Origin of the sequence: Streptomyces sp. NPDC015346, assembly GCF_043078785.1 — a bacterium.
Classification (GTDB): Bacteria; Actinomycetota; Actinomycetes; order Streptomycetales; family Streptomycetaceae; genus Streptomyces.
Window position 1 is genome coordinate 393544 of record NZ_JBIBTW010000007.1, and the last position, 53592, is coordinate 447135.

49 protein-coding genes and 1 rRNA gene (1 of these 50 only partly in view) are annotated in these 53592 nt (G+C 73.0%); 13 read left to right on the forward strand and 37 right to left on the reverse strand.

All coding sequences use genetic code 11. The annotated features are described in order from the left end of the window. The 3 genes from ACF06X_RS26230 to ACF06X_RS26240 form a co-directional block, all read right to left on the reverse strand. Nucleotides 1-1199: the 5' portion of a glycosyltransferase gene (locus ACF06X_RS26230; protein WP_392289739.1), read on the reverse strand. It extends 73 nt beyond the left edge of the window; the window shows 1199 of its 1272 coding nt (coding positions 1-1199); its start codon is at nt 1197-1199; its stop codon lies off the left edge, out of view. A gap of 68 nt (nt 1200-1267) precedes the next feature. After that, nucleotides 1268-2554, reverse strand: a complete 1287-nt coding sequence (locus ACF06X_RS26235; RefSeq protein ID WP_392289740.1) for an ABC transporter substrate-binding protein — start codon at nt 2552-2554, stop codon at nt 1268-1270. After that, nucleotides 2532-3041 carry a hypothetical protein gene (locus ACF06X_RS26240; RefSeq protein ID WP_392289795.1) on the reverse strand — a complete coding sequence of 170 codons (510 nt, stop codon included), beginning with the start codon at nt 3039-3041 and terminating at the stop codon, nt 2532-2534. Before ACF06X_RS26240 ends, ACF06X_RS26235 begins: the two co-directional genes overlap by 23 nt. Before the next feature lie 134 nt (nt 3042-3175). Here ACF06X_RS26240 and ACF06X_RS26245 point away from each other — a divergent pair, with 134 nt between their 5' ends. The 3 genes from ACF06X_RS26245 to ACF06X_RS26255 are packed head-to-tail and all read left to right on the forward strand — an operon-like array spanning nt 3176 to nt 7205. Then, the gene (locus tag ACF06X_RS26245) at nt 3176-3574 is read left to right on the forward strand and encodes a hypothetical protein (RefSeq protein ID WP_392289741.1); all 399 of its coding nucleotides are present in this window, start codon (nt 3176-3178) and stop codon (nt 3572-3574) included. Then, the gene (locus ACF06X_RS26250) at nt 3562-6549 is read left to right on the forward strand and encodes an ATP-binding cassette domain-containing protein (RefSeq protein ID WP_392289742.1); all 2988 of its coding nucleotides are present in this window, start codon (nt 3562-3564) and stop codon (nt 6547-6549) included. Before ACF06X_RS26245 ends, ACF06X_RS26250 begins: the two co-directional genes overlap by 13 nt. Further along, on the forward strand, nt 6546-7205 hold the full coding sequence (locus tag ACF06X_RS26255; protein WP_392289743.1) for an ATP-binding cassette domain-containing protein: 660 nt from the start codon (nt 6546-6548) through the stop codon (nt 7203-7205). The genes ACF06X_RS26250 and ACF06X_RS26255 overlap by 4 nt, the downstream gene beginning before the upstream one ends. On the opposite strand, the gene ACF06X_RS26260 is transcribed toward ACF06X_RS26255, so the two are convergent. Further along, nucleotides 7189-7785, reverse strand: a complete 597-nt coding sequence (locus tag ACF06X_RS26260) for a transglycosylase family protein (RefSeq protein ID WP_392289744.1) — start codon at nt 7783-7785, stop codon at nt 7189-7191. The two genes, ACF06X_RS26255 and ACF06X_RS26260, sit on opposite strands and share 17 nt — an antisense overlap. Before the next feature lie 318 nt (nt 7786-8103). Here ACF06X_RS26260 and ACF06X_RS26265 point away from each other — a divergent pair, with 318 nt between their 5' ends. Then, nucleotides 8104-8886 carry a hypothetical protein gene (locus ACF06X_RS26265; protein ID WP_392289745.1) on the forward strand — a complete coding sequence of 261 codons (783 nt, stop codon included), beginning with the start codon at nt 8104-8106 and terminating at the stop codon, nt 8884-8886. A 191-nt stretch (nt 8887-9077) separates the two neighbouring features. Continuing rightward, the gene (locus tag ACF06X_RS26270) at nt 9078-9395 is read left to right on the forward strand and encodes a hypothetical protein (protein ID WP_392289746.1); all 318 of its coding nucleotides are present in this window, start codon (nt 9078-9080) and stop codon (nt 9393-9395) included. A 95-nt stretch (nt 9396-9490) separates the two neighbouring features. Here the strand turns inward: ACF06X_RS26270 and der are convergent, their stop codons facing one another. The 5 genes from der to aroH all read right to left on the reverse strand — a co-directional run bounded on the left by der (nt 9491) and on the right by aroH (nt 14020). Further along, nucleotides 9491-10939 carry a ribosome biogenesis GTPase Der gene (der, locus tag ACF06X_RS26275; RefSeq protein ID WP_392289747.1) on the reverse strand — a complete coding sequence of 483 codons (1449 nt, stop codon included), beginning with the start codon at nt 10937-10939 and terminating at the stop codon, nt 9491-9493. Between the two features lie 70 nt (nt 10940-11009). Beyond that, a complete protein-coding gene (locus ACF06X_RS26280) occupies nt 11010-11597 on the reverse strand; it encodes a lysophospholipid acyltransferase family protein (RefSeq protein WP_392289796.1) in 588 nt (195 codons plus the stop codon). 53 nt (nt 11598-11650) lie between these two features. Continuing rightward, on the reverse strand, nt 11651-12328 hold the full coding sequence (gene cmk / locus ACF06X_RS26285; protein WP_392289797.1) for a (d)CMP kinase: 678 nt from the start codon (nt 12326-12328) through the stop codon (nt 11651-11653). 244 nt (nt 12329-12572) lie between these two features. Next, complete coding sequence (locus ACF06X_RS26290; RefSeq protein WP_392289748.1) at nt 12573-13661, reverse strand: prephenate dehydrogenase; 1089 nt, start codon at nt 13659-13661, stop codon at nt 12573-12575. After that, the gene (gene aroH, locus ACF06X_RS26295; RefSeq protein WP_137990243.1) at nt 13658-14020 is read right to left on the reverse strand and encodes a chorismate mutase; all 363 of its coding nucleotides are present in this window, start codon (nt 14018-14020) and stop codon (nt 13658-13660) included. The genes ACF06X_RS26290 and aroH overlap by 4 nt, the downstream gene beginning before the upstream one ends. A gap of 137 nt (nt 14021-14157) precedes the next feature. Between aroH and ACF06X_RS26300 the strand changes: the two genes are divergently transcribed. From ACF06X_RS26300 to ACF06X_RS26310, 3 genes are read left to right on the forward strand one after another with little or no spacing between them, the layout of a single operon-like run. Beyond that, nucleotides 14158-14493 (forward strand): DUF952 domain-containing protein, encoded by a 336-nt coding sequence (locus tag ACF06X_RS26300; RefSeq protein ID WP_392289749.1) that lies wholly within the window; start codon nt 14158-14160, stop codon nt 14491-14493. A 55-nt stretch (nt 14494-14548) separates the two neighbouring features. Next, a complete protein-coding gene (locus tag ACF06X_RS26305) occupies nt 14549-14995 on the forward strand; it encodes a Rieske (2Fe-2S) protein (protein ID WP_392289750.1) in 447 nt (148 codons plus the stop codon). A 10-nt stretch (nt 14996-15005) separates the two neighbouring features. Next, nucleotides 15006-15695 carry a DNA polymerase beta superfamily protein gene (locus ACF06X_RS26310; protein ID WP_392289751.1) on the forward strand — a complete coding sequence of 230 codons (690 nt, stop codon included), beginning with the start codon at nt 15006-15008 and terminating at the stop codon, nt 15693-15695. Here ACF06X_RS26310 and ACF06X_RS26315 read toward each other — a convergent pair. The 14 genes from ACF06X_RS26315 to ACF06X_RS26380 form a co-directional block, all read right to left on the reverse strand. Further along, entirely contained in the window at nt 15675-16442 is a 768-nt protein-coding gene (locus ACF06X_RS26315; protein ID WP_392289752.1) for a DNA polymerase beta superfamily protein, read from the reverse strand. The two genes, ACF06X_RS26310 and ACF06X_RS26315, sit on opposite strands and share 21 nt — an antisense overlap. A 3-nt stretch (nt 16443-16445) precedes the next feature. Continuing rightward, nucleotides 16446-17486, reverse strand: coding sequence for an ADP-ribosylglycohydrolase family protein (locus tag ACF06X_RS26320; RefSeq protein WP_392289753.1), 1041 nt, complete (start codon nt 17484-17486; stop codon nt 16446-16448). Next, nucleotides 17483-18223 (reverse strand): NUDIX domain-containing protein, encoded by a 741-nt coding sequence (locus tag ACF06X_RS26325; protein ID WP_392289754.1) that lies wholly within the window; start codon nt 18221-18223, stop codon nt 17483-17485. The genes ACF06X_RS26320 and ACF06X_RS26325 overlap by 4 nt, the downstream gene beginning before the upstream one ends. Further along, a complete protein-coding gene (locus ACF06X_RS26330) occupies nt 18220-19299 on the reverse strand; it encodes an AAA family ATPase (RefSeq protein WP_392289755.1) in 1080 nt (359 codons plus the stop codon). The genes ACF06X_RS26325 and ACF06X_RS26330 overlap by 4 nt, the downstream gene beginning before the upstream one ends. Next, nucleotides 19296-19949, reverse strand: a complete 654-nt coding sequence (gene pnuC, locus ACF06X_RS26335; RefSeq protein ID WP_392289756.1) for a nicotinamide riboside transporter PnuC — start codon at nt 19947-19949, stop codon at nt 19296-19298. Before pnuC ends, ACF06X_RS26330 begins: the two co-directional genes overlap by 4 nt. Nucleotides 19950-20081: 132 nt before the next feature. Beyond that, the gene (locus ACF06X_RS26340) at nt 20082-21371 is read right to left on the reverse strand and encodes a pseudouridine synthase (RefSeq protein ID WP_392289757.1); all 1290 of its coding nucleotides are present in this window, start codon (nt 21369-21371) and stop codon (nt 20082-20084) included. Further along, nucleotides 21371-21949: an SMC-Scp complex subunit ScpB gene (scpB, locus tag ACF06X_RS26345; protein ID WP_229818754.1), complete on the reverse strand. Its 579-nt coding sequence runs from the start codon at nt 21947-21949 to the stop codon at nt 21371-21373. Before scpB ends, ACF06X_RS26340 begins: the two co-directional genes overlap by 1 nt. A gap of 41 nt (nt 21950-21990) precedes the next feature. Then, nucleotides 21991-23085, reverse strand: a complete 1095-nt coding sequence (locus ACF06X_RS26350) for a segregation and condensation protein A (protein ID WP_392289758.1) — start codon at nt 23083-23085, stop codon at nt 21991-21993. A gap of 45 nt (nt 23086-23130) precedes the next feature. After that, the gene (locus ACF06X_RS26355) at nt 23131-23661 is read right to left on the reverse strand and encodes a hypothetical protein (RefSeq protein ID WP_392289759.1); all 531 of its coding nucleotides are present in this window, start codon (nt 23659-23661) and stop codon (nt 23131-23133) included. Then, on the reverse strand, nt 23646-24689 hold the full coding sequence (locus ACF06X_RS26360; RefSeq protein ID WP_229818740.1) for a ParA family protein: 1044 nt from the start codon (nt 24687-24689) through the stop codon (nt 23646-23648). The genes ACF06X_RS26355 and ACF06X_RS26360 overlap by 16 nt, the downstream gene beginning before the upstream one ends. 442 nt (nt 24690-25131) lie before the next feature. Then, nucleotides 25132-26247 carry an alanine dehydrogenase gene (ald, locus tag ACF06X_RS26365; protein ID WP_392289760.1) on the reverse strand — a complete coding sequence of 372 codons (1116 nt, stop codon included), beginning with the start codon at nt 26245-26247 and terminating at the stop codon, nt 25132-25134. A 147-nt stretch (nt 26248-26394) separates the two neighbouring features. After that, a complete protein-coding gene (locus ACF06X_RS26370) occupies nt 26395-28380 on the reverse strand; it encodes a tetratricopeptide repeat protein (protein WP_392289761.1) in 1986 nt (661 codons plus the stop codon). A 232-nt stretch (nt 28381-28612) separates the two neighbouring features. Next, the gene (locus tag ACF06X_RS26375) at nt 28613-29239 is read right to left on the reverse strand and encodes an NUDIX domain-containing protein (protein ID WP_392289762.1); all 627 of its coding nucleotides are present in this window, start codon (nt 29237-29239) and stop codon (nt 28613-28615) included. Nucleotides 29240-29317: 78 nt separating this feature from the next. Next, nucleotides 29318-30982 (reverse strand): CTP synthase, encoded by a 1665-nt coding sequence (locus ACF06X_RS26380; RefSeq protein ID WP_392289763.1) that lies wholly within the window; start codon nt 30980-30982, stop codon nt 29318-29320. 528 nt (nt 30983-31510) lie between these two features. Here ACF06X_RS26380 and ACF06X_RS26385 point away from each other — a divergent pair. Together ACF06X_RS26385 and ACF06X_RS26390 are read left to right on the forward strand one after the other, a co-directional pair. Next, nucleotides 31511-33313 (forward strand): glycoside hydrolase family 15 protein, encoded by a 1803-nt coding sequence (locus ACF06X_RS26385; RefSeq protein ID WP_392289764.1) that lies wholly within the window; start codon nt 31511-31513, stop codon nt 33311-33313. Between the two features lie 111 nt (nt 33314-33424). Beyond that, nucleotides 33425-34816, forward strand: coding sequence for an FAD-binding oxidoreductase (locus tag ACF06X_RS26390; protein ID WP_392289765.1), 1392 nt, complete (start codon nt 33425-33427; stop codon nt 34814-34816). 17 nt (nt 34817-34833) lie between these two features. On the opposite strand, the gene ACF06X_RS26395 is transcribed toward ACF06X_RS26390, so the two are convergent. Then, nucleotides 34834-36480, reverse strand: coding sequence for a flavin monoamine oxidase family protein (locus tag ACF06X_RS26395; protein ID WP_392289766.1), 1647 nt, complete (start codon nt 36478-36480; stop codon nt 34834-34836). A gap of 25 nt (nt 36481-36505) precedes the next feature. Beyond that, on the reverse strand, nt 36506-38098 hold the full coding sequence (locus ACF06X_RS26400) for an APC family permease (protein WP_392289767.1): 1593 nt from the start codon (nt 38096-38098) through the stop codon (nt 36506-36508). Between the two features lie 160 nt (nt 38099-38258). Between ACF06X_RS26400 and ACF06X_RS26405 the strand changes: the two genes are divergently transcribed. Next, the gene (locus ACF06X_RS26405) at nt 38259-39917 is read left to right on the forward strand and encodes a PucR family transcriptional regulator (RefSeq protein ID WP_392289768.1); all 1659 of its coding nucleotides are present in this window, start codon (nt 38259-38261) and stop codon (nt 39915-39917) included. A gap of 96 nt (nt 39918-40013) precedes the next feature. Here ACF06X_RS26405 and ACF06X_RS26410 read toward each other — a convergent pair whose 3' ends face one another. The 5 genes from ACF06X_RS26410 to ACF06X_RS26430 form a co-directional block, all read right to left on the reverse strand. Continuing rightward, a complete protein-coding gene (locus tag ACF06X_RS26410) occupies nt 40014-41096 on the reverse strand; it encodes a glycosyltransferase family 4 protein (protein ID WP_392289769.1) in 1083 nt (360 codons plus the stop codon). 213 nt (nt 41097-41309) lie between these two features. Continuing rightward, complete coding sequence (recN, locus tag ACF06X_RS26415; RefSeq protein WP_392289798.1) at nt 41310-43028, reverse strand: DNA repair protein RecN; 1719 nt, start codon at nt 43026-43028, stop codon at nt 41310-41312. Nucleotides 43029-43186: 158 nt separating this feature from the next. Then, nucleotides 43187-44116 (reverse strand): NAD kinase, encoded by a 930-nt coding sequence (locus ACF06X_RS26420; protein ID WP_392289770.1) that lies wholly within the window; start codon nt 44114-44116, stop codon nt 43187-43189. After that, nucleotides 44113-44928 (reverse strand): TlyA family RNA methyltransferase, encoded by an 816-nt coding sequence (locus tag ACF06X_RS26425; RefSeq protein WP_392289771.1) that lies wholly within the window; start codon nt 44926-44928, stop codon nt 44113-44115. The genes ACF06X_RS26420 and ACF06X_RS26425 overlap by 4 nt, the downstream gene beginning before the upstream one ends. A gap of 7 nt (nt 44929-44935) precedes the next feature. Further along, nucleotides 44936-45220: a hypothetical protein gene (locus ACF06X_RS26430; protein ID WP_392289772.1), complete on the reverse strand. Its 285-nt coding sequence runs from the start codon at nt 45218-45220 to the stop codon at nt 44936-44938. A 42-nt stretch (nt 45221-45262) separates the two neighbouring features. Between ACF06X_RS26430 and ACF06X_RS26435 the strand changes: the two genes are divergently transcribed. After that, on the forward strand, nt 45263-45610 hold the full coding sequence (locus tag ACF06X_RS26435) for an SCP2 sterol-binding domain-containing protein (RefSeq protein ID WP_392289773.1): 348 nt from the start codon (nt 45263-45265) through the stop codon (nt 45608-45610). A gap of 87 nt (nt 45611-45697) precedes the next feature. Here ACF06X_RS26435 and ACF06X_RS26440 read toward each other — a convergent pair whose 3' ends face one another. The 4 genes from ACF06X_RS26440 to ACF06X_RS26455 all read right to left on the reverse strand — a co-directional run bounded on the left by ACF06X_RS26440 (nt 45698) and on the right by ACF06X_RS26455 (nt 49859). Next, complete coding sequence (locus ACF06X_RS26440; RefSeq protein ID WP_392289774.1) at nt 45698-46570, reverse strand: ABC transporter ATP-binding protein; 873 nt, start codon at nt 46568-46570, stop codon at nt 45698-45700. Then, a complete protein-coding gene (locus tag ACF06X_RS26445; protein WP_392289775.1) occupies nt 46567-47601 on the reverse strand; it encodes a FecCD family ABC transporter permease in 1035 nt (344 codons plus the stop codon). Before ACF06X_RS26445 ends, ACF06X_RS26440 begins: the two co-directional genes overlap by 4 nt. Further along, a complete protein-coding gene (locus ACF06X_RS26450) occupies nt 47598-48557 on the reverse strand; it encodes an iron chelate uptake ABC transporter family permease subunit (protein ID WP_392289799.1) in 960 nt (319 codons plus the stop codon). The genes ACF06X_RS26445 and ACF06X_RS26450 overlap by 4 nt, the downstream gene beginning before the upstream one ends. A 237-nt stretch (nt 48558-48794) precedes the next feature. Further along, on the reverse strand, nt 48795-49859 hold the full coding sequence (locus ACF06X_RS26455) for an HAD-IIA family hydrolase (protein ID WP_392289776.1): 1065 nt from the start codon (nt 49857-49859) through the stop codon (nt 48795-48797). Nucleotides 49860-49984: 125 nt separating this feature from the next. Here ACF06X_RS26455 and ACF06X_RS26460 point away from each other — a divergent pair, with 125 nt between their 5' ends. Then, nucleotides 49985-51271, forward strand: a complete 1287-nt coding sequence (locus ACF06X_RS26460; protein ID WP_392289777.1) for a DUF1015 domain-containing protein — start codon at nt 49985-49987, stop codon at nt 51269-51271. A 65-nt stretch (nt 51272-51336) separates the two neighbouring features. On the opposite strand, the gene ACF06X_RS26465 is transcribed toward ACF06X_RS26460, so the two are convergent. From ACF06X_RS26465 to rrf, 3 genes are all read right to left on the reverse strand, one after another. Next, the gene (locus ACF06X_RS26465) at nt 51337-52083 is read right to left on the reverse strand and encodes a tetratricopeptide repeat protein (RefSeq protein ID WP_392289778.1); all 747 of its coding nucleotides are present in this window, start codon (nt 52081-52083) and stop codon (nt 51337-51339) included. Then, nucleotides 52083-53309: a hypothetical protein gene (locus tag ACF06X_RS26470; protein ID WP_392289779.1), complete on the reverse strand. Its 1227-nt coding sequence runs from the start codon at nt 53307-53309 to the stop codon at nt 52083-52085. Before ACF06X_RS26470 ends, ACF06X_RS26465 begins: the two co-directional genes overlap by 1 nt. 192 nt (nt 53310-53501) lie before the next feature. After that, nucleotides 53502-53592, reverse strand: a 5S ribosomal RNA gene (gene rrf, locus ACF06X_RS26475); the annotation flags it as partial.

A 53592-nucleotide genomic window follows, 5' to 3' on the forward strand; every position in this document is an offset into this window, starting at 1 on the left:
GCGCGGTGGAGTCCGGCGGCCGCCCGGCCGTGGCTCCGTCCGGCCGGGCCCCGGGCGACGAGCTCCGCCCATATCCGCTCGTGACGGGCGGCTATGCGGACCGGGTCGAAGCGCTCGGAGGCCGTGAGCGCCGCCCGCGCGGTCTTGGCCCGCAGTTCGTCGTCCTCGACGAGTGCGAGCAGGGCCCGGGCGATGGCTGAGACGTCGTCGACCGGGACGAGCCGGCCGTCGACCCCGTCCTCGATGATCTCGCGGGGTCCGAGGCTGTCGGTGGAGACGACGGGGAGGCCGCACCGCATCGCCTCGACGATGGTCATGCCGAAGGACTCGCGCAGCGAGGTGACGGCGGCTATCGAGCCCTTCGCCCACTCCGGCTCCATCGGGTTGGCCCAGCCCATCAGGGAGACGTTCTCTCCGAGGCCGCGTTCCTCGATCCGCCGGGCGAGCGCGGGCCGCGTGTCGTCGACCGCGTCACCGGTGCCGTAGATCCGCAGCCGCCAGTCGGGGTGGGCGGCGGCCACCTCGGCGAAGGCGTCGATCAGCACGTCGTACCGCTTGATCCGGGTCAGCCGGCCCGCCGCGACGACGATCTTCGCGGCGGGATCGGCGGGCCCCACCTTCGGCGCGGGCACGCTGTTGGGCACCGCGTCGATCCGTACGCCCGGGATGCCGAGCCGCCGGTACGCGCGCGCGTCCGACTCGGTGACGGTGGTGACGGCGTCCAGGAGCGCGTACTGGTGGCGGATCTCGCGGCGCAGCCGGTAGGTGTGGCCGGTCAGGACGAGGTGCTCCTGGCCGACCAGGACCGGGCCGCGCCGGGCCTGCTTGGCGAGGTGGACGTTGAGGCCGGGGCGGGTGGCGACCACCACGTCGGCCGTGACGGCGGCCAGGTGCTCGCCTATCCGGGCGTCGGTCAGCGCGCTGTACTGCTTCCACCGGCCGTCTCCGCGCGGGAAGACCCGGGCCGGGCGGGCGTGGTCGGGGTGGTCGCCGTCGTAGCCGGGGCTGTTCTTCCGCAGATCGACGAGGTGACGCAGGGTCACGCCGGTGGGGAAACCGAGGATCGGCTCGTCGCGGTGCCGGAAGACGGAGACGATCTCCACGTCGTGACGCTCCGCCAGCACCTGGGCCAGCGTGAACGTCGTCCTGATGGTTCCGCCGATGTGGTAGGCGTTGTGGAGCAGAAAGGAGATGCGCATCGGGCTGCCGGTTCCCCCCGGTCTGGTGTTCGGACGGGCCGACTGTACTGCCCGCCCGGGATCCCGCTTCACGGCCGGTAGCCGAGCTGGGGGACGGTGGCGCAGTTCGTGGTCATCTCTCCCCGCGTGACCCAGCCCCGCCCGTCCTGCCAGCGGGCCACGGACAGGCAGGTGTGACGGGTCTTCGGCGGCTCGGGCAGCTTCTCGAAACGTACGGGCAGCAGCAGGCCGCGGGCGGTGTACGGCTCCGGGCGGTTGAGGAACTCCTCGACGCAGGAGCGCGTGAGCCGGTCCCCGCAGGAGCGCGCCGCGTCGGTGAACCACATGGCTGCCGCCCAGCCCTCCAGCTGCCACTGGGAGAGCGGCCGGCCGCCCATCGCCGCCCTGAACTCCCGTACGGCCCGGTGCCCGGTGTCCTCGAAGTTCCGGCTGGAGCCGGTCACGTGGAGGGCGGCGCGGCAGCCGGGCGACTCGGCGTAGTCGCGGGGCACGGAGGAGGACCAGTTCTGTACGTTCGTCACCTTGGCGGTGACCCGCACCCCGAGCGCCTCCATCGCCTCGCAGAGCCGCGCGTTGCCGTGCGTGTCCAGGGCGTCGAAGAGGATCTCGGCGCCCTGGGCCCGCAGATCGGCCGCGACCGCGCGGAAGTTGGGCAGGGCGAAGTCGACCTGCTCGTGGACGACCCGGTAGCCCTCGGCCCGCAGCCCGTCGGCGATCAGCCGGGCGTAGGAGGTCGAGGCCGCCTGGTTGTAGGCGACGACCGCGGCGGTACGGGCGCCGTACTCCCGCTTGAACCAGCGGTAGGTCTCGGTGCCGCCGTACAGGACGCCGTCCCAGCCGGGGGCCGTGCCGGTGCGCGGGGCGGAACTGCCGTAGATCCCGTACAGATGCGGATAGGTGTCGTACGCAGGGGTGAGCGGCTGGCCGCCGATGTCGGGGACGCCGGCCTCGGAGACCCGCGGGGCCCCGGCGTAGTCGAGCGCGGTGGTGGCGACCAGGGCGAACACCTTCCGCTCGTCGAGCAGCCGGTGCACGCACGCGTTGTTGCCGACACCGCTGCCGCCGTCGTCGCAGGTGACGACCTCGACCGGGCGGCCGTTCAGTCCGCCGCGCGCGTTGAGGGCGTCGAACCAGGCGCGGGCGCCGTCGCGCGGGCCGGTGAGGGCGTCGCCGCCGACGGGGCTGGTGGCGCTGGTGATGATGCCGACGCGGAGCGGCTCACCGCCTGCGGGGCGGGCGGTGGGCCGCTCCCCGAACGCGTCCCGAGGAAGCCTGCTGCCGCACGCCGCGGTCAGCGCGAGCAGCGCGGCGAGGAGCAGCGCCGTGAGCGCCTCAGCAGCCCGGAACGGACGCACCGCTGAGCTGCACCAGGCCGCAGAGGGTCTTCACGGACACCTTCCACGTCTCCTCCTGGAGGACGGACGTCCCCTTGGAGTCGGGCAGGGCCGCGGACCCGCCGACCAGCAGGTCGTAGGTCACGTTCGCGTCGTTCGGCGAGGTGAACTCGACCCCCTTGACCTTCGCCGAGGTCATGGCCGCGTTCTTGTCGCCCGCGAAGGCGGCGAGGACGGTACGCATCCGCTCGCCGTTCTCGAGCAGCTTCACCTTCTCGTCCGTGGGGGTCTTCGGATCGAAGAAGGCCGTCCAGTTCTTGGTGATCTCCGCCTCGGCCGCCTCCGGGTCGCGCGGCTGGTCCGTGGCGGTCGGCAGCGTCGCGGGCGGGGCCTCGCCGTCGCCGCCGTCGCCGTCGCCGCACCCCGCGAGGGTCGGCCCGAGCACCAGGGCCGCGGCCGCCGCCAGGGCGACGAGACGGGAGCGTCCACCATGTCGTTCGAGAACCATCTGGCTCACCACCGGGTGTCCTCCTGGCCGTACGGACTGATGATTGCCGAACGGCCCGATGATTCAAGGGTGTGCCGCTCGCGGGCGAAGTGCAAGGAAGAGGGCGCCGCCCGGAAGAGCGCGAGGGAGGTCCCGTGCCGGCATCCCGGGAACTGCTGTGGGGCGGCCTCGCCGCGGCCGTCGGCGGCGCGGTGCTCTGCTTCCTGGGGTGGTACGGAATCTCCGGGGAACGGTTCGCGGAGCGGCAGCTGCCGTACCTCGCCTCGTGCACCGTCCCCGGTGCGGCGCTGATCGTGGCGGGGGCGGTGCTGGTCGGGGCCTCGGGCGGGATTCCCGTACGACGGAAGGCGCCGCCCGCCCCCCTGCCGGAGGACGCTCCCCCGCCGTCGTCGGACGAGCCGCCCGTCCGGGTCCCCGGCGGGACGCTGGCGCACCGTCCGGACTGCCCGCTGGTGGCGGGCCGGTCGGAGGCGGTGCCGGTCGGGGACGAGGAACTGGACCCCTGTCCGGTGTGTGAGCCGTGGCCTCGCTGACGTACGACCTCGCCCTCGCGGGTCTCGCGGTCGGCAGCGCCGCCGCCCTCACCGGGATCGGTCTTATCGTCACGTACCGGGCGACCGGCGTGCTCAACCTGGCGCACGGCGCCATCGCCATGGTCTGCGCGTACGTGCTGCGGCAGCTGGTGGTCGAGTGGGGCTGGCCGCTGCCGCTCGGCGCCCTGGTCACGCTCTTCGTGGTCGCCCCCGGGATCGGGCTCGTCCTCGACCGGGCGGTCTTCCGTCCGCCGGCCCTGGCCGGCTCGAACCCGGCGCAGACGCTGGTGGCCTCCATCGGGGTCTTCGTGCTGCTCGTCGGCGGGGCGGCGCTGGTGTGGGGCGGCGGTACCCGGGCGGACGCGCCGGTGCTGCTCGGCGACGACCCGTGGGCGCAGCTCGCGGCCGTGGTGCTGCTGGCCTGCCTGGTGGGGGCGGTGACCCGGTGGACGCGCTTCGGGCGGGAGCTGCGGGCCGTGGTCGACAACCGGCCGCTGGCGATGCTCGGCGGGATCGACGCGGACCGGGTGTCGGCGGTGGGGTGGTCGTTCGGCGCGTTCACCGCGGGTCTGACGGGGGTGCTGCTCGCCCCGTACGTACGGCTCGATCCGTACGGGATGCCGCTGCTGGTCGTCGAGGTGATCGCGGTCGCGGTGGCGGCCCGGATGCGGAGCCTGCCGGTGGCGATCGCGACGGCCCTCGCGATCGGGGTGGCGCAGGCGCAGCTCGCCCGGTTCCACCCGGAGGGGTGGGCGGGGCCGCTCGTACAGGCGGTCGGGGCGAACCTGTTCGTGGTGGCGCTCCTTGCGGCGGTGCTGCTCGTGCCGGGGGTGGGCGGCCGGGGGCAGGACGCGCTGCCGCCGCCGACGCGGGAGGGCCGGGTTTCGGGGGGTGTGTGGGTCACGGCGGGGGTCCTCTTCCTCCTCCCCCTGGGGTTCGCGGGTTCGGACCTGCGGACGTCGGTCCAGGTGCCGGCGCTGGCGATCGTGCTGCTGTCCCTGGTGGTGGTGACCGGCCGGGGCGGGCAGATCGCGCTCGGGCAGGCGGCGTACGCCGGTCTCGGCGCCCTGTTCACGGCGCTGCTCGCGGCCGGTGGTGTGCCGGAGCTCGCGGCCCTCGCGCTCGCGGTGCTGCTCGTCGCCCCGCTGGGCCTGCTGACGGGCTGGCCCGCGATCCGCAGGCACGGCCTCGCGCTGGCGCTCGCGACGCTGGCGGTCGGGGTGGCGGTGAGCCGGTTCGTCTTCGCGCAGCCGTACGCGACGGCGGGCCTGGAGCTCGGCCGCCCGGCCGGTTTCGGGGACGACCGGCTCTACTACGCCCTGGAGCTCGTCGTCCTGACCGGCTGTCTGCTGCTGGTCGCGGCGCTGCGCCGGGGCCGCACGGGCCGGGCGCTCGCGGCCCTGCGCGACCACGAGGCGGGCGCGGAGTCGGCCGGGGTGCGGGTGGCCGGCCTCAAGCTCCTGGCCTTCGTGCTGGGCGCGGCCCTGGCGGCCCTCGGCGGCGGCCTCCTGGGCATGGGCCTGCGCGCCTTCGACCCGGAGGCCTACGACCCCCTCCGGGGCCTCCTCTGGTTCGCCGCCGTCGTCGTCCTCGGCGCCGACAGCCTCCTCTCCCCGCTCGCCGCGGCCGTCCTCCTGGTCGGCCTCGACGCGGGCACCCGCGGCGGCGTCGCGGCAGCGACGATCGGCATCCTGGCCACCCTGGTCGGCCGCCTCCCACCCCTGACCACCCTGCTCTCCCGCGCCCGCGAGGCCCCGGCCCGCCCCGCAGGGCGCCCCCCTGCGCCGCCATCCTCAGCCTTGCAGGCCGCGGACCGCCCCCGGCCGGGAGCCAGGCGCCGAGCCGCCTCCGCACCCACCGGCGAACCGCGGGGCGCAGAGCACCCGGACCGGCCCGAGTCGGCGGAGCCCCGGAGAGCCCCGCCACAGGGCGCGCCGGGCGAGAGGCCTTCGGCCCCGCCCGGAGGGCGACCCGGGACCACACCCGACGCGCCAGGAGGCCCGCCGACGCCGACAGGGGGCCCTCGGCCTCCCACAGGGGAGGAGCCGGAGCCCCCGGACAAGGCGGAGCAACCCGGCCCCACCGGGGCGGCTCCGGACGCCGGCTCCGGTGGGCCCCTGCCCGCCGGAGCGGGCCCGGGCGCCGTCGGCGGCGAACCCTCGCCCGCCGGAGCGGCCCCGGGAACCACCCCCGCTGGACCTCCCGTCGAGGCGGCTCCGGGGCCCACCCCCGACGGTCCCCCGCCCGCCGGAGTCCGGACCGGCCCCCGGCCGGCCGCGCGGTCCGCCGGGTGGAGGCGCGGGGCCGAGCCCGGCGCGTCCGTGCCTCCCGTGCGGCTGCGGGCCCATGGGCTCACGCTCACCTACCCCGGGGGACTCACCGCCCTCGACTCCGTCTCGTTGGGGCTCGTGCCGGGGCGGGTCACCGCGCTCGTCGGGCCCAACGGGGCCGGGAAGAGCACCCTCTTCGACTGTCTCGCCGGGGCCCTGCGACCCACCCGTGGGCGCGTCACGCTCGACGGCGTCGACATCACCGCCCGGCCCGCCCACGTCCGTACCCGGCTCGGTATCGCCCGGACCTTTCAGCGGCTCGCCGTCTTCCCGTCCCTCACCGTCGAGGAGAACGTCCGCCTCGGCGCCGAGCAGGGCCACATCCGCGACCCCGCCGCGACCGAGCGCAGCCTGCGGCTCCTCGGGCTCGCCGGGGCCGTGCGGCACCGGCCCGCCGCCGACCTGGCCACCGGGACCCTGCGCCGGGTCGAGCTGGCGCGCGCCCTGGCCGGGCGGCCGCACACCCTTCTCCTGGACGAGCCCTCCGCCGGGCTCGACGCCGCCGAGACCGACGCCCTCGCCCGGCTGCTCGCCGCGCTCGCCGCCGACGGCCTCACCGTCCTCGTCGTCGAGCACGACCCGGACCTCGTCGCGGGCATCGCCCACACCGTGCACACCATGGAGGGAGGCCGGATCGTGTCATGAGCGTCGAGATCGCCCTGCGCCGGGCCCGCGTCCGCTACGGCCCCCTGGAGGCCCTGCACGGCGTCGACCTGCCCCTCCCGGCCGCCACCGTCACCGTCCTCCTGGGCCGCAACGGCGCCGGCCGGACCACCGCCCTGCGCGCCCTCGCCGGCACCGTGCCCCTGTCCTCCGGCCGCGTCCTGTGGCGCGGCGCCGACGTGACCCGGACGCCCGCCCACGAACGGGCACGGCGCGGCCTCTGCTTCGTACCGGACCTACGGGCGGTGTACGCGACCCTCACCGTCGCCGAGAACCTGGAGCTGGCCTCCCACGACCACCAGGCGGCGCTGGAGGCGTACCCCGAGCTCGCCCCCCTCCTCGCCCGCCCCGCCGGCACCCTCTCCGGCGGCGAACGCCGCATGCTCGCGCTCACCCGCGCCCTGCTCACCCCCGCCCGCGTGGTCCTCGTCGACGAGCCGGCCCTCGGCATGTCCCCGGCCGTCGCCTCCCGTACGTACCGTCTGCTCACCGCCCTCGCCCTGCGCGGCGGCGCCGCCGTCGCCCTGGCCGAGCAGCGCCTCCCGCCCGGACTGCCGCCCGGCACCCTCGCGCACGAACTGCGGCGCGGCTCCCTCGCCTTCAGCGGAGAGGCCGCCGAGCTCACCTCAGGACGGTGAGCGGCGCGATGCTCAGCATCGTCCCGGTCATGAGCCGGTTCGGGTCAGCCCCGACCACGCTGCGGTTCGCCGCGTAGAGCGCCTGCCATCCGCCGGCGATCCCGAACCGCCGGGCGATCGAGCTGAGCGTGTCCCCCGGCTGCACCGTGTGGACCCGCCCGCTGAGCCCGTACCGCTTGGCGCAGGTCGGCCACGCGGCCCAGCCCTGCGTCCGCAGCACCTCCTCAGCGATCGTGATCTGCTGCGCCCGGGTCGCCAGGTCGGCGCGCGGGGCGTAGCGCGGCCCGCCGTGCTCGACCCAGGTCGGCTGGTAGAACTGGAGGCCTCCGTAGAAGCCGTTGCCGGTGTTGATGTGCCAGCGGCCGCTGCTCTCGCACTCGGCGATGCAGCCCCAGGGCCACTGGTCCTTCGCGCAGGCGTAGGCGGGTGGCCCGGAGGGGACGCCGGAGGGGATTCGGGAGGGGACCCCTGAGAGAACCTCGGATGCGGCGGCTCGCGCGGGCCCGGGCAACAGGCCCGTCAGCGCGAGAGAGCACATCCCGGCCAGCGCACCGGCCGTCCACCATCGGATAGTCGACATCGGGGAAGGCTAGGCATCGGGCCCCGGCGCCACTCCCGTGCCGCGCGGAACGGACCGCCGACCCCACCCGGTCGGATGCACGCGCGTGGGCGGCCGCGCGCACGGCCGGGCGGACGACAACCGCGCACGACCGCGGACGACCGTGTCACGCGGTCTCACGCCGCCTCAGGCGCCTCAGCGGGCCCGCCCGGCCGCCGCCCGCCGCGCAAGTTGCCGCGCGCCGACGCGTGACCCCGGCCGAGCCTTCCCCGTTGAAGTCTGTATGAGACGTGCCGGGATCCGCCCGGCGTCGCCCGTACCGAGTCCAGGGAGCCCCCCGTGCCGCGCATGCTCGACGTCAGCGAGGACGTACGCGCCGAGATCGGCGACGAAGAAGCCGACCGGCTGCTCGCCGGCGACAACGCCCCGGGCAGCTACGACTGCACCTCCTGCCGCACGCCGGGTGACTCCGAGCAGGAGCGCACGAGCACGGTGCTGTTCGTCGGCGAGGAGACCGCCGTCCTGGCGTTCGCCCACGCCAGCTGCATTCCGTCGCAGGTCGTCCAGGTCGCCGAGGAGCAGCTCCAGGGAGCCGTCCGCTCCATCGCCGCGACCGACGCGGCGGACGCGCTCGGCGCGGCCCACCCCGAGCAGGCCGTGCTCGGGGTCACCAGCGGTCTCGTCCTGATCGAGGGCGAGCTCCACCCGGCGCTGGTCGTCGAACCGACCGCGCCGGTCGCCCGGCCGGGCTCGGGCGGGCTCACCGACGAATTCCTGCCGCTCCTGATCGAGCAGGGTTTCGCGCCGGTCGCCGACGTGAACCAGAAGCCGAACATCCTTCCCGGCTGGTCCGTGCTGGTCGCCATGGGCCAGCTGCACTCCGTGCTCCAGCCGGGCGCGGGCGGCAGCGGGCAGGCCGCCTGGTGGCAGGCCCACCAGCCGCTGCAGGTCACCGAGGGCTGGCGCGCGGCGGCCAACAAGTCGCACACCGTCCTGGTCTTCGCCGCCCCGGTCGGCTCGATCGGCCAGCAGCCGCGCGAGGACCTGCTGCGCGACGCCCTGGAGAAGGCCGCGGCCAACGGCTGCCTGGTGGCCGCCGCGATGCCGCTGGCCGGCACGTGAGGGAGCACGGGCGTCCGGGCATAGGACCACTGGGGTACGGCCCCTGGGTCCCGGTGACGACCGTGCCCCGCCCCCGGCGGGCTCCTCTTTCCGAGGACCGCCCGCATCCGACGGAGGACGGTGTCGTTGGCACGTATGTGCACACATACGACCCACTCCGCCCGCCAAGTCCGAGTCAGCAGATCCCTTCCATGCGCCCCGCGCAGGACATCACCGCAGGCCAGTCGGCGACGCCGATCTACGACGCTCTGTACTCGGAGTACCGTCGGTCGTTCCGCACGCTGCCGGGTGACCGCAGCGGCGAGGAGGATCTGGCCTTCCGGTCCTTCGGGACGCCGGTGAGCACGGGGCTGTACGGACAGGGTCAGGGGCACGGCGGCAGCCGGTACGCGTCCCAGGCGTCCCAGGCGTCCCACACGGCGCATCCGGTGGCCTGGTCGGCGCAGCACCACTCGGGGCTCCACCACACTCCGGCGGCGCTGCCACCGGCGCCCCGCCGAGGGCTGTAGGGCTCACGGGACTCGCGAGAACGGCGGAGGGCCGGGGCGATGCCGCCCCGGCCCTCCGCCGTTCTCGTGTCCTCGCGTCTCGCGTCCGCGTGTGCCTACTTCTTGCGGCCGCGCTTCTCGCGGACCCGCACCGAGATGTGGATCGGCGTGCCCTCGAAGCCGAACTCCTCACGCAGCCGGCGCTCGACGAAGCGGCGGTAGCCGTGCTCCAGGAAGCCGGAGGCGAAGAGCACGAACCGGGGCGGCTTGGTGCCCGCCTGCGTACCGAAGAGGATGCGGGGCTGCTTGCCGCCGCGGATCGGGTGCGGGTGGGCGGCGACCAGCTCACCGAGGAAGGCGTTCAGACGGCCGGTCGGGACGCGGGTCTCCCAGCCGGCGAGGGCGGTCTCGATCGCCGGGACGAGCCGGTCCATGTGGCGGCCGGTCTTGGCGGAGACGTTGACCCGAGGCGCCCAGGCGACCTGCTGCATCTCGGTCTCGATCTCGCGCTCGAGGTAGTAGCGCCGCTCCTCGTCGAGCTCGTCCCACTTGTTGTAGGCGATGACGAGCGCGCGGCCGGACTCGACCGCCATGGTGATGATCCGCTGGTCCTGGACCGAGATGTTGTCGGTGGTGTCGATGAGGACGACGGCGACCTCGGCCTTCTCGACCGCGGCGGCGGTGCGCAGGGAGGCGTAGTAGTCCGCGCCCTCCTGGAGGTGGACCTTCTTGCGGATACCGGCGGTGTCCACGAACTTCCACGTCTTGCCGCCGAGCGTGATCAGCTCGTCGACCGGGTCACGGGTGGTGCCGGCCATCTCGTTGACGACCACACGGTCCTCGCCGGCGACCTTGTTCAGGAGCGAGGACTTGCCGACGTTCGGGCGGCCGATGAGGGCGATCCGGCGGGGGCCGCCGACCGCGTTGCCGAAGGTCTGCGCGGGAGCCTCGGGCAGCGCCTCCAGGACGGCGTCGAGCATGTCGCCGGTGCCTCGGCCGTGCAGCGAGGAGACGGGGTACGGCTCGCCGAGGCCCAGCGACCACAGGGCGGTGGCGTCGGCCTCGCCGGAGGGGCCGTCGACCTTGTTGGCGCAGAGCACGACGGGCTTGCCGGCCCGGCGCAGCAGCTTGACGACCGCCTCGTCGGTGTCGGTGGCGCCGACGGTGGCGTCGACGACGAAGACGCAGGCGTCGGCGGCCTCGATGGCGTACTCGGCCTGGGCGGCGACGGAGGCGTCGATGCCGAGGACGTCCTGCTCCCAGCCGCCGGTGTCGACGACCTTGAAGCGGCGGCCGGCCCATTCGGCCTCGTAGGTGACGCGGTCGCGGGTGACGCCGGGCTTGTCCTCGACGACGGCCTCGCGGCGTCCGATGATCCGGTTCACCAGGGTCGACTTGCCGACGTTGGGGCGGCCGACGACGGCGAGCACGGGGAGCGGGCCGTGCCCGGCCGCCTCGATCGCGCCTTCGACCTCCTCGACGTCGAAGCCCTCTTCCGCGGCGAGCTCCATGAACTCCGCGTACTCGGCGTCGCCAAGTGCCCCGTGGTCGTGCTGGTCGTTCATGAAGTCCGTTCCTTGATCATTCGTGGTCGGTGGGTTCCCGAGCCTCGGGGCCCACTACTGAGAGTGTCGCTCAGCGCCCGGTGAGGCGCCTCGCGTTTTCCAGGTGGCCCGTGAGCCGCTCCTGGATACGTACGGTGGCCTCGTCCAGCGCCTTGCGCGTCCGGCGGCCCGATCCGTCACCGGCCTCGAAGGCGTCGCCGAAGACGACGTCGACGCGGCTGCGCAGCGGCGGCAGTGCTCTGATCAACCGTCCGGGGCGGTCGGAACTTCCCAGGACCGCGACCGGCACGATCGGCGCGCCGCTGCGGACGGCGAAGTAGGCGAGGCCGGCGCGCAGCGAGGCGAAGTCGCCCTCGCCGCGGGTGCCCTCGGGGAAGATCCCGAGGACGCCGCCGTGCTCCAGGACCGCGAGGGCGTTGCCTATCGCGGCCCGGTCGGCGCCGGCCCGGTCCACCTTGAGCTGGCCGATGCCCTCCAGGAAGGGCCCGAGGGGCCCGACGAAGGCTTCCTTCTTGATCAGGAAGTGCACCGGCCGGGGCGCGGTGCCCATGAGCATGGGTCCGTCGATGTTGTGCGCGTGGTTGACGGCGAGGATCAGCGGGCCGGCGGCCGGCACCCGCCAGGCGCCGAGGACGCGCGGCTTCCACAGGCCGTACATCAGCCCGATGCCGATGCCGCGCCCGACGGCGGCGCCCTTCTCGGAGGGCAGGGTCACTTGGCGGCCGCCCGCATGTCGCTCCGTCGCTCCTCCACCAGGGTCACGACGCACTCGATGACCTGGTCCAGGGTCAGGTCGGTGGTGTCGACCTCGACGGCGTCGTCGGCCTTGGCCAGCGGGGAGGTCTTACGGCTGGAGTCGGCCGCGTCCCGCTTGATCAGGGCCTGCTGGGTGGCGGCCACGTCGACGCCCTTGAGCTCGCCGGAGCGGCGGGCCGCGCGGGCCTCGGGGGACGCGGTGAGGAAGATCTTGAGGTCGGCGTCGGGCAGGACGGTGGTGCCGATGTCCCGGCCCTCGACGACGATGCCGCCCTCGGCGCTCTTGGCGATGGTCCGCTGCAGCTCGGTGATCAGCGTCCGTACCTCGGGGACGGCGCTGACGGCGCTGACCTTGGAGGTGACCTCTTCGGTACGGATGGGGCCGGCGGCGTCGGCGCCGTCGACGGTGATCGTCGGCCGGGCCGGGTCGGTGCCGGAGACGATGACGGGCTTGGCGGCGGCGTTGGCCACGGCGTCCGCGTCGTCGACGTCGACTCCGTTGCTGATCATCCACCAGGTGATCGCGCGGTACTGCGCACCGGTGTCCAGGTAGCTCAGGCCCAGCTTGGCGGCAACCGCCTTCGAGGTGCTCGACTTGCCCGTGCCAGAGGGCCCGTCGATGGCGACGATCACGGTTTCCACGGTGGGGAACACCTTCCTGGGTACGCGGTGAGTACGCGGTGAGGCCCCACCGGATGCAGGGGGCCACCCCAAGGTTACCGATTCCCGCGCACCCATTCGGCCCAGCGGGGGCCGGGACCCTCCCGGGAGCCCGGCCCGCCGGGCCGCGCGGCCCGGGTCCGGGCCCGCCACCGGGGAACCTCAGCCCGCCCGGGGCCCGCCCTCAGCCCGCTGCCAGCATGTCCTCAGCGCCTCCTCAGCCTGCCCTCAGCGCCCAGCCGCGCTCCTTCAGCGCGGCCTCCAGGACCGGGACGGCGGAAGGCTCCACCATCAGCTGGACGAGACCGGCCTGCTGGCCCGTCGCGTGCTCGATGCGGACGTCCTCGATGTTGACGCCCGCCCGGCCCGCGTCCGCGAAGATCCGCGCGAGTTCGCCCGGCTGGTCGCTGATGAGGACGGCGACCGTCTCGTACTGCGCCGGTGCGGCGCCGTGCTTGCCCGGGACACGGGCGCGGCCCGCGTTGCCCCGGCGCAGCACGTCCTCGACGTCCAGGGCTCCGCCGCGGCGCTCGGCCTCGTCGGCCGACTGGAGCGAGCGCAGTGCCCGTACGGTCTCGTCCAGGTCGGCGGCGACGCCCGCGAGCACGTCGGCGACCGGTCCGGGGTTCGCCGAAAGGATCTCGACCCACATGCGCGGGTCGGAGGCGGCGATCCGGGTGACGTCGCGGATGCCCTGGCCGCACAGCCGTACCGCCGTCTCGTCCGCCTCCTCCAGGCGGGCCGCCACCATCGACGACACCAGCTGCGGGGTGTGGGAGACGAGCGCGACCGCCCGGTCGTGGGCGTCCGCGTCCATGACGACCGGGACGGCGCGGCAGAGCGCGACCAGCTCCAGGGCCAGGTTGAGGACCTCGGTGTCGGTGTCGCGGGTGGGGGTCAGCACCCACGGCCGCCCCTCGAAGAGATCGGCCGTCGCCGCCAGCGGGCCGGAGCGCTCCTTGCCCGACATGGGGTGCGTGCCGATGTACGCGGTGAGGTCGAGGCCCAGCTGCTCCAGCTCCCGCTTGGGGCCGCCCTTGACGCTCGCCACGTCCAGGTAGCCGCGCGCGAGCCCGTCCCGCATCGCCGCGGCGAGGGTGGTCGCCACATGGGCCGGCGGTACGGCGACGACGGCGAGGTCGACGGGGCCCTCGGGCGCCTCGTCCGTACCGGCGCCGAGCGCCGCCGCCGTACGCGCGCGCGCCGGGTCGTGGTCGCGCAGGTACACGGCGACGCCGCGTCCGGCCAGGGCGAGCGCGGCCGAGGTGCCGATGAGGCCGGTTCCGATGACGAGGGCGGTTCTCACTGGGCGATGTCCTTGCGCAGGGCGGCCGCGGCACCGAGGTAGACGTGCGCGATCGCGGACTTGGGCAGCTCCGACTCGACGTGCGCGAGGAGCCGTACGACCCGCGGCATCGCACCCTCGATGTCCAGCTCCTGGGCGCAGATGAGAGGGACGTCGACGATCCCGATACGGCGGGCGGCGGCGGCCGGGAAGTCGCTGTGCAGGTCGGGGGTGGCCGTGAACCAGATGCTGATCAGGTCGTCGGCGGTGAGTCCGTTGCGTTCCAGGACGGCGGTGAGCAGCTCCTCGACCTGCTCGTGCATGTGTCCGGCCTCGTCCCGTTCGAGTTGGACGGCGCCTCGGACCGCTCGTACCGCCACGTCGTGCTCCTTCGAAAAGCGATCAGTGCTCCGACCAGCCTAGTCAGGGGGCTGGGCGCTTCGCCCCGGCGACCGCTCTCCGAGACGGCGCTCCGGGTGCCCTGCCGGCCGGGGAGGCCTCGGGGTACAACTGTCGGATGCTTCTCCACGTCGTACCGCTGGACGAATGGTCCGCCGAACCCGGGCTGCCCTACGCGCCGCCGTCGCTGGCCGCCGAGGGCTTCGTGCACTGTTCGCCGGACGAGTCGGCGGCGCTGGCCGTCGCCGACGCGCACTACCGCGGCGTGCACGGCCCGCTCCTGGTGCTCGTCGTGGACGAGAGCCGGCTGACGGCGGAGGTCCGCTGGGAGGGGTCGGAGGACACGCTCTTCCCGCATGTGTACGGCCCGATCGAGCGGGCGGCCGTCACGGCCGTCCTGGAGGTCCGCCGGGACGCCGACGGCCGTGCGAGGGAGCTGACCCCCTGGGTCTGAGACACCCAGGCGTGTTGGCGGAGTGCCGGCGGGGGGCGCGAGCAAGCTGTACGGCATGACTCCAGATGCCACGCCCCGCCGTACCGTGCTGCTGCTGGCCGGTGCGGGTTCCGTCGCCGCGCTGACCACGGGCTGCGGCTCCGACGGCGACAAGGACGGCGGTACGGCCGCCAGCCCGACGCCCACGGGCACCACCACGCGGTCGGCGCCGGCCGGGGAATCGCTCGGGCGCACCTCGCAGATCCCGGTGGGGGGCGGGACCGTCTTCAAGGAGCGGAAGGTCGTCGTCACGCAGCCGACGGCGGGTGAGTTCAAGGCGTTCTCGGCGGTCTGCACGCACCAGGGCTGCACGGTCGCCAAGGTGGAGAACGGCACGATCGACTGCGTCTGCCACGGCTCCAGGTTCCGGATCGCCGACGGCTCGGTCGCCGCGGGACCGGCCTCGCGCCCGCTGCCGGAGGAGCGGATCACCGTGTCGGGGGACACGATCACCCTCGCGTAGCCTGTCGCCCATGACTCCGGAAGAACTGGTGCGCGACCACACGATCTACTCCTGCGTCATGGGATCGCGCGCGTTCGGTCTGGCCACCGAGGGGAGCGACACGGACCGTCGGGGCGTCTACCTCGCCCCGACGCCGCTCTTCTGGCACTTCGACAAGCCTCCGGCGCATGTGGAGGGCCCGGGCGAGGAGCAGTTCAGCTGGGAGCTGGAACGCTTCTGCGAGCTGGCTCTGCGCGCCAATCCGAACGTCCTGGAGTGCCTCCACTCCCCCGTCGTCGAGCACATCGACGACATCGGCCGCGAACTGGTCTCGCTGCGCGAGGCGTTCCTCTCCCGCCAGGCGCACCAGACCTTCGTCCGGTACGCGGGAGGGCAGCGCAAGAAGCTCGACGCCGACGTCCGGCAGTACGGCGAGCCGCGCTGGAAGCACGCCATGCACCTGCTGCGGCTGCTGATGAGCTGCCGCGACCTGCTCCGCACCGGCGAACTCACCATCCACGTGGGCGAGGAGCGAGAACGCCTCCTCGCGGTGAAGCGGGGCGAGGTGTCGTGGCCCGAGGTCGAGGCCTGGATGACCCGCCTCACGGACGAGGCCGACCGCGCCTCCACCACCAGCCCCCTCCCCTCGACCCCGGACCACCCCCGCGTCGAAGCCTTCCTCCTCCACGCCCGCCGCACCTCAGCCCTGCGCGTGCTCTAGCCGGGTCCGTACGACAAGGTCGTGCAGGGCGTCGAGTGCCCCCGGCTCGTCCCCGAGTCCCGACCCGGCCTGCACCGCGTCCAGGACGGCGTGCAGCGCCTCCACATCACCGCTCACGCGCCGCACGTCCACCTCGGCCGGCCCGTGCTCGGCCGCCGCCTTGGCGGCGATGAGCTCCGGTACGTAGGCGGGAGCCTCCGGCACCTCCCCGACCAGCGTGGGCAGATGTGCTTCGACCTCTCCCGAGCGCATGAGGTGGATTCCGGTGAGCAGCGCCCGGAACGTGTAGAGCAGAGGCTTCAGCTCCCCGGTCTTCTCGAAGAGGCGCCACTGGGTCCCGGCGAACCCCCGGTAGTGGTGCGCGTGGTGGGTGGTGAGCACATGGGGCACCAGCGAGACCAGCTCGGCATGGGTGTCCGAGGTGTGTGCCACCCACGGGGAGAGCAGCTGCTCCAGTACGTAACCGTTGCGCCGCAGCATCAGCCGGACGAACTTCCGCAGGTCGTGGGTGACGAGGTCCATCTCGATGCCGTCGCGGTCCCACATCCGGCTCCGTGTCTCCTCGGGTTCGCGGAGCCCGATCAGGGCGGCCACCGGCAGGAGATGTGCTCCGCGCAGGTCGACGTCCGAGTCGCGGGACGGGAATCCGTAGAGGTGGGCGCCGGAGACGGTGGCGAAGATCAGCGGATCGGGCTGCTCCGCCACGACGGCGGACAGGTCGGCTTCGAGAGCGAGAGCTGCGGTCATGGATCAAGCGTCCCAGAGGGCGCCGAAGGTCAGCAGTTCGTCGCGGTGTTCGATGCGGGTCGTCCAGTCCTGGGGCCAGGCCGCGGCGCCCAGGTGGGCGCCGGCGAAGGCGCCCGTCAGGCAGGCGAGGGAGTCGGAGTCGCCGCGGGTGCAGGCGGCGCGGCGGAGGGCCGTGAGGGGGGACTCGGGGAAGAGGAGGAAGCACAGGAGCGCGGTGGCCAGGGCCTCCTCGGCGATCCAGCCGTCGCCGGTGTACGCGCAGGGGTCGAGTTCGGGGTCGGCGGTGCGCTGGACGGCGTCCAGTTTTTCCAGGACGGCCAGGCACTCGTCCCAGCCGCGCTCGATGAAGTGGCGGGCCGACGGGTCCTGGGCGTGCGTCCAGAGGTCGCCGAGCCACCTCTCGTGGTAGCGGGAGCGGTTCTCGTACGCGTACGAGCGCAGGTGGCCGACGAGGCCCGTGGGGTCGACGCCCTGGGCGAGGAGATACACCGCGCGGGCCGTCAGGTCCGAGGCGGCGAGCGCGGTGGGGTGGCCGTGCGTCAGGGCCGACTGGAGCTGGGCCGCGCCCGCGCGCTGCTCCTCGCTGAGGCCGGGGACGAGCCCGATCGGGGCGACCCGCATGTTGGCGCCGCAGCCCTTGGAGCCGGTCTGGCTCGCCTCCTGCCAGGGCCGGTCGCCGTCGAGGAGCCGGCAGGCGACCATGCAGGTCCGCCCGGGCGCCCGGTTGTTCTCCGGGGAGTGGTACCAGTCGACGAACTCCTCCCGGACCGGCCGGGCGAGCCGCAGCGGGGCGAGCGCGCCCCGCTCCATGGCGGTCCGGACGCCCCGCGCGAGCGCGAGCGTCATCTGCGTGTCGTCCGTGATGTACGCGATGCCCTTGCCCTGCCCCTTGCCCGGAAGCTCCATCTCCCGCCAGGGCCCGGTCTTCGCGAGGATCGACGGCACGTCGTGGAACTCCGTCGGGTAGCCCAGCGCGTCGCCGAGCGCCAGGCCGATCAGGGAGCCGGTGGCGGCCTGCTTGGTGGTCATGGCCCTGGTGGTCATGAGGTGGATCGTCCCTCCGGTCGCAGCAGCGGCGGGTGGAGGGCCGTGGCCTCACCCGCCCGGTAGAGAGCGGCCGGTTTCCCCCGTCCGCCGGTGAGGCGCGGTGGTCCCTCCACGGCCCGGACGAAGCCGGGCGTGGCGAGGACCTTGCGCCGGAAGTTGGGGCGGTCGAGCTCGACGCCCCAGACCGTCTCGTACACCTGGCGCAGCTCGCCGATCGTGAACTCGGGCGGGCAGAAGGCGGTGGCGAGACAGGAGTACTCGAGCTTGGCGCCGATCCGGTCGTGCGCGTCGGCGAGGATCCGGTCGTGGTCGAAGGCGAGATGCCCCGGCGTGCCGTACGGCATCCACTGCGCCCGCGCCGCGTCGCCGCCGCCCCGGGGTTCGGGCGGGTCGGGTACGAGCGCGGTGTACGCGACCGAGACGACCCGCATCCGGGGGTCGCGGTCCGGCTCGCTGTAGGTGCGCAGCTGTTCGAGGTGGAGGCCGGCGACCGTGTCCGCCGAGAGGCCGGTCTCCTCGGCCAGTTCGCGGCGCGCGGCCTGCTCGGCGGACTCGCGCGGCAGCACGAAGCCGCCGGGCAGCGCCCAGGCCCCCGCGTACGGCTCCTGGCCGCGCTCCACGAGGAGGACCTGCAGTCGCTCCTCGCGGACGGTGAAGACTGCGAGGTCGGCGGTGACGGCGAACGGCTCGAAGGCGGAGGGGTCGTAGCCCTCGGGCGCCCGGGACGGGTTCATCGGCGCTCCGGGAGGGGGTCGGCGAGGCGCGGGCCTTCGGCGAGGAGGGCGTCCACGGCCGCGACGGCGGCCGCGAGCCGCTCCTCGTGCGGGCCGGTGAGGACGGCGGTGCGGCGGCCGGTCCGGGAGAGCTGGGCGACGAAGCGGGCGGTCATCCAGGGCCGCAGGTGCTCCCCGCCGCGCAGCCCGTCGTCCTCGAACGGGACGCCGTGGTGGTCGGTGAGCAGCCACAGGTGCTGCCTGCACCGGGCGGCGACCTCGCCGGTGGCGGGGCTGGTGGTGCCCATGTACCGCTCGTGCCAGATGGTGGTGGCGAAGGCGTCGGTGTCGCAGAAGAGCACGGGCGAGCCCTCACGGGCGGCCGCCTCCTCCATCTCGGCCTGGCGCTGGGCGATGACCGGGAAGTCGGCGGACCGGAAGGTGACGTCCGCCCAGTCGGCGCCGGGGCGTTCGGCGCGGAGTTCGGCGAGCTTGCGTTCGCTGTACTCGCGGCCGTACTCCGGTACGTACCGGGTGCGGGCCCACACGCCGCCCCGGCCGCGGTAGTGCTCGGCGAGGGCGCGGGCCATGGTGGTGGTGCCGGTGGACTCGGCGCCGAGGACGACCACGCGCCGGGTGAGCGCGGCCCGGACCGGCGGCTCCAGGAAGTCCCAGCAGCCGACGGGGTCCTTGCGGACGGCGGTGCCGGAGACGGGGAAGAGCCTGCGGTCCGGGTCGACGCACACGGACTCGGCGCCGAAGCGGCGGCCGAGCTCCTCCCCGTACACCTCGGAGGTGAAGACGGCGTCGACGTGCTCGGGGACCGCGGCGCGGAAGACGGCCATGTGGGCGGCCCACACGTCGGGGTCGTGGAGGTCGACGGGGATGTCGTCGACGGCGCCGACGACGAGGACGTCGGGGTGGATCTCGCGCATCCAGTCGACCCGGTCCTCCAGGGAGATCGACTCCACGGAGGAGGCGCAGACGAGGACGGTCAGCCGCTCGCAGCGCTCGCGGGCGGTGCGGACGAGGTGGTGGTGGCCGGCGTGCGGCGGATAGAACTTGCCGAGCACCAGGCCGTGTCCGTAGCGCTTCATGCCGTCGCCTCCACCGGGAGGACGCGCCGGGCGGCGAGGTCGCGGCTCCAGCCGCGCAGGCCGAGGACGCAGAGCGTCATGAATCCGACGTACAGCAGGGAGGTCAGGTACAGCTCCTTGTACGCGTACAGCGGTACGTAGACCACGTCGGCGGCGATCCAGAGCCACCAGGACTCCAGCCGCTTGCGGCACTGGCCGTAGGTCGCCATCAGGGAGAGCGCGGTCGTCAGGGCGTCCCAGAAGGGGACGGTGGAGTCGGTCGCGCGGTCGAGCAGCAGGGTGAGGCCGAGGGTCCCCACCACCCCCGCCGTGAGCAGCCATGTCCACTCGGTGCGCGTGGTGCGGCGCACCGGGAGGGTGTCGGAGCCTGGTCCACCCCCGTGGGTCCAGGTCCACCAGCCGTACACGGCGAGGGTGATGAAGACGATCTGGAGGCCGGCGTCGGCGTAGAGCCCGGCCTGGCCGAAGAGAAGGATGAAGAAGACGTTGTTGGCGATGCCGATGGGCCAGTTGGCGACGTGCTGGCGGGCGACGAGCCAGACGCAGAGCGCTCCGCTGCCGAAGCCGAGGACCTCGGTCCAGCTGACCGGGGTGTCCAGGACCGTGAAAAGCGGCTGCTGCAGGGGTTCGAGGATCTTCGCGAGGCTCACGCCCGCCTCCTTAAGAGTCATGTTGACTATAAAGCGTGACGGGCTTCGGCCACAAGTGCGAACGAAGGAACGCGGAAGCCCGTGACCGCCGGGTGGCGGTCACGGGCTTCCGCGTCGTAGCGACACGAGGGGTTACATGCCGACTTCCTTCATCAGCATGCCGACCTCGGTGTTGGTCAGCCGGCGCAGCCAGCCCGACTTCTGGTCGCCGAGCGCGATCGGGCCGAAGGCGGTGCGGACCAGCTTCTCGACCGGGAAACCGGCCTCGGCGAGCATCCGGCGCACGATGTGCTTGCGGCCCTCGTGCAGGGTCACCTCGACCAGGTAGTTCTTGCCGGTCTGCTCGACCACGCGGAAGTGGTCGGCGCGGGCGTAGCCGTCCTCCAGCTGGATGCCGTCCTTGAGCCGCTTGCCGACCTCGCGCGGCAGCGGGCCCGTGATGGCGGCCAGGTAGGTCTTCTTCACGCCGTACTTCGGGTGCGTGAGGCGGTGGGCCAGCTCACCGTGGTTGGTGAGCAGGATGATGCCCTCGGTCTCGGTGTCGAGCCGGCCGACGTGGAAGAGCCGGGTCTCACGGTTGGTGACGTAGTCGCCCAGGCACTGGCGGCCGTCCGGGTCCTCCATGGTGGAGACGACACCGGCGGGCTTGTTCAGCGCGAAGAAGAGGTACGACTGGGTCGCGACGGTCAGGCCGTCGACCTTGATCTCGTCCTTCTCGGGGTCGACGCGCTTGCCCTGCTCCAGGACGATCTCGCCGTTGACCTCGACGCGGGCCTGCTCGATCAGCTCCTCGCACGCGCGGCGCGAGCCCATGCCGGCCCGGGCGAGCACCTTCTGGAGCCGCTCGCCCTCCTGCTCGGCGCCGGGGAAGGTCTTGGGCGTCTTGATCTCCGGGCGGTCCGCGTACCGGTCGCGGTTGCGCTGCTCGATCTTGGCGTCGAGCTCACGCGAACGGGCCGGGGCCTGCCGCTGCCCGTGCGGGCCGCGGCGGGGCGGAGTGCCGCCCTGCGGGGCCTTGGGGCCGCCCTTGGCGCCCCCGCGGGCCGCGGCGCCGCGGCCCTTCTTCGGGGCCTCGGACGTGCCGCCCACGTCATAGCGACGCTCCTCCGGGCGCGGGTTGCGCGGCCGGTCGCCGCCACCCTGCCGGTCGTCACGGCCACCGCCGCCACCGGCGCCCCGGTAGCCGCCGCCACCGCCCGCGCTGCCGCCGCGGCCGCCACCACTGGTGCCACCGGCACCTCGGTAGCCGCCGCCCTGCCTGTCGTCACGGCCACCGCCGCCACCGGCACCTCGGTAGCCGCCGCCACCGCCCGTGCTGCCGCCGCGGCCGCCGCTGCTGCTGCCGCTTCCGCGGCCGCCGCTGTTGCCACCACGGCTCCCGCCGTTGTTTCCGCTGCTGTTCCTGCCGCTGCTGCTTCGCATCAAAGTTCCGTCTTGTCGTCTGCGTCCTCGAAACCCGGTGCATCTGGTGCGTCCGGGTCGAACGACGGGACCCCTTCCAGCGTCTCCGCCTCGATCGCGTCCGCCTCGGGGAGGAAGGGCGCGAGCTCCGGGAGCTCGTCCAGGCCGCGCAGGCCCATCCGCTCCAGGAAGTAGTTCGTCGTCCTGTACAGGATCGCACCTGTTTCGGGTTCCGTGCCCGCCTCCTCCACGAGACCGCGCTGGAGGAGGGTCCGCATGACCCCGTCACAGTTCACACCGCGGACCGCGGAGACGCGGGATCGGCTGACGGGCTGGCGGTACGCGACGACGGCGAGGGTCTCCAGGGCCGCCTGCGTGAGCCGGGCCTGCTGCCCGTCGAGGACGAAGGCCTCGACGGCCGGGGCGTACTCCGCGCGAGTGTAGAACCGCCAGCCGCCGGCGACCAGGCGCAGCTCGAAGCCGCGGCCCTGGACGGTGTACTCGTCCGCCAGCTCGCGCAGGGCGTCGCCCACCTCGCGCGGGGTGCGTTCCAGGACCTTGGCGAGATGGGCCTCGGTGGCGGGCTCGTCGACGACCATGAGGACGGCTTCGAGGGCGGGCTTGAGGTCGTCGGGTGCGCTCACCTCTGGGCCTCCGTTTCTTGGGTCTCCTGGTCGAACTCGTCGGTCACACGGGGCTCCTCGTCGCCGTCGCCGCCGGTCCAGGTGACGGTCAGGTCGCCGAGGGCGTCCTCCTGGTCGAGGGTGACGGCCTTCTCGCGGTAGAGCTCCAGGAGGGCGAGGAAGCGGGCGACGACGGTGAGGGTGTCGGGGGCTCCCTCCGCGATGTCGCGGAAACCGACCGTCCCGCGCTCCTTGAGGAGGGCGACGACCAGCGCCGCCTGCTCGCGGACGCTGACGAGGGGGGCGTGGATGTGGTCGACGTACACCTGTGGCTTGGCCTTGGGCTGCATGGCCTTGACGGCGAGCTTGGCGAAGCCCTCGGCGCCGATGCTGATGACGACCTCGGGGAGCAGCTCGGCGTGGTGGGGTTCGAGGCCGACGGTCCGGGGGTGGCGCCGCCCCTCGGCCTCCCACCGCTCGGCGAAGATCTCGGCGATGCGTTTGTACGCGCGGTACTGCAGGAGCCGGGCGAAGAGCAGGTCCCGCGCCTCCAGGAGCGCGAGATCGGCCTCGTCCTCCACCTCGGCCGCGGGCAGCAGCCGGGCGGCCTTCAGATCGAGCAGGGTGGCGGCGACGACCAGGAACTCGGTGGTCTGGTCGAGATCCCAGTCGGGGCCCATGGCCCGGATGTGCGCCATGAACTCGTCGGTGACCTGGGAGAGGGCGACCTCGGTGACGTCGAGCCGGTGCTTCGAGATGAGCTGCAGCAGGAGGTCGAAGGGCCCCTCGAAGTTCGCCAGCCGCACGGTGAACCGCCCGTCCTCGGGCACGGGGGCGCCTTCGGCGGGTACGGGGGTGTTCCCGGCCGGCCCGCCGACGGCCGCGTCGGGTACCGGAGCGGGAGCGGCCTCGGCCGGCGCCTCCCCCACGCCCGCGGGAGCGGCCTCCTCCACCGGGGCGACCGGGCCGGCCGGGCCCGCAGGGCCCTCGGGGGCGTCGAGCGCGGCGGGCGGGGGCTCAGGCGGTGCGGGCCCCGTGGGCGGCGTTCCCGGGCCCCGGCCCAGGGGACGGCGGCGGGGTGGGCGGGACGTTTCGTCGGGGGGCGGGGGCATCGGGGTCCAGGGAGGTGCGGGAGCGCGGCAGCCCGCAGGTTACCCTCAGCGGCCGCGCAGGCGGCGTACGAGGATGCTCGCGTCGCCGCGGGACTCCAGGTCCGCCAGGACCACCGCCACCGCCTCGCGGACGATCCGGCCGCGGTCCACGGCGAGGCCGTGCTCGCCCCGGAGCACCAGACGCGCGTGCTCCAGGTCCATCAGCTCCTCCGCGGAGACGTAGACCGTGATCTTCTCGTCGTGCCGCTCGCGTCCGCTCGGCCGCCGGTTCGGCGACCGGCCCCGCCGTCGCGCCTGAGCCGGCGCGGCGGGTCCGGCCGGCGCCGCCGGGCCGGTCTGGCCGGTCTGGGCGGACGGAGCCGTCGGCTCCGCGGTCCTGGCCCGCGGTTCCGCCGTCTCCGACTCCGCCGCCGAGTGCTCGGCGGACGCCGAGCCCTCCGCCGCCCCCGCGTCGCTCTCGCCCGCGGGAGCCGGCACCCTGGCCTCGCCCCTGCGGGGTGAGGAGGACTGCAGCGCCATCCCCCCGGTCGTACGGAACAGTTCGTCGGCGCCGGGCAGACTCACTCGGCGTGACACCGGGCGAGCACCTCCCTGGCGAGCTGACGGTAGGCGGCGGCGCCCACGGAGTTGGAGGCGTACGTCGTGATCGGCTCACCGGCGACCGTGGTCTCCGGGAAGCGCACGGTCCGGCCGATCACCGTGTGGTAGACGTGGTCGTCGAAGGCCTCGACGACGCGCGCGAGCACCTCACGGCTGTGCACGGTCCGGGAGTCGTACATCGTGGCGAGGATGCCGTCGAGCTCCAGCTCGGGGTTGAGCCGCTCCTGGACCTTCTCGATCGTCTCGGTCAGCAGGGCCACACCGCGCAGCGCGAAGAACTCGCACTCCAGCGGCACGATGACCTTGTGAGCCGCCGTCAGCGCGTTCACGGTCAGCAGACCGAGCGAGGGCTGACAGTCGATCACGATGTAGTCGTAGTCGTTCATCAGCGGCTTCAGGGCGCGCTGGAGCGTGGACTCGCGCGCGACCTCGCTGACCAACTGCACCTCTGCCGCTGACAAATCGATATTGCTGGGCAGCAGGTCCATGTTGGGAACGGCGGTCTTGAGCAGCACCTCGTCCGCCGACATGCCCCGCTCCATGAGCAGGTTGTAGACGGTGAGGTCGAGCTCCATCGGGTTCACACCGAGACCGACCGACAGGGCACCCTGCGGGTCGAAGTCGACGAGCAGCACCCGCCGCCCGTACTCCGCGAGCGCGGCGCCCAGGTTGATGGTCGACGTGGTCTTGCCGACGCCGCCCTTCTGGTTGCACATCGCGATGATCTTCGCGGGTCCGTGGTCGGTCAACGGGCCCGGGATCGGGAAGTAGGGCAGGGGCCGTCCGGTGGGGCCGATCCGCTCGCGGCGCTGGCGGGCAGCGTCGGGTGCGAGCGTGGCCGCGTACTCCGGGTCGGGCTCGTACTCGGCGTCGGGGTCGTAGAAGTGCCCCTCGGGCACCTCGTCGTAGGCGGCGAAGTGGGTGGACTCTCGGCCACTCTCGTTGCCGGCCGTGGCGTTCACGTGTAGGCCGTCCATCATCTTCATCGTGTGGGCTGTCGTCATGGGCTGATTGGCCGCCGCGTTGTTCGCGAAGGTTCGGACAGCGACGGAGCCGACAGGGATTCCTGGCTGTCCACCCCCGGGAGTAAATGTCGACTCATTCACAAGTCGTCTTACCTCCTTGATGTGGCCAGGAACATTTATCGATAGGTCAGCGTGGCACCATGCCGACGGTTGGCGACTCTATGGCGTGTCACCGCTCCGCAGCAACACAATCCGCCGTTCCCGGCCCGATGTGTCGGTAACCGAACACCCCTCTGTCAAGGGTGCGCGGCCACGCATCCGCACGTTTCGGGGGTGTGCGAAACGGTTAAAGGGTTACGTTCGAGGCGAGTTGAACAAGGCCTCTGAAGTGGCCGGACACACATCCGGCCGGACCTTGGTGCACAAGGTCCGGCCGGATGCGTGAGGTTGACGGCACGCGTTGACGCGACGTCGGGGAGGGTCAGCCCAGCAGGCTGCTCAGCTCGAGGTGGTCGAGGCCGTGGGCCTCGGCGACCTCCTTGTAAACGACCTTGCCGTCATGGGTGTTGAGGCCCAGGGCGAGCGCGGAGTCGCGGCGCAGCGCCTCGACCCAGCCGTTGTTCGCCAGCGACACGATGTAGGGCAGCGTGGCGTTGGTGAGGGCGTACGTGGAGGTGTTCGGCACCGCGCCCGGCATGTTGGCGACGCAGTAGAAGACCGAGTTGTGGACCTGGAAGGTCGGCTCGGCGTGGGTGGTCGGGTGGGAGTCCTCGAAGCAGCCGCCCTGGTCGATGGCGATGTCGACAAGGACACTTCCGGGCTTCATCTTGGCGACGAGCTCGTTGGTGACCAGCTTCGGGGCCTTGGCGCCCGGGATGAGGACGGCGCCGATGACGAGGTCGGCCTCGACGACGGCCTTCTCCAGCTCGAAGGCGTTGGAGACGATCGTCTTCACCTTGGTGCCGAAGATCTTGTCGGCCTCGCGGAGCTTGTTGATGTCACGGTCGAGCAGGGTCACGTGGAAGCCCATGCCGACGGCGATCTGGGTGGCGTTCCAGCCGGAGACGCCGCCGCCGATGACGACGCACTCGCCGGCGTGGGTGCCGGGGACGCCGCCGGGGAGGACGCCGCGGCCGCCGACCGAGCGCATCAGGTGGTAGGCGCCGACCTGCGGGGCGAGGCGGCCCGCGACCTCGGACATCGGGGCGAGCAGCGGCAGCGCGCGGTTCGCGGTCTCCACGGTCTCGTACGCGATGGCGGTGGTGCCCGAGGCGAGCAGCGCGTCCGTGCACTCGCGGGAGGCGGCGAGGTGCAGGTAGGTGAAGAGGGTCTGGTCCTTGCGGAGGCGGTGGTACTCCTCCGCGATGGGCTCCTTGACCTTCAGCAGCAGGTCGGCCGTGGCCCAGACCTCGTCGGCGGTGGGCAGGATCTGCGCACCGGCCGAGACGTACTCCTCATCCGTGATCGAGGAGCCCACACCGGCGTTCTGCTCGACGAAGACCTGGTGGCCGTTGCGGACGAGCTCGTGGACACCCGCAGGGGTGATGGCCACGCGGAACTCGTTGTTCTTGACCTCGCGGGGGATGCCGACCTTCATCGTCGATCACGGTCCTTGAATCAGGGGGATAACTGGGGGCAATGCGATACATACCCGGCCGCACTGCGGCGCACCGGGACAGACCGCGATCGAACGCGGCGCACCCAGTCTAATGAAGGAGTTCCCTCTGTCTAGCCTTGCAAAGCATTAATCTTCGAGAGAAGCACTGCGGATTTCGTAGGCGGAGGCCTCGGTTCCAAGCAGTCTTTCGGCCGCGGACCTGTGCAGCCGTGCGGCGGCCGGGTCGCCGAGCCGGTCGAGGGTGTCGGCCAGCCGGAGCTGCAGCGCGGCCTGGAGGCGTACGTCCTGCGCGCGCCGGGCCCACTCGACCGCCTCCTCGCAGGTCCGCAGGGATTCCTCGGGCCGCCCGGCGTACTCCTGGACCCGGGCGGCTTCGCTCAACGCCCGTGCGTAGCCGGGGAGATCGGACAGCCGCCGGTACCCCGCGGCGGCGGCGCGCCAGTTCCGCAGCGCCTCGCCGTAGCGGCCCGCGTAGGTCTGCACCGCGCCGAGCCGTGCGTACAGCCGGGCCTGGTCGGCCCGCTCGTCGCGGGCGAGGCGCTGGGCGAGGGCCCGGCCGTACCAGTCGCCGGCCCGCTGCCAGTCCCCCAGCTCCTGGTAGGAGCCGCCTACGGATTCCATCGCGCGGCCGATCGCGTACGGGTCGTTCGCCGCCTTTCCGGCGTCCAGCGCCGCCCGGTAGCGGGTCAGTGCGTCCTGGGTGCGGCCCGTCTTGGCGTCCAGATCGGCGAGATTGAGCAGCGCCGCGGCCCGCTCGCGGTGCAGCCCGCGCCGCTCGGCCACGTCCAGGACCAGCCGGTGCAGGCCGTACAGGTCGGCGGCCGCGGCCTCGGCGCCGCGGTGCGCGGTCTCGGCCCGGACGAGGGCGGCGACCAGGCGGCGGGCCAGGGTGTCGAGCTCGCCGTCGGCGACGGCGAGCCGCGCGGAGGCGAGCAGGACGGGCCGGCGGGCGTCCAGCCACTCCGCGGCGGCGGGCACGCTCGGGAAGCGCAGCGCGCGGGGCAGCCCGGCGAGCTTCTTGCGGGCGGCGGACCCCTCGGGCTCGGTGACCGCGCGGCAGGACTGGAGGAGCCGTACGGTCCGCTCCAGCATCCGGGCCCGGGCGAGCTGGACCTCGGCGGGCCGGTCGCGCTCCTCCATCTGTTCGCGCAGGAGGGGGACGAGATGGCCGGGCACTTCGTACTCCCCCGTTCCCTCGTCCCGTACGAGCCCGAGGCCGACGAAGCCGGCGAGGGTGGTCGCGGCCGCCGAGACGGAGCAGCCGGCCAGCGCGGAGGCGGTGTGGGCGTCGGCGCGGCCGAGGGGCGCGAGGGAGAGGAATCGCAGTATCCGGGCGGCGGGCTGGGCCAGGGAGTCGTGGACCACCCGGAAGGCGCGGGAGAGCGGATCGCCGCTCTGGGCGCGCAGCCGCTTGGCGAGGTCGGCGACGGAGGCCTTGGGGCGAGTGGCGAGCCAGCCGCCGGCGAGGACGACGGCGGCGGGCTGGCCGCCGCACTCCTCGACGAGGGTCTCGGCGGCCTGGGGGTCGACCGTCACCCGGACCGAACCGGTGAAGGTGGTGAGGAGTTCGATGGCGGACTTGGGGTCGAGCCCGCCGAGGGTGCACGGGCGGACGTCGGAAATGCCGGTGAGGGGGCCTCTGGCCACGGCGACGACGAGGGCGTCCGGGTTGTCGGGAAGCAGCGGGTCGACCTGCTCGGCGTCGACGGCGTCGTCGAGGACGAGGACGGTACGGCGTACGGCGAGGGCCTCGCGGACCAGTTCGGTGAGCTCGTCCTCGGCGGCGCCGGGGGGTTCGGCGACTCCGAGGTCCTTGAGCAGCCCCTGGGCGACCCGGGCGGTGGGGACGGGGTCCCCGCCGGGCTCGGTGAGGCGGGCGCGGTACACCCCGTCGGGGTAGGCGTCGCCGAGAGAGCCGACGAGCTCGGCGGCGAGAGCCGTCCGCCCGGAACCGGCCCGGCCGGCGATCAGGAGCACGCGTGCGCGGGGGGCCTTGTGGCCGGCGAGGGTGTCGAGTCCGGTCCGTTCGATGTCGGCGCGCAGGGCCTTGAGCTCCCGCTGCCGCCCGAAGAAGCTCCGCACCCCGCCCGCTGCCACCGCCTGATCCGTCACGGGCCACACTCCCGTCCACCTGCGCATGAGCCGAGCCCGCGGGGGTCTCCGCACGGGCGATCCCGAGCGTAGTTCAGGGCACGGTGCCGACCCGGCGGAGCACGACCCACAGGTCCCCCGATCGGATCAGCCGATCGTCAGACCGGCGGTACGGACGACGGCCCCGCCGCGAGCCCCGCCGCCCCCGTCGCTCCCGCCACGAGCCCCGCCGCTCCCGTCGCCCGGACAGCCCCTACGCCTCGAAGGGGCGGGCCGGCCAGGGGGACTCGGCGGGGCGGAGGGCGTCGAGGCCGTCGCCCGCTCGGGCGGCCAGCACCGAGAGGACGCCCGCCACCAGGCAGGTGTTGTGCAGCCGGCCCGCCAGGACGCCCCGCGCCAGCTCCGCCAGCGGAACCCGCGCCAGTTCCATGTCGGCCTCCTCCTCGGCGACGGCGAAGCGATCGCCCTCGGCCGCCGAAAGGCCCCGCGCCAGGAAGATCCGTACCGCCTCGTCGCAGCCGCCCGGCGTCGTGTAGAGGTCGGTCAGGACCCGCCAGTCCTCGGCCTTGACGTGCGCCTCCTCGTACAGCTCGCGCACCGCCGCGTGCAGCGGGTTCTCGCCCGGCACGTCGAGCAGGCCCGCCGGGATCTCCCAGAGCTTCTGCCGCACCGGGTGCCGGTACTGCTTGAGCAGCAGGACCCGGTCCTGGTCGTCGAGAGCGACGACCGCCACCGAGCCGGGGTGGACCTGGTAGTCGCGGCGGGCGACCGTGCCGTCCGGCATGACCACGTCGTCCGTGCGGACACTCGTCTTGTTGCCCTGGAAGGGGGTCGTCGTGGCGACGACCCGCCACTCCTCCGGGGTGTCCTGCAACTCCATCTGCGTCCTCCCACACACGACAACCGGGGTACCGGTCCTGTGAGGGACCCGTACCCCGGCAACGTTAACCGCTTGCGCCTACTTGCCCGTCTTGCGCGCTTCCTGCTGCCGCTCGACGGCCGCCTTCACCAGGCCCGCGAAGAGCGGGTGCGGACGCGTCGGACGCGAGCGCAGCTCCGGGTGGGCCTGGGTCGCCACGAGGTAGGGGTGCACCTCGCGCGGGTACTCGACGTACTCGACCAGCTTGTTGTCGGGCGAGGTGCCCGAGAAGACCAGACCGGCCTTCTTCTCCAGCTCGCCGCGGTAGGCGTTGTTCACCTCGTAGCGGTGGCGGTGGCGCTCCTCGACGTACGGCTGGTCGTCGTAGACCTCGCGCACGATCGAGCCCTCGGCGAGCTTCGCCGGGTACAGGCCCAGGCGCATCGTTCCGCCCAGGTCGCCGGCGCCCTCGACGAACGCGAGCTGCTCCTCCATCGTGGAGACGACGGGGTGCGCGGTCGCGGCGTCGAACTCGGTGGAGTTCGCCTCCGGGATGTCGGCCAGGTTCCGCGCCGCCTCGATCACGATGCACTGCAGGCCCAGGCAGATGCCGAGCAGCGGCACCTTGTTCTCGCGGGCGTACTGGATCGCGCCGATCTTGCCGTTGACACCGCGGTCGCCGAAGCCGCCGGGGATCAGGATCGCGTCGACGTCACCGAGCTGCTTCTGGGCGCCGGCCTGCGTCTTGCAGTCGTCGGAGGTGACCCACTTGACCTTGACCCGCGCCTTGTTGGCGAAGCCGCCGGCGCGCATGGCCTCGGTGATCGAGAGGTACGCGTCGGGCAGGTCGATGTACTTGCCGACGAGGGCGACGGTCACCTCGTGCGCCGGGTTGTGGACCCGGTCGAGCAGGTCGTCCCAGGTCGACCAGTCCACGTCGCGGAACGGCAGGTCGAGCTTGCGCACGACGTAGGCGTCCAGGCCCTCGGTGTGCAGCACCTTGGGGATGTCGTAGATCGACTTGGCGTCGATCGCGGCGACGACGGCGGCCTCGTCCACGTCGCACATCAGCGAGATCTTGCGCTTGATGGCGGTGGGGACGTCACGGTCGGCGCGCAGGACGATCGCGTCCGGCTGGATACCGATGTTGCGCAGGGCGGCGACCGAGTGCTGGGTCGGCTTGGTCTTCAGCTCGCCGGAGGGGCCGATGTAGGGCAGCAGCGAGATGTGCACGACGAAGACGTTGTCGCGGCCGACCTCGTGACGGACCTGGCGGACGGTCTCCAGGAAGGGCAGCGACTCGATGTCTCCGACCGTGCCGCCGACCTCGGTGATGACCACGTCCACGTCGTCGGTCGCCATCCGGCGGATCCGGGACTTGATCTCGTTGGTGATGTGCGGGATGACCTGGACCGTGTCGCCGAGGTACTCGCCGCGCCGCTCCTTGGCGATGACCTGGGAGTAGACCTGGCCGGTGGTCACGTTGGCCGAGCCGTCGAGGTCGACGTCGAGGAAGCGCTCGTAGTGGCCGATGTCCAGGTCGGTCTCGGCGCCGTCGTTGGTGACGAACACCTCGCCGTGCTGGAAGGGGTTCATCGTGCCGGGGTCGACGTTCAGGTACGGGTCGAGCTTCTGCATCGTGACCCGCAGGCCCCGCGCCTTGAGGAGCGCACCCAGGCTGGAGGCGGTCAGGCCCTTGCCGAGGGAGGAGGCGACACCCCCGGTGACGAAGATGTGCTTGGTCGTCGTGGTTTTGGGCGGCATCGCCAAGAGGGGGCTCCCGTGGTCGCGTTCTGGAGGTGCGTACCGGCCTTCCCTCCGGAAGAATCGGGGGGTGCCGTCGCTGCGGTTTCGGGGTCCTCGGCTTTCGCCGTTTCCCACCGGTCCACGGGGTACCAGGGTATCAGCGACGAAGGGAGACCGCTTCCGGCCACACGGGGCAGTCGGGTGCATACGGACCGCATACGGACCCCGTCCCACCTGCGTCCGGGAACGCATCCGGAATGCGTACGGAACGCGTCCGGAATGCGGGTGCGGGCATCCGGACGACGACACCACAGGTCACACGAGTCTCACCCGTTCGGCGCAGCGTCGTTACAAGGGCGTAGCGGCGCCGGCTCGGGGTGCGTCGTATCCTGCTCGGACACTCCCTGCCGAGCCGGACCGGCCATCGGCACCCATCCCGCCAGTCAACCGGAAGTCAAGAGCTCGTCAACGATCCCTTGACTGCTGGCACCATCTGTAGGAAGCGCCCCGCGGGGCGGACGTTGGCCGTTCGACTGGAGATAGCACGTGGCCGGGCGCATCGAGGATTACGCACTCATCGGAGACATGCAGACCGCCGCACTGGTCTGCCGGGACGGCAGCGTCGACTGGATGTGCCTGCCCCGCTTCGATTCACACGCCGTCTTCGCCGGACTTCTCGGCACGGAGGAACACGGATTCTGGCGGGTGGGTCCCGCCGTACCCAACGGCTCCGCCCCGGCCCCGGCCGACCGGCGCCGCTACCGCGGCGACTCGCTCATCCTGGAATCCGAGTGGGACACCCCCCGCGGCACGGTCCGGGTGACCGATTTCATGCCCCCGCGTGACGGCGCTCCGCAGCTGATCCGGATCGTGGAGGGCGTCTCGGGCCGCGTGCAGATGAGCTCGGCGCTGCGGATGCGGTTCAGCTACGGCCGTGTCGTGCCGTGGGTCCACAAGGTCGGCGACCGCACGGTGGCCGTCGCAGGGCCCGACTCGGTGTGGCTGGACACGGCCGTCGAGACGCACGGCAAGGACCTGACGACGTACTCCGAGTTCACCGTCACCCCCGGCGACCGGATCACCTTCACGATCAGCTGGCAGCCCTCGCACAAGGAGCCGCCGCCGCTGCCGGACCCGGAGGGTTCGCTGGAGGCGACCGTCGACTTCTGGCGGGAGTGGGTCGAGCACTGCACGTACCACGGGCCGTACCGCGAGGCCGTGGTCCGCTCCCTGATCACGCTGAAGGCGCTGACGTACGCCCCCACGGGCGGCATCGTCGCCGCGCCGACCACCTCCCTGCCGGAGGAGATCGGCGGCGTCCGGAACTGGGACTACCGCTACACCTGGCTGCGCGACGCCGCGATCACCCTGTCGTCGATGCTGCGCACCGGCTACCGCGAAGAGGCGCGTGCCTGGCGGGACTGGCTGCTCAGGGCGGTCGCGGGCGACCCGGAGAACCTGCAGATCATGTACGGGATCGCGGGCGAGCGCGAACTCGGCGAGGCCGAGCTGGACTGGCTGCCCGGGTACGAGAACTCCGGCCCGGTACGGGTGGGCAACGGGGCGGCGAACCAGCTCCAGCTCGACGTCTACGGCGAGGTCACCGAGGCCCTGCACCTGGCGCACATGACGGGCCTGTCCCGGAACGACTACGCCTCCCTGCTCCAGCTGAAGCTGATCCGGTACCTGGAGACGCACTGGGACCAGCCCGACGAGGGCATCTGGGAGGTCCGCGGCCCGCGCCGGCACTTCGTGCACTCCAAGGTGATGGCCTGGGTGGCGGTCGACCGCACCATCAAGCTGATCGAGTCCGGGGACGCCGACGGCCCGCTGGAGCGCTGGCGCGAGCTGCGCGACGACATCCACCGGGACGTCTGCGAGAAGGGCTACGACAAGGAGCGGAACACCTTCACGCAGTCGTACGGCTCCAAGGAGCTGGACGCCTCCCTGCTGCTGATCCCGCAGATGGGCTTCCTGCCGCCGGACGACAAGCGGGTCATCGGCACCATCGAGGCGATCCAGCGGGAGCTGTCCACGGAGGACGGCTTCGTGCTCCGCTACCCGACCGCCGGTGAGGAGGCGGGCGTGGACGGCCTGGAGGGCGACGAGGGCGCGTTCCTGGCGTGCTCGTTCTGGCTCGCCGACGACCTGGCGATGATCGGGCGGGTGGACGAGGCCCGCAAGCTCTTCGAGAAGCTCCTGGGGCTCCGCAACGACCTGGGACTGCTCGCGGAGGAGTGGGACCCCCGGCTGCAGCGGCAGGTGGGCAACTTCCCGCAGGCGTTCAGCCATGTTCCGCTGATCGACACGGCGCTGCGCCTGACGGCGAGCGGAGCGTACGGGGGCTGAGGCGTAGGAGTCCGGGGCCTGGGGGACGCCGGACCCACGGCCGGGACGCGGGGGGCGGTGGACCGCAATACGATGAAATGGTCCTGCTCCCCCCTCGGAAAGGGGGGTCACATGGCTCCCCGCAGTGTGCCGGAGAGCGCCCTGGCCGGACTCCGCGAGGATCTGGCCGGTGCGGTGCTCGTCCCCGGCGACCCGGGCTACGACGAGGCCCGGACCCTCCACAACGCCATGATCGACCGGCGTCCCGCGGTCATCGCCCAGTGCGAGACCCAGGCGGACGTCTCCAACGCGATCCTCTTCGGCCGCGAGACGGAGCTGCCCATCGCGGTGCGCGGGGGCGGTCACAGCGTCGCCGGGACCTCGGCCGTCGACGACGGCTTGGTCGTCGACCTGCGGCGCATGCACCGGGTCGTGGTCGACCCGGAGGACCTGACCGTACGGGTCGAGGGCGGCGCGACCATGAGCCACCTGGACCGGGCCTGTCAGCCCTTCGGGGTGGCGACGACGGGCGGCCGGGCGTCGACCACGGGCGTCGGCGGCTTCACGCTGGGCGGCGGATCGGGCTGGCTGGAGCGGAAGTTCGGTCTGGCCTGCGACAACCTGCTCGCCGTCGATCTGATCACGGCGGAGGGCAAGCACGTCGTGGCGAGCGCCGACGACCACCCGGAGCTGTTCTGGGCCCTGCACGGCGGCGGCGGCAACTTCGGCGTGGCGACCTCGCTCACCCTGCGGCTGCACGAGCTGCCGGCGATGAGCATGGCGATGCTCTTCTTCCTCCCCGGCGCCGCGCCCGAGGCGGTGCGCGCCTTCCGCGATCTGGGCGAGGTCGCCCCCGACGAGGTGGGCGGCGGCATCGTCTACTTCCCCGCGCCGCCCGCGCCCTTCGTCCCCGAGCACCTCGTCGGCGAACTGGTCTGCGGCGCCCTGCTCACGTACACGGGCCCGGTGGACGAGGTCCGCGAGTTCGCGGCGCCGCTGCTGGCGCTGAAGCCCGAGGCCGAGATGGTCACGGACATTCCGTACGCGGAGCTGCAGTGCATGATGGACGACCCGCCGGGGCTGCGGAACTACTGGTCGGCGGAGTATCTGAGCGAGTTCCCGGACGAGGCGGTGGACGTCTTCTGCGAGCGGGCATCGCGGATCCCGATGCCCACGACCACGCAGCACGTGCTGTTCATGATGGGCGGGGCGGTGGCGGACGGACCGCTGGACCATCCGGTGCCGTGGCGGACCGCGCCCTGGGTCGTGCACCCGTTCGCGACCTGGGAGGACCCGGCCGACGACGACCGCGTACGCCGGTGGGTGCGGGACGTGCGGGCCGATGCGAGGCCGTGGTCCATCGATGCCGTCTATCTCAACTTCATCGGCAACGAGGGTGAGCGGCGGGTCGTCGCCGGCTACGGCGCCGGGAACCACCAGCGCCTGGCCATGGTCAAGGCCGCCTACGACCCCGACAACGTCTTCCGCCTCAACCACAACATCGCACCGGCCGCGCCGGCCTGACGGCCCGCCGGGTGGCGTCACCTCAGGGCGTCGATCACCTCCCGCGCGGCCCGCGCGCCCTCGGTGGCGCCGCCTTCCATGAAGCCCTGGAAGTCGTAGCTGCAGTGCTCGCCGCCGATGTGGACGTTCCCCTGCGCGGTGCCCTCGTACCCCGCGTACCGGTGCAGATAGCCGACCGGCCAGCAGGAGTACGCGCCGAGGGTGTACGGGTTGCGGTGCCAGGCGGAGAGCTGGGCGCGGCCCGTGTACGCCTTGGAGGTGCCTGGGAAGAAGGCGTCGATGCCGGTCAGGTACCGGCTGACGAGCGTCCGTACGTACGGGTCGGATTCGGTGGAGAAGGGCCCGGCGGGCGTCAGCGACTTGGCGAGCGTGCCGCCGCCGTACTGGATCAGGATGCCGCCGGTCCCGCCCTGGATCTTGGTGGTGTCCCAGGTCTGCTGGACCTCGGTGTCGGTGAAGCAGTCGCCGGCCGAGACGCCCGGCCAGGGGCCGGTGCCGCGCCAGGGGCGGGTGGCGAACTGCATGTTCAGCTTGGTGCAGTGCCCCATCCGCGCGTCCCGGAGCAGGTTCTTCATCAGGGGATCGAAGGCGGCCTGGCTGAGGTCGAGTTGCTTGAGGATCGGCAGCGGGAGACAGAGGATCGTGTGGTCCGCGGTGACGGTCCGGGTGGCGCCGGCCTCGGTGAAGGTGAGCGTCTGGGTGCCGTCGGCGTTGGCGCGTACGGCGGTCAGGGACCAGCCGTGGCGCAGGGTGCCGGGGGCGAGGGCGCCCGCGATGGCGTTCGGGAGCTGGTCGTTGCCGCCGGTGATGTGGTAGCGCTCGTTGGACAGACCCCAGACGTTGAAGTGGCCCGGATTGGTCTGGTAGCCCATGAGCAGGACGAGGGCGAGCGAGGACTGTTCGGTGGTTTCGGCGCCGTACTCCACGTTGTAGGCGACGTCGATGAACTTGCCCAGCGGTGAGGTGTGCCCGCCGGGGACCCGGGACTCGATCCATTCGTATATCGACATGTTGTCGAGTGCCGTGCCGGTGGGCGTGGTCTGGTTCCACTTGACCTCGCCCGCCTCGGACAGGTCGCGGTGCAGGGCCTGGTAGACGGCCTTGAAGTCCTCGTCGGCCTGGTGACGGGGGTAGTAGGTGCCGTTGAACCAGAGGACCTCCTCGGCGCCCGTCGGTCCGCCGCCGAGGAAGTCCTCCACGGGCAGGTCGAAGCGGCGGCAGAGCTCCAGGATCTTCTTGTGGCTGGTGTCGATCAGCTCGCCGCCGATCTCGGAGGTCTGCCCGTACGCCCAGTGGCCGCGCTGGGTCCACATGCGGCCGCCGACGCGGGAGGGGTTGGCCTCGTAGAGGACCGGGCTCAGGCCCGCGTCCTGGAGGGTGAGGGCGGCGGTGAGCCCGGAGATCCCGGCGCCGACGACGGCGATCCGGGCGGTGCCCCTGGCCTTGGGGTCGGGGGTGGCGGCGCGGGCGGTCGCGGGCATCCCGGTCGCGGCCACGGCGCCGGCCGTGAGGCCAGCCGCGGCGGCGTACTTGAGGAGGGAGCGCCGGCCGATCTCGTCGGCCCTCATCCCTCGCAGTTCGGCGACGGGGAGGCCCAGCCGTCGGGCGTCGGCGTGCTCGGCGGCCAGGTTCTTCAGGAGGTGCATCGGGTTGGTGCGGGCCATGGGGAGCTCCTGCGGGTGGGAGGGATCAGCTCTGGGAGAGGGGGGACACGGCGGGGGTGGTGTCCGTCTGCTCGGGCTCGTCGGCACGCGTGGGCTCGTCGGTGCGCTCGGTCGCGTCCTCCAGGACGATCCGGCCGATGATGTCGTAGCGCTCGGGCCGCCTGGCCTTGAGATAGAGACCGAGGCCGAGGCCGCCGAGGAAAACCGTTCCGACGATCCACGGGATCGCCTTGAAGAAGAGCGAGTCGGCGGCGAGGCCGGCCGCGGTCTCCATGTTGACGATCAGCAGGATGACGACGGCGGTCATCCCGATGCCGCCGAGCAGAGGCGCGGTGAGGGTCTTGAACCAGTGGCGGTCCTCGGGGTGGTTCTTGCGGAAGTACCCGATGACGGCGAAGGAGCAGAGCGTCTGGACGATGAGGATCGCCATCGTGCCGAGGATCGCGAGCAGCGTGTAGAGGTGGATGTACGGGTCCTGGCCGGTGAGCCAGAAGGCGCCGACGAGGAGGACGGCGATGGCGCTCTGGACGTAGGAGGCGATGTACGGGGATCCGTGCCGGGCGTGCGTACGGCCGAGGGCCGGGTGGAGGAAGCCCTCGCGGCCGATGGCGTACAGATAGCGCGCGGCGCACTGGTGGAAGGCCATGCCGCAGGCGAAGGAGCCGGTGAGCAGCAGCCACTGGAAGGCGTCGACGGCCCAGGCGCCGATGAAGGACTGGGTGGGGGCGAAGAAGAGGTCGAGGGGCGTGGCCGAGGACGACAGCTTCACGGAGCCGGCCAGGCCGTTGCCCGCGATCGTCATCCAGGAGACGTAGATGTAGAAGAGGCCGACGCCGACGACGGAGATCAGGGTGGCCCTGGGGATCACCCGCTTGGGGTCGCGGGACTCCTCGCCGTACATCGCGGTCGACTCGAAGCCGACCCAGGACCAGAAGGCGAAGAAGAGTCCGAGACCGGCGGAGGCGCCGGTGAAGGCGTTCTTGGGGTTGATGGGCTCGACGGGGATGCCGTCGGGGCCGCCGCCGGCGATCAGCACGGCGGTGGCGACGGCGAACAGGACCGCGATCTCGGCGATCAGCATCACGCCGAGCGCCTTCGCGGTGAGGTTGATGTCGAAGTGGGCGAGGACGGCGGTGACGGCGAGCATCGCCGCCGCGTACACGATCCACGGCAGATCCACACCGAGCTGGTCGGCGACCGTCGTCTGGGTGAAGTAGGCGAAGACGCCGACGATGGAGGCCTCGAAGACGATGTACGCGAGGACGGCGAGCATCCCGGACGCCATGCCCGCGATCCGGCCGAGGCCGTGCGAGATGTAGCCGTAGAAGGCACCGGCGGCGGTGATGCGTTTCGCCATGGCGACGTAGCCGACCGAGAAGACGGTCAGGACCAGCGTCGCGAAGAGATAGCCGGCGGGCGCGCCCGTGCCGTTGCCGAAGCCGACGGCGATGGGGAGGTTGCCGGTCATCGCCGTGATCGGGGCGGCGGTGGCGACGGCCATGAAGACGACGCCGACGATCCCGACCGAGTTCGCCTTGAGGCGGTGCACCTCGGGGGTGGAGCCGGGGGTGGAGCGGGGGTTCGATCCGGTGGAGCCGGGTGTGGAGTTCTCTGCCATGGCGGGAGAGCATCCTCCGAGGTGACGTACGCCACAATCGACATGCGGTCGCACAATCGGCCTATTGGGGCGACGTGTTGTCCAGGCGGGGGACGAACTGTCCGGTCCCGTAACCGTCGGGTGATGTCGCCGGAACATCCACGGAGGTAGCGTCCGGCCCATGGACAATCAGGGCGGGATCACCGTGCAGCGGGCGCTGGAGCTGCCCGGACTGCGCGGCGGGCTCCCGGAGGTCGTGGCCGGCGCGGACCGGCTGCACCGGACGGTGCGCTGGGTGCACGCGGGCGAGGTCCCGAACATCGCGTCGCTGCTCAAGGGCGGCGAACTGCTGCTGACCACGGGGCTCGGGCTCGGTACGCGACCGGCGGAGCAGCGGGCGTTCGTACGGCGGCTCGCGGACCGTGGCATCGCGGCGCTGGTCGTCGAGCTCGGGCCGCGTTTCTCGCGGCTGCCGGCGACGATCGTGGAGACGGCCCGCTCGACGGGGCTGCCGCTGGTGCAGCTGCACCGAGAGGTCCCCTTCGTCGCCGTGACGGAGGAGATCCACACCGAGATCGTCAACGGGCACTACGCCCTGCTGCGGCAGGCGGAGGAGGTCCACCGGCAGTGCACGGAGGCGCTGCTCGGCGGGGGCGGGGTGCCACAGGTGCTGCGCATCCTCGCCGACTTCACGGCGAACCCGGTCTTCCTGGAGACCCCGGAGGGCCAGCTGCTCTACGCGGCGGGCGCGGACCCGGCCCCCGCGGACCCGCTGCAGGTCTGGGACGGGCTGCGCGGACAGCGGGCGGCGCGCGAGTCGGGCCCGCCGACGGGCGCGGTCCTCGTGGACGTGCCGGGCGGCGGCGGGCCCGGCAGCGGATCGGTGCGTGCGCGGCTGGTGCTCCTTGCGGTCTCGGGGCCCCTGTCGCCCGTCCACCGGATGGCGGCGGACCGGGCGGCGGGCCTCCTGGCGGTCGTCCTCATGCAGGCCCGCCAGGAGGAGGAGCTGGCGGCGCGCGGCCGGGGCGACTTCCTGACGGACCTGGCGGAGGGCCGGATCGCGGCGGAGGACGCGCCGGCGCAGGCGCGGGTCCTGGGCTTCAAGCCGGGCGACGGGCCGCTGTTGCCGGTGGTGATGCGGCTTGCCTCCGAGCTCTCCCCGTCCGGGAACTGGGCGCTGCTCGCCCGGGCGGTCCTGGAGGAGCTGTCGTCGGTGGGGGTGCCGGTGCTGCTCGGTGTCCGCCCGGTGGAGGGCAGGGTCCCGCTCCTCCTCGGGCTGCGGTCGGAGACGGAGCGTACGGCGGTGGCCGACCGGGTCGCGGCGGCGCTGCGGGCGGGCGTGGAGCGGGCCGGGCTCATGGGGGCACCCCCGGGCGAAGCCTGGGGGAGCGCCGGAGCGCATCCGCCGGTGGTCGTGGTCGGCGTCGCGGGAAGCTGGGCGGCGGCCTCCGCCGGCCTGCGCCACGCGGCGGAGACGGCGACGGCGGCGCAGGGCCTTTCGGACCGGCCCTGGTACGACGCCCGGCGCCTGGACATCGACCTGCTGCTGTGGCGCCTGCACCACCACGGCGACACCGTCCTGCCGGCCTTCGTGGACCGGGCGATCGGCCCCCTCCGCGACCACGACCGCACGTCACGCCCGCCGCTGCTGCCGACCCTGGAGACCTACCTGGCGCACGCGGGCCGCAAGGCGGAGACGGCCCGGGAGCTCCACCTGAACCGCCAGACGCTCTACAACCGCCTGGCCCGCATCTCGGAGCTGCTGGGGACGGACCTGGACGACCCGCAGACGGTGCTCGCGCTGTCGCTGGCGCTGCGGGCGCGACGCCACACCTCGTAGGGGGCGGGCGGGGGGTGTGTCGGGGTTTGCCGGGCCGGCAGCGGTGCCGGGGGGTCGGGGCTGCCGGGGCTGCGGCTGCCTGCGGTCGTCGGACCCTCAGCGTCCCGCCAACTCGTCGTACACGCTCAGGACGTGGGCGATCGTCTCGTCCTCCGTCGGCCAGGTCCTCGCCTGTACGCGTCCCGCCGCCGCCAGGTCCATCCGACGGTCCACGTCCTCCAGCAGGCCCCGCACCGCCGCCGCCAGCGCCTCCGCGTCCCCCCACGGAACCAACTCGGCCGCGTCGCCGACCAGTTCGGGCACACCGCCCACCGCCGTCGCCACCAGCGGCACCCCGAGCCGCAGGGCCTCCTGCGCGAGCAGCGAGCGGGACTCCCAGCGGGACGTCAGGACCGCCACGTCCGCCGCCGCCAGCAGCTCCGCCACGTCGTCCCGGCGGCCGATCAGCCGGACCGCGAGCCCCTCGGCGTCGATCCGGCGCTGGAGGGCCGCCCGTTCGCGCCCCTCCCCCGCGATCACGAGCAGCGGCTGCGGGTCGAGGCCGCGCCACACCCGTGCGGCGTCGAGAAGCATCCCGTACCCCCGCTCGGGCTCCAGAGCGCCGACCGCCATCAGCAACGGCCGGTCGACCGCGCCCAGTTCGGCCCGCGCCTTGCCGTCGTGCAGGCAGACCGGCGCCCGCGAGGCGGGCACCGTGACCGGGGCGAGCCGGGCGTCCCGCGCTCCGCGCCGCCGCGCCCGGTCCACGAGCTCCGAGGACGTGCCGAGCACCACGTCGGCCGCCCGTACGCTCCTGCGCTCCAGCAGCCGCACGAGCCCGCCCCGCGTCCCCTCCGCGTGGCCGCGGGTGTGCCAGGTCGTCACGAGCGCCGGCGCCCGGACGCCGCCCGCCAGCGCGAGCGTGGCCCGTACCGAGGCGTGCAGCCCGTGGGCGTGCACGACGTCCGCGCCGATGAAGGCGTTGCGGAGCGCGGCGAGCGTCGCGGGGCCGCCCAGGCGCGGGACGGGCACGAAGTGCGCGCCGGCGCCGCGGAAGTCGTAGGCGTGATCGAGTTCGGCCGGGGCGCACACGGTCACCCGCACGCCCCTGGCCACCAGCCCCGAGGCGAGTGATCTGACGTGAGCGCTGCTGCCCGCGCTGCCGCCGCCCAGCACTTGGACCGTACGGAGCTGTGTCACGCGCCCAAGGATGCCAGCCCGTACGCACGTTCCGGCACCGAAGCCGCTTCGTTGTCGTGTCGTTCCTGTGTCGTCCGCCCCGGCCCGGCGGACGGGATCACTCACACGGGTGACGCGGGCGGCCGGCGAGCCCGCCACCGGCCGTTCCCGGCGACGACGGGCCCGACCCTCAGGCGTCAGCTCGGCGGCGGCCTCGACCCCTCAGGCGTCCCCTCAGGCGTCGGCCCGCGCCGTCGCCAGGAGTTCCTCCGCGTGGGCGCGGGCCGTCTCCGAGTCCTCCTGGCCCGCCAGCATCCGCGACAGCTCGCGGACGCGGTCCTCGCCCTCCAGGACGGTGACGCCGGAGCGGGTCACCGAGCCGTCGTGGGTCTTCTCCACCAGCAGCTGACGGTCCGCGAAGGCCGCGACCTGCGGAAGGTGGGTGACCACGACGACCTGCGCGGACTTGGCGAGCTTGGCGAGCCGGCGGCCGATCTCCACGGCCGCCTTGCCGCCGACGCCCGCGTCGACCTCGTCGAAGAGGTACGTCGGCACCGGGTCCGTACCGGCGAAGACGACCTCCACCGCGAGCATCACCCGCGACAGCTCACCGCCGGACGCGCCCTTGGCGATCGGCCGCGGCGGCGCCCCCGGGTGCGGGGCGAGGAGCAGTTCGACCTCGTCGGCGCCGGACGGCCCGTAGGCCACCGTCCGTCCGCCGACCTCGACGCCCTCGGGGTCCTCGGTCTGGCGGATGTCGAAGGACACGCGCGCGTGCGGCATGGCGAGCGAGGCCAGTTCGGCGGTCACGGCGTCGGCGAACCGGGCCGCCGCCTCCGTACGGGCGTCCGTGAGCGCCTGCGCGAGGACGGACAGCTCCGCCCGCAGCGCGTCCCGTTCGGCCGTCAGCTCGCCGATCCGGTCGTCGTCGCCCTCCAGCTCGGTGAGCCGGGCCGCGCTCTCCTCCGCCCACGCGAGGACGGCGGCGACGTCCGCGCCGTACTTCCGGGTGAGCTGGGTCAGCGTCGCGCGCCGCTCCTCGACGACGGCGAGCCGCCGCGGATCGGCGTCCAGGTTGTCGGCGTAACCGGCGAGCTCACCGGCCACGTCGGCGAGGAGGATGGAGATCTCCCCCATCCGGTCCGCGAGCGCGGCCAGCGCCGGATCGTGCGACCGTACGGCCTCCAGCGCGCGCCCGGCGCCCGCGACCAGCGTCGTCGCGTCGACGGCCTCCGGGTCCTCCGGGTTCCCGGCGAGCGCCCCGTGCGCCAGGGCGGCGGCGGAGGCGAGGGCTTCGGCGTGCCCGAGCCGCTCGGCCTCGGCGGCGAGCTCGACGTCCTCGCCGGCCCGGGGCTCGACGGCCTCGATCTCGCCGAGCCCGAAGCGCAGCAGATCGGCCTCCTGGGCCCGTTCCCGCGCCCGCGTGGTGATCTCGTCCAGTTCGGCGACGACGGCCCGCAGCCGCCGGTACGCCTCCCCGTAGGCGGCCAGCGGTACGGCGACGGCGTCACCCGCGTACCGGTCGAGGGCCCCGCGCTGCCGGGCCGGCTTGAGCAGGCCCTGCTGGTCGGTCTGGCCGTGGACGGCGACGAGTTCGTCGGCGAGCTCGGCGAGCAGCCCGACGGGCACGGAGCGCCCGCCGAGATGGGCCCGCGAGCGCCCCTCGGCCGAGATCGTCCGGCTGACGAGCAGGGCGCCGTCGTCCAGCTCGGCGCCCGCCTCCTCGGCCCGTACGGCGGCGGGGGCGCCGGCGGGCACGCTGATCCGCCCCTCGACGACGGCGGACGCCGCGCCGATCCGCACCAGGGCCGGATCGGCCCGCCCGCCGAGCAGCAGCCCGAGGCTGGTCACGACCATGGTCTTGCCCGCACCGGTCTCGCCCGTCACCGCGGTGAAACCGGGCGACAGCTCGACGACCGCGTCGTCGATGACCCCGAGCGACCGTATCCGCATCTCCTCCAACACGGGGAAGACCTTACGAGGTCCGAGGCCGGCTGTGCGACGGCCCCTGCCGGAACGTGATGAACCCGCAGGTCGGGAAAGCGGTTGTCACCCGTGGGGGTGGGTGCCCGCCGGGCACCCACCGCCGTACGGAAGCACGGCCGGCGCGGCTAGCGCGGTGCGCCGCGCCAGCCCGAGACCGGCAGGGCGAACTTCGCCACCAGCCGGTCGGTGAACGAGGCGTGGTGCAGCCGGGCCAGCCGTACCGGCACCGCCCCGCGCCGTACCTCCACCCGTGCCCCGGACGGGAGTCCGACCGTCCGGCGGCCGTCGCACCACAGCACGCCGTGCGGCGTGTGCGGCTCGACCTCCACCGTCAGCACCGACTCCGGCGTCGTCACCAGCGGCTTGGCGAACAGCGCGTGCGCGCCGATCGGCACCATCAGCAGCGCCTCGACCTCCGGCCAGATCACCGGCCCGCCGGCCGAGAAGGCGTACGCCGTCGAACCCGTCGGAGTCGCGCAGATCACCCCGTCGCAGCCGAAACCGGTGACCGGCCGGCCGTCGATCGCGAGCACGACCTCCAGCATCCGCTCCGGGGAGACCTTCTGGACGGCCGCCTCGTTCAGCGCCCAGTCGCGGTGCAGGACGTCACCGTTCTCGTAGACCGCCACATCGAGGGTCATCCGCTCCTCGACCTCGTACGCCCGGGTGACCACCCGGTCCACGACCTTGTCCAGGTCGTCGCGCTCGGCCTCCGCGAGGAAGCCGACCCGCCCCAGGTTGACCCCGAGCATCGGCACGCCGGACGCCCGCGAGAACTCCGCGCCGCGCAGGAGCGTCCCGTCGCCGCCGAGGACGACGAGCAGCTCGCAGTCGTCGAGCGCGTCGGAGGACGCCTCCCGCACCACCTCCACGGACGGCGGCAGCGGCAGGTCGGCCGCCTCCGCCTCCAGGACGCGGACGCCGATCCCGCTGCGCAGCAGACCGAGGACGACGAGTTCGGCGCTGCGCACGGCGGCCGGCCGGCCGGTGTGCGCGAGCAGGAAGACAGTACGACTGCCAGGACGAACATCAGGTGGTGCGGTCGTTGAGCTCAACGAGGTCCCTCCGCCACGGCGCGGTCGACATCCGCCGGATCCAGCGCGGGCGCCCCTGCCCGCAGCCACAGAAAGTACTCGACGTTGCCCGAGGGCCCGGGCAGCGGGCTCGCCGTGACGCCCAGCACGCCGAGGCCGAGCTCGCCGGCCTGCCGCGCCACGTTCCGTACCGCGTCCGCGCGCAGCTCGGTGCTGCGGACGACTCCGCCGGTGCCGAGGCGCTCCTTGCCGACCTCGAACTGCGGCTTGACCATCAGGACGAGGTCCGCGTCGGGGGCGGTGCAGCGCACCAGGGCGGGCAGCACCAGGCCGAGCGGGATGAAGGAGAGGTCGCCGACGACGAGATCGACCGGGATGCCGTCGATCGCGTCGAGGGTCAGCTCGCGGACGTTCGTCCGGTCCTTCACGGTGACCCGCTCGTCGCTCTGCAGCGACCAGGCGAGCTGTCCGTAGCCGACGTCGACGGCGACGACGTGGGCGGCGCCGGCGCGCAGCAGCACGTCGGTGAAGCCGCCGGTCGACGCGCCCGCGTCGAGCGCGCGCCGGCCCTCGACCTTCAGTCCCCGCGGTACGAACGCGGCGAGGGCGCCGGCCAGCTTGTGGCCGCCGCGCGAGACGTAGTCCGGGTCGGCGTCGTCCTGCGAGACGACGATGGCCGCGGCGGTCTCGACCTGGGTGGCGGGCTTGGTCGCGACGGTCTTGCCGACGGTCACCCGCCCGGCGGCGATCAGCTGACTGGCGTGCTCGCGCGAGCGCGCGAGCTTGCGGCGTACCAGCTCGGCGTCGAGACGGCGGCGGGCCACTCCTGCCACGTTCGGTTCAGCTCCTGTGGTTGTTCGGCGGTGTCGGTCCGGGGCGGACGGCGTCGAGCGAGGTCAGCTCGGAGCGCAGCCCACGGTGTACATCCTCGTACACCTCCAGGTGTCCGTCGGCGGGCAGGTGGTCGGCGTCCGCGAGACGGGCGAGAAGGGCGTCCACGCCGGGGTGACCGGTGGGGGTGAGCGGCACGCCCAGGGGCGCGGGTGCGGCGGGCTCGAAGGCCGCGTCCTCGTCCGCCGCCGCCGTGGTCTCCTGCGGCTCGGGCTCCGGCATCACGTCGTCCATCCCCCGACGCTATCGCGAAGCTCTGGGGTACGGTCGATCACGATGGCCACGATCGAGGAGTGCCGCAGCGCACTCGACAAGCTTTCGGACAATCTCACCCGCGCGGACGGCGAGGTGCGCAGCGCGACCGCGCTCGACCGCACGCTGAGCTGCCACCTCACGGACCTGGACACGACGTTCACCGGCCTGCTCGCGGGCGGCCGGATCGAGGTCCGGGACACGGTGGTGGGGCCGCCGCCCGACAAGGCGCAGATCCGCCTGTCGATGACCGGCGACGACCTGGTGGCGATGGTGAACGGCGAGCTGAACTTCGCGAAGGCCTGGGCCTCCGGCCGGGTCAGGCTGGAGGCCGGCTTCCGCGATCTGCTCCGGCTCCGGTCACTGCTGTAGGGCGGCACCCCGTGGCCGGCCCGGATCCCCTTCCGCAGGCCCGGCCCCCGCCCCCGCTCACTTCCGCAGGCCCGGCCCCCGCCCCCGTCACTTCCGCAGCGCCGGCTCCGGTGCCGCCGCCGTCTCGCGGGCGCGCGTCTTCCGGCCCGCCGGGACCACCAGCGGCGTTCCCGTCTCCGGGTCGTCGATGACCTGGCAGCGCAGCCCGAAGACCCGCTCGACCAGCTCGGCCGTCACGACCTCGGCCGGCGGGCCTTCCGCGACGACCTCGCCGCCGCGGACGGCGATGAGGTGGGTGGCGTACCGGGCGGCGTGGTTCAGGTCGTGCAGGACGGCGACCAGGGTGCGGCCCTGGGTCTCGTGCAGCTCGGCGCACAGGTCGAGGACGTCGATCTGGTGCTGGATGTCCAGGAAGGTCGTCGGTTCGTCGAGGAGCAGCAGCGGCGTCTGCTGGGCGAGCGCCATCGCGATCCACACCCGCTGGCGCTGACCGCCGGACAGCTCGTCGACGTACCGCTCCCCCAGCTCGGCCACGCCGGTCGCCGCCATCGACTCCTGGACGATCCGCTCGTCCTCGGGCGACCACTGCCGCAGCAGCCCCTGGTGCGGGTAGCGGCCGCGCGCCACCAGGTCGGCGACGGTGATGCCGTCCGGGGCGATGGACGACTGGGGCAGCAGGCCGAGGGTCTTGGCGACCTTCTTGGCGGGCATGGTGTGGATGCTCTGTCCGTCCAGGAGCACCCGCCCCTGGGAGGGCTTGAGCATCCGGGACAGGGCGCGCAGGAGGGTCGACTTGCCGCAGGCGTTCGGCCCGACGATGACCGTGAAGGAGTTGTCGGGGATCGCCACCGACAGGTCGCGGGCGATGATCCGCTGGTCGTAGGCGAGGGTGACCGACTCCGCGCTGAGCCGCCGGGTCCGACCGTCCATGGGGTTGCTCCTGAGGTTCTTCTCGTTCATATCCGTCCCGCCTTGCGTTCGGTGACGAGCAGCCACAGCAGATAGCAGCCGCCGAGCACGCCGGTGACGACACCGACGGGGAGTTGCCGGTCGCCGAAGGCGTTGGTCGCGAGCCAGTCGGCGACCAGCAGCAGCGCGGAGCCCATGAGGGCGGACGCGGCGAGGTTGGGGCCGGGCGAGCGGGTGAGCCGGCGCGCCAGCTGCGGCGCGCTGAGCGAGACGAAGACGATCGGGCCGGCGGCCGCGGTGGCGACGGCCACGAGCAGCACGGCGGAGCCCATCAGCACGACGCGGGTCCGCTCGACCTTCACACCGAGCGCGTACGCGGCGTCGTCCCCCATCTCCAGCATCCGCAACGCCCGTCCGTGGCCCAGGACGAGCGGGACGAGCAGGCCGCTGACGGCGAGCAGCGGCCAGAAGTGGTCCCAGTCCCTTCCGTCCAGCGAACCGGTCATCCACACGGTGGCGCGCGTCGCGTCGACCAGGTTGGCCTTGGTGAGGAGGTAGTGGATGACGGCGGTCAGCATGGCGGCCGCGCCGATACCGACGAGGACGAGGCGGTAGCCGTGGACTCCCCGCTTCCAGGCGAGCAGGTAGATCACTGTGCCGGTGACCAGCGCGCCGACGATCGCGCCGCCCGCGGCGGCGGCCGAACTGCCCTGGAAGAGCACGATGACGAGGAGCGCGCCGACGGAGGCGCCCTGGCCGAAGCCGATCACGTCGGGGCTGCCGAGGGGGTTGCGGGAGATCGACTGGAAGACGGCGCCGCCGATGCCGAGCGCGGCGCCGACGAAGACGGCGACGAGGACGCGCGGCAGGCGCAGGTCCATGACGGCGAACTCCTGGACGGCGGTGCCGTCGCCGAGGAGGGTGGCGACGACGTCCGCCGGGGCGATGGGGAAGTCTCCGCTGCCGATGAGGACGACCCCGACGGCGAGGGTGAGCACGATCAGCGCCAGCACGGAGAGCGCGGCGCGGGGCGCGTAGCGTACGGAGAGCCCGCCACCGGTCCGTAGCGACTTGGTGGTCACAGCTGGGCCATCCTCTTGCGGCGTACGAGATGGATGAAGACCGGGCCGCCGACGAGCGCCGTCACGATGCCGACCTGGAGTTCGGAGGGCCGGGCGACGAGCCGGCCGATCACGTCGGAGCCGATGAGCAGGACGGGCGCGAGGACGGCGGCGTACGGGAGGATCCAGCGCATGTCGGGGCCGGTGACGGCACGTACGAGATACGGCACCATCAGCCCGAGGAACATGATCGGCCCGCAGGCGGCTGTCGCTGCGCCGCACATCAGCGTGACGGCCAGCATGGCGATGACGCGGGTGCGGTTGAGGTGGGCGCCCAGCGCGCGGGCGGTGTCGTCGCCCATCTCCATCGCGTTGAGCGGCCGGGCGATGAGCAGGGCGAGGGCGACGCCGACCAGGATGAAGGGGGCGACGCGGCGCACGGTCTCCATGTCGGCGGAGGCGAGCGACCCGACCGTCCAGAAGCGGAGCCGGTCGAGGGCGGCCGAGTTCAGCAGCTGGACGGCGTTGACGTAGCCGTAGAGCGCGGCGGTGGCGGCGGTGCCGGCGAGTGCGAGGCGTACGGGTGTGGAGCTGCGGCTGCCGCCCAGGACGTACACGACGACGGAGACGACGGCCGCGCCGACGAAGGCGAACCAGACGTAGTCGGTGACCTCGGTGATCCCGAGGAACGCGATCGCGGACACGACGGCGGCGGCGGCGCCGGCGTTGACGCCGAGGAGGCCCGGTTCGGCGAGCGGATTGCGGGTGAGGCCCTGCATCACGGCACCGGACAGACCGAGCGCGACGCCGACGAGCAGCCCGAGGAGGGTCCGGGGGACGCGTACGTCATGGATGATGACGTCGTTTCCGACACCGCTGTTCTGGAACAGCCCGTGCCACACATCGCCGAGCGGCACCGGTTTGGCGCCGATCATGATGCTCAGGACACAGACCAGCAGCAGGACTCCGACGGCCACGACCAGGCCGACGGCGCGCACGGAATGGCGACGCCTCGGCGGCTGGGCATGATCCGACGACTCCGCGCTCGTTCGGGAGGGACTCTCGACCAACACGAAGTTAGGTTAGCCTACCCTGCTATCCCCCTCGCGGGCCGACCTCCCTGGTCAGCTCCCTGATCAGCGCCCTGGACACCTCTCCGGCCGCCTCCCTGACCCGCCGGTCGCGGCCCGCCGCCCCCTCCCCGGCCCCTCACCTCACAACCCCAGCCGTCCCAACGCCTTCCCGGCGTCCAGCCCGCACGCCCCCGCGCCCGCGTCCGACCACGCCGCCCCGCACAACGCCCGTACTCCGTCCAGCACATCCCCCTCCCCGTCCAGCACCAGTGCTCCCCCGCTCGCCGCAGCCGTCCACCCCCCGCACACGAAGCCGCCTTCCACCTCGGCCACTTCGGGCTGCCCGACGAGCAACCCCCGCAGATCCGCCGCCACATACGTCGGTCGGTGCTCCGGCACCGCCGCCAGCAGCTGCGGTACGTCCGTCACCCCGGTCAGCACGAGCAGTGAGTCCACGCCCCCGTTGAACGCCCCCTCGATGTCCGTGTCCAGGCGGTCCCCGACCACCAACGGCCGCTCGGCGCCGGTCCGCAGCACCGTCTCCCGGTGCATCGGCGGCAGCGGCTTCCCCGCGACCTTCGGCTCCACGGTGCCGCCCGTGGCGATCCGTACGACCTCCACCGCCGCTCCGTTCCCCGGCCCGATCCCACGAGGCCCTGGAATCGTCAGGTCGGTGTTCGACGCGTACCACGGCACGCCCCGCGCCACCGCGTAGCTCGCCTCGACCAACCGGCTCCAGGTCAGGTTCGGCCCGCCGTACCCCTGCACGACCGCCGCCAGGCCCTCCTCGTCCGCCGAGTCCACCGGCTCCAGGCCCCGCTCGCGCAGCGCCACCCGAAGCCCCTCCCCGCCGATCACCAACACCCGCGATCCGGAGGGCACTTCGTCGGCGATCAGCCGCGCCACCGCCTGCGCCGAGGTGACGACGTCCCCGGCCTCGGCCGGCACGCCCAGCTCGGTCAGGTGCGCCGCGACCGCGTCCGGCGTCCGCAGCGCGTTGTTGGTGACGTACGCGAGATGCATGCCGCCGGCCCGCGCCGAGGCCAGCGCCTCGACCGCGTGGGCGATCGCCTGCCCGCCCGCGTACACCACACCGTCCAGGTCGAGCAGCGCCGTGTCGTACGCCTCGCTCAGCGCCCGCGCGCTGCCGCCCGGCCGCTTCCTGCCCAGCCGACCCTGACCGCCGCCCACGCCGCCGTCGTCCATGACCTCGTACTCCTCACATCACCGAACACCGGTGAACGTCACCGATGCGTCACCGGGGCCTCCCGGCGAAGGCCCCCGCTCCCCCCGATCATCGCTCATAGCCACCACCCACTTACGATTGCGCAATGAACACCTCAGGTCCCGCGGCCGACGACGTCCGCGCCGACGGTCTGCGCCTGCTCCCGTTCCGGGGGCTCCGCTACGTCCCCGAGCGGGTCGGCAGTCTGGCCGCCGTGACCTCCCCGCCGTACGACGTCGTCGTACGGCCCGACGGACTGCACCACCTCGAGTCCGCCGACCCCCACAACATCGTCCGCCTGATCCTGCCGCAGGCCGTCATCGCCGGCGCCCGCCACCGCAAGGCCGCCGTCACCCTCGACCGCTGGATCGCCGACGGCATCCTCGCCCCGGACCCCGAGCCCGCGCTGTACGTGTACGAGCAGCACGGCGACGGCATCCTCCAGCGGGGCGTCATCGGCGCCCTTGAGCTCTCCACCCCGGCACAGGGCATCGTGCTCCCGCACGAGGACGTGATGCCGCACGTCGTCGAGGACCGGGCGGCGCTGATGCGGACGACCGCCGCGAATCTGGAGCCACTGCTCCTCACGTACCGCGGCGACGGCGACGGAGCGGCGGACGTCATCGAGCGGACCGTCCAGCGCGAGCCGCTGCTCGCCACCACCACCGAGGACGGCTTCCACCACCGCCTCTGGTCGGTCACGGACCCCGCCGATCTCGCCACGATCACGGCCGGCCTCGCCGAGCACCAGGCGCTGATCGCCGACGGTCACCACCGCTGGGCGACCTACCTCCGCCTGCGCGAGGAGCACGCCTCACCGAGCCCGTGGAACTACGGCCTGGTGCTCCTCATCGACACCGCCCGTTACCCCCTGCGGGTCCGCGCCATCCACCGCCTCCTGAACCGCCTCCCCGTCGCGGACGCGCTCGCGGCCCTCGGGGACAGCTTCCGGGTCCGCCGCGTCGAGGGCCCGTTGCCGGCAGCCCTGGAATCCCTGGCGTCGGCGGCGGCCGAGGGCAACGCCTTCCTCCTGACCGGCGACGGCAGCTTCCACCTCGTCGACCGGCCGGACCCGGAGCTGATCTCGCGCACGGTACGGACCGACCGCCCGGAGGCCTGGCGCACCCTGGACGCGACGGTCCTGCACGCCACGCTCCTCGACCACCTCTGGCACATCCCGGACGCCCCCGAGCACATCAGCTACATCCACGACACCGCGGCCGCCGTCGAGCAGGCGGAACGCCGCGGCGGTACGGCGGTGCTCATGCATCCGGTACGGGAAGAGGTCGTACGGGACCTGGCCCGGCAGGGCGTCACGATGCCCCGCAAGTCGACGTCGTTCGGCCCGAAGCCGGCGACGGGCCTGGTGCTCAGGAGCCTGGCGCTGGACTGAGCACACCAAAAAGGGCGGCACCCCCGAGGTGGGGGTGCCGCCCTTTCTTCGTGCCGTGTCAGACGTCAGACGCGGTCGTCCTCGTCGCGGTCGTCCTCGTCGTCGATGTCGTCGTCGGCGATGTCATCGTCGGCGTCGGCGTCGGTCTCATCGGCGGCCTGGGGCTCGACGATCTCGTCGGACTCCTCGACGTCGTCGATGGCGTCCACGAACTCGACACCGTCCAGCTCGGCGAGCCGGTCGGAGGCGTCCGTGGCCCCGTCCTTGTCCGACTCCAGCGCCTTGGCGAACCACTCACGCGCCTCGTCCTCCCGCCCGGCGGCGAGCAGGGCGTCGGCGTAGGCGTACCGCAGGCGGGCCGTCCAGGGGTGCACGGCGGTGGACGCGAGTTCGGGGCTCTGCAGGGTCACGATGGCGGCGTCCAGCTGTCCCATGTCCCGGCGCGCACCGGCGGCGACGAGCCGCATCTCGACCTGTCCGGCCTTGTCCAGCTTCTGCGTCTCGGGCTCACCGGCCATCGCCAGCGCCCGCTCGGGCCGGCCCATGCCGCGCTCGCAGTCGGCCATCACGGGCCACAGCTCGACACCGCCGGTCATCCGCCGCGCGGCCCGGAACTCGGCCAGCGCCTCGGAGTACTTCTGCGTGGCGTACGCGGCGAAGCCGGCGGCCTCGCGCACCGCGGCGACGCGGGAGGCGAGCCGCAGGGCGATACGGGCGTACGCGTACGCCTGCTCCGGGTCCTCGTCGATCAGGTTGGCGACCATGACGAGGTTGCGGGCGACGTCGTCCGCGAGCCCCTTGGGCAGGCTCATCAGCTCCTGGCGCACGTCCGCGTCGATCTCCTCACCGGTGATCTCCGCCGGGATCGGCAGCCGCTTGATCGGCGCGCGATCCGGCCGGTCCCGGTCCCGGTCGTCACGACGCCCGTAGCCACCCCGGTCGTCCCGACCGCGGTACCCACCCCGGCTGTCGCCACCACGGTCGTCGCGGCGGAAGCCGCCACCACCGCCACGGCTGTCGTCCCGACGAGGACCACGGGGCCGGTCGTCGCGCCGGTCGTCCCGACGGTCATCACGGCGATCGTCCCGACGGAACGCCGGCCGCTCACCGCCACGGTCGTCGCGACGGAAGGACGGACGGTCGTCCCGCTGGAAGCCACCACCGCGGTTGTCGTCACGGCGGTCGTCACGACGGAAGGGGGGACGCTCGTCGCGCCGGTCATCGCGTCGGTCGTCACGACGGTCATCACGACGGAAGGAGGGGCGCTCGTCGCGCCGGTCGTCGCGACGGAACGACGGACGGTCGTCCCGCTGGAAGCCACCACCGCGATTGTCGCCACCACGGTCATCACGACGGAAGCCGCCGCCACCACGGTTGTCATCACGCCGGTCGTCACGACGGTCATCACGGCGGAAGGGGGGACGCTCGTCCCGGCGGTCATCGCGACGGAAACCGCCGCCACCGCTGCGGTTGTCACCGCCACGGTCGTCACGACGGAAGCCGCCACCACCACCACGGTTGTCATCACGACGGTCATCACGCCGGTCGTCCCGGCGGAACGTCGGCCGCTCGCCACCGCGGTCATCACGACGGAAGGACGACGGACGATCGTCACGGCGCTCGTCGCGACGGAAACCGCCACCACCGCGCGTGTCACCGCCCCGGTAGCCGCCGCGGTTGTCACCACCGCGGTCATCGCGGCGGAAACCGCCACCGCCACGGGTATCGCCGCCGCCTCGGTTGTCGTCCCGGCGGAAGCCACCGCCACCACCGCGGTTGTCACCGCCACGGTTGTCGCCACCGCGGTCGTCGCGACGGAAGCCGCCGCCACGATCATCACGGCGGTCATCGCGGCGGAACGCCGGCCGCTCGCCACCGCGGTTGTCGTCACGACGGAAGCCACCGCCACCGCGGTTGTCACCGCCACGGTTGTCGTCACGGCGGTTGTCGACGCGGCGGAAGCCGCCACCACCACGGGTGTCGCCGCCGCCTCGGTTGTCGTCACGACGGGGCCCGCGGTAGCCGCCCCGGTCGCCACCGTCCCTACGACGCGGCTCGCGCTCCGGACGGTCGTCGGGAGAGTTGGTGGACATCGACGTGACTCCTGTCTTCGGGTACTGCAGTCATTCTCGCGCAGTCGGCAAGCCGACGCGCTTCGGAAAAATCGAGGGAAAAACAAAAGGACCCTTGGTCCCAGCGTGAACGCTGGGACCAAGGGTCCTGAAAGATTGTTCGGCGGCGTCCTACTCTCCCACAGGGTCCCCCCTGCAGTACCATCGGCGCTGAAAGGCTTAGCTTCCGGGTTCGGAATGTAACCGGGC

What these genes read in the sequence shown, in the direction of transcription:
- ACF06X_RS26240 (WP_392289795.1), bottom strand. Translation starts at nt 3,041, where the DNA reads ATGGTTCTCGAACGACATGGTGGACGCTCCCGTCTCGTCGCCCTGGCG.
- ACF06X_RS26255 (WP_392289743.1), top strand. Translation starts at nt 6,546, where the DNA reads ATGAGCGTCGAGATCGCCCTGCGCCGGGCCCGCGTCCGCTACGGCCCC.
- ACF06X_RS26260 (WP_392289744.1), bottom strand. Translation starts at nt 7,785, where the DNA reads ATGTCGACTATCCGATGGTGGACGGCCGGTGCGCTGGCCGGGATGTGC.
- ACF06X_RS26270 (WP_392289746.1), top strand. Translation starts at nt 9,078, where the DNA reads ATGCGCCCCGCGCAGGACATCACCGCAGGCCAGTCGGCGACGCCGATC.
- der (WP_392289747.1), bottom strand. Translation starts at nt 10,939, where the DNA reads ATGAACGACCAGCACGACCACGGGGCACTTGGCGACGCCGAGTACGCG.
- ACF06X_RS26280 (WP_392289796.1), bottom strand. Translation starts at nt 11,597, where the DNA reads ATGTACGGCCTGTGGAAGCCGCGCGTCCTCGGCGCCTGGCGGGTGCCG.
- ACF06X_RS26300 (WP_392289749.1), top strand. Translation starts at nt 14,158, where the DNA reads ATGCTTCTCCACGTCGTACCGCTGGACGAATGGTCCGCCGAACCCGGG.
- ACF06X_RS26305 (WP_392289750.1), top strand. Translation starts at nt 14,549, where the DNA reads ATGACTCCAGATGCCACGCCCCGCCGTACCGTGCTGCTGCTGGCCGGT.
- ACF06X_RS26310 (WP_392289751.1), top strand. Translation starts at nt 15,006, where the DNA reads ATGACTCCGGAAGAACTGGTGCGCGACCACACGATCTACTCCTGCGTC.
- ACF06X_RS26315 (WP_392289752.1), bottom strand. Translation starts at nt 16,442, where the DNA reads ATGACCGCAGCTCTCGCTCTCGAAGCCGACCTGTCCGCCGTCGTGGCG.
- ACF06X_RS26320 (WP_392289753.1), bottom strand. Translation starts at nt 17,486, where the DNA reads ATGACCACCAGGGCCATGACCACCAAGCAGGCCGCCACCGGCTCCCTG.
- ACF06X_RS26325 (WP_392289754.1), bottom strand. Translation starts at nt 18,223, where the DNA reads ATGAACCCGTCCCGGGCGCCCGAGGGCTACGACCCCTCCGCCTTCGAG.
- ACF06X_RS26330 (WP_392289755.1), bottom strand. Translation starts at nt 19,299, where the DNA reads ATGAAGCGCTACGGACACGGCCTGGTGCTCGGCAAGTTCTATCCGCCG.
- ACF06X_RS26340 (WP_392289757.1), bottom strand. Translation starts at nt 21,371, where the DNA reads ATGCGAAGCAGCAGCGGCAGGAACAGCAGCGGAAACAACGGCGGGAGC.
- scpB (WP_229818754.1), bottom strand. Translation starts at nt 21,949, where the DNA reads ATGGTCGTCGACGAGCCCGCCACCGAGGCCCATCTCGCCAAGGTCCTG.
- ACF06X_RS26350 (WP_392289758.1), bottom strand. Translation starts at nt 23,085, where the DNA reads ATGCCCCCGCCCCCCGACGAAACGTCCCGCCCACCCCGCCGCCGTCCC.
- ACF06X_RS26360 (WP_229818740.1), bottom strand. Translation starts at nt 24,689, where the DNA reads ATGACGACAGCCCACACGATGAAGATGATGGACGGCCTACACGTGAAC.
- ald (WP_392289760.1), bottom strand. Translation starts at nt 26,247, where the DNA reads ATGAAGGTCGGCATCCCCCGCGAGGTCAAGAACAACGAGTTCCGCGTG.
- ACF06X_RS26375 (WP_392289762.1), bottom strand. Translation starts at nt 29,239, where the DNA reads ATGGAGTTGCAGGACACCCCGGAGGAGTGGCGGGTCGTCGCCACGACG.
- ACF06X_RS26380 (WP_392289763.1), bottom strand. Translation starts at nt 30,982, where the DNA reads ATGCCGCCCAAAACCACGACGACCAAGCACATCTTCGTCACCGGGGGT.
- ACF06X_RS26390 (WP_392289765.1), top strand. Translation starts at nt 33,425, where the DNA reads ATGGCTCCCCGCAGTGTGCCGGAGAGCGCCCTGGCCGGACTCCGCGAG.
- ACF06X_RS26395 (WP_392289766.1), bottom strand. Translation starts at nt 36,480, where the DNA reads ATGGCCCGCACCAACCCGATGCACCTCCTGAAGAACCTGGCCGCCGAG.
- ACF06X_RS26400 (WP_392289767.1), bottom strand. Translation starts at nt 38,098, where the DNA reads ATGGCAGAGAACTCCACACCCGGCTCCACCGGATCGAACCCCCGCTCC.
- ACF06X_RS26405 (WP_392289768.1), top strand. Translation starts at nt 38,259, where the DNA reads ATGGACAATCAGGGCGGGATCACCGTGCAGCGGGCGCTGGAGCTGCCC.
- recN (WP_392289798.1), bottom strand. Translation starts at nt 43,028, where the DNA reads ATGCGGATACGGTCGCTCGGGGTCATCGACGACGCGGTCGTCGAGCTG.
- ACF06X_RS26430 (WP_392289772.1), bottom strand. Translation starts at nt 45,220, where the DNA reads ATGGACGACGTGATGCCGGAGCCCGAGCCGCAGGAGACCACGGCGGCG.
- ACF06X_RS26435 (WP_392289773.1), top strand. Translation starts at nt 45,263, where the DNA reads ATGGCCACGATCGAGGAGTGCCGCAGCGCACTCGACAAGCTTTCGGAC.
- ACF06X_RS26440 (WP_392289774.1), bottom strand. Translation starts at nt 46,570, where the DNA reads ATGAACGAGAAGAACCTCAGGAGCAACCCCATGGACGGTCGGACCCGG.
- ACF06X_RS26455 (WP_392289776.1), bottom strand. Translation starts at nt 49,859, where the DNA reads ATGGACGACGGCGGCGTGGGCGGCGGTCAGGGTCGGCTGGGCAGGAAG.
- ACF06X_RS26460 (WP_392289777.1), top strand. Translation starts at nt 49,985, where the DNA reads ATGAACACCTCAGGTCCCGCGGCCGACGACGTCCGCGCCGACGGTCTG.
- ACF06X_RS26465 (WP_392289778.1), bottom strand. Translation starts at nt 52,083, where the DNA reads ATGAGCCTGCCCAAGGGGCTCGCGGACGACGTCGCCCGCAACCTCGTC.